This is a genomic window from Citrobacter sp. wls717 (assembly GCF_005280955.1).
Taxonomy (GTDB): Bacteria; Pseudomonadota; Gammaproteobacteria; order Enterobacterales; family Enterobacteriaceae; genus Citrobacter; species Citrobacter werkmanii.
This window is the reverse complement of the sequence record NZ_SZWW01000007.1, coordinates 57,672-115,342: the sequence shown is the minus strand read 5'-3', so window position 1 is coordinate 115,342 and position 57,671 is coordinate 57,672. Positions and strand designations below refer to the sequence as shown.

General features: G+C 44.6%; 62 protein-coding genes, 1 tRNA gene and 1 pseudogene (2 of these 64 cut by a window edge). 31 read left to right on the top strand and 33 right to left on the bottom strand.

What is annotated here, in order from left to right; all coding sequences use genetic code 11:
• From hyaD to cbdX, 6 genes are all read left to right on the top strand, one after another.
• A protein-coding gene (hyaD, locus tag FDX09_RS05350) for a hydrogenase 1 maturation protease (RefSeq protein ID WP_085047689.1) crosses the window boundary here: on the top strand, positions 1 to 108 show its end. Its footprint begins 474 nt before the window's first position; 108 of the gene's 582 nt are visible here — the last part of the coding sequence; its start codon lies off the left edge, out of view; it ends in the stop codon at positions 106 to 108.
• 5 nt (positions 109 to 113) lie between these two features.
• The gene (hyaE, locus tag FDX09_RS05345) at positions 114 to 515 is read left to right on the top strand and encodes a hydrogenase-1 operon protein HyaE (RefSeq protein ID WP_085047690.1); all 402 of its coding nucleotides are present in this window, start codon (positions 114 to 116) and stop codon (positions 513 to 515) included.
• A complete protein-coding gene (locus FDX09_RS05340) occupies positions 515 to 1,372 on the top strand; it encodes a hydrogenase expression/formation protein (RefSeq protein WP_087856511.1) in 858 nt (285 codons plus the stop codon). Before hyaE ends, FDX09_RS05340 begins: the two co-directional genes overlap by 1 nt.
• A gap of 90 nt (positions 1,373 to 1,462) precedes the next feature.
• Positions 1,463 to 3,007, top strand: coding sequence for a cytochrome bd-II oxidase subunit 1 (appC, locus tag FDX09_RS05335; RefSeq protein WP_137346889.1), 1,545 nt, complete (start codon positions 1,463 to 1,465; stop codon positions 3,005 to 3,007).
• Between the two features lie 11 nt (positions 3,008 to 3,018).
• Positions 3,019 to 4,155, top strand: coding sequence for a cytochrome d ubiquinol oxidase subunit II (gene appB / locus FDX09_RS05330; RefSeq protein WP_137346888.1), 1,137 nt, complete (start codon positions 3,019 to 3,021; stop codon positions 4,153 to 4,155).
• A gap of 13 nt (positions 4,156 to 4,168) precedes the next feature.
• A complete protein-coding gene (gene cbdX, locus FDX09_RS05325) occupies positions 4,169 to 4,258 on the top strand; it encodes a cytochrome bd-II oxidase subunit CbdX (protein ID WP_069323885.1) in 90 nt (29 codons plus the stop codon).
• Between the two features lie 83 nt (positions 4,259 to 4,341).
• On the opposite strand, the gene FDX09_RS05320 is transcribed toward cbdX, so the two are convergent.
• From FDX09_RS05320 to FDX09_RS05305, 5 genes are all read right to left on the bottom strand, one after another.
• Entirely contained in the window at positions 4,342 to 5,295 is a 954-nt protein-coding gene (locus FDX09_RS05320; protein ID WP_137346887.1) for a fimbrial protein, read from the bottom strand.
• 43 nt (positions 5,296 to 5,338) lie between these two features.
• Positions 5,339 to 5,662: a hypothetical protein gene (locus FDX09_RS23845; protein ID WP_249359981.1), complete on the bottom strand. Its 324-nt coding sequence runs from the start codon at positions 5,660 to 5,662 to the stop codon at positions 5,339 to 5,341.
• On the bottom strand, positions 5,640 to 6,071 hold the full coding sequence (locus FDX09_RS23840) for a fimbria/pilus periplasmic chaperone (protein ID WP_249359979.1): 432 nt from the start codon (positions 6,069 to 6,071) through the stop codon (positions 5,640 to 5,642). The genes FDX09_RS23845 and FDX09_RS23840 overlap by 23 nt, the downstream gene beginning before the upstream one ends.
• Positions 6,072 to 6,083: 12 nt before the next feature.
• The gene (locus FDX09_RS05310) at positions 6,084 to 8,552 is read right to left on the bottom strand and encodes a fimbria/pilus outer membrane usher protein (protein ID WP_249359985.1); all 2,469 of its coding nucleotides are present in this window, start codon (positions 8,550 to 8,552) and stop codon (positions 6,084 to 6,086) included.
• Between the two features lie 70 nt (positions 8,553 to 8,622).
• The gene (locus tag FDX09_RS05305; RefSeq protein WP_087856452.1) at positions 8,623 to 9,213 is read right to left on the bottom strand and encodes a fimbrial protein; all 591 of its coding nucleotides are present in this window, start codon (positions 9,211 to 9,213) and stop codon (positions 8,623 to 8,625) included.
• A 576-nt stretch (positions 9,214 to 9,789) separates the two neighbouring features.
• On the opposite strand from FDX09_RS05305, the gene FDX09_RS05300 reads away from it, so the two are divergent.
• From FDX09_RS05300 to FDX09_RS05290, 3 genes are all read left to right on the top strand, one after another.
• A complete protein-coding gene (locus FDX09_RS05300; RefSeq protein ID WP_223229535.1) occupies positions 9,790 to 10,248 on the top strand; it encodes a hypothetical protein in 459 nt (152 codons plus the stop codon).
• A gap of 64 nt (positions 10,249 to 10,312) precedes the next feature.
• A complete protein-coding gene (locus FDX09_RS05295) occupies positions 10,313 to 10,780 on the top strand; it encodes a CaiF/GrlA family transcriptional regulator (protein ID WP_137346885.1) in 468 nt (155 codons plus the stop codon).
• Complete coding sequence (locus tag FDX09_RS05290; protein ID WP_137346884.1) at positions 10,773 to 11,597, top strand: LuxR C-terminal-related transcriptional regulator; 825 nt, start codon at positions 10,773 to 10,775, stop codon at positions 11,595 to 11,597. The genes FDX09_RS05295 and FDX09_RS05290 overlap by 8 nt, the downstream gene beginning before the upstream one ends.
• 364 nt (positions 11,598 to 11,961) lie before the next feature.
• Here FDX09_RS05290 and FDX09_RS05280 read toward each other — a convergent pair whose 3' ends face one another.
• Positions 11,962 to 13,431, bottom strand: coding sequence for a PLP-dependent aminotransferase family protein (locus FDX09_RS05280; RefSeq protein WP_137346883.1), 1,470 nt, complete (start codon positions 13,429 to 13,431; stop codon positions 11,962 to 11,964).
• Between the two features lie 126 nt (positions 13,432 to 13,557).
• On the opposite strand from FDX09_RS05280, the gene FDX09_RS05275 reads away from it, so the two are divergent.
• From FDX09_RS05275 to FDX09_RS23835, 9 genes are all read left to right on the top strand, one after another.
• Positions 13,558 to 14,007, top strand: a complete 450-nt coding sequence (locus tag FDX09_RS05275; protein ID WP_137346882.1) for a GNAT family N-acetyltransferase — start codon at positions 13,558 to 13,560, stop codon at positions 14,005 to 14,007.
• A gap of 117 nt (positions 14,008 to 14,124) precedes the next feature.
• Positions 14,125 to 14,931 (top strand): AraC family transcriptional regulator, encoded by an 807-nt coding sequence (locus tag FDX09_RS05270; protein WP_137346881.1) that lies wholly within the window; start codon positions 14,125 to 14,127, stop codon positions 14,929 to 14,931.
• A gap of 236 nt (positions 14,932 to 15,167) precedes the next feature.
• The gene (locus tag FDX09_RS05265; RefSeq protein ID WP_087856456.1) at positions 15,168 to 15,779 is read left to right on the top strand and encodes a LysE family translocator; all 612 of its coding nucleotides are present in this window, start codon (positions 15,168 to 15,170) and stop codon (positions 15,777 to 15,779) included.
• Between the two features lie 101 nt (positions 15,780 to 15,880).
• Positions 15,881 to 16,891 carry a LacI family DNA-binding transcriptional regulator gene (locus FDX09_RS05260; protein ID WP_038637887.1) on the top strand — a complete coding sequence of 337 codons (1,011 nt, stop codon included), beginning with the start codon at positions 15,881 to 15,883 and terminating at the stop codon, positions 16,889 to 16,891.
• Positions 16,892 to 17,031: 140 nt separating this feature from the next.
• Complete coding sequence (gene nhaC / locus FDX09_RS05255) at positions 17,032 to 18,483, top strand: Na+/H+ antiporter NhaC (RefSeq protein ID WP_087856457.1); 1,452 nt, start codon at positions 17,032 to 17,034, stop codon at positions 18,481 to 18,483.
• A 12-nt stretch (positions 18,484 to 18,495) separates the two neighbouring features.
• Positions 18,496 to 19,668: a MalY/PatB family protein gene (locus FDX09_RS05250; RefSeq protein ID WP_087856458.1), complete on the top strand. Its 1,173-nt coding sequence runs from the start codon at positions 18,496 to 18,498 to the stop codon at positions 19,666 to 19,668.
• Positions 19,669 to 19,966: 298 nt separating this feature from the next.
• On the top strand, positions 19,967 to 20,221 hold the full coding sequence (locus FDX09_RS05240; protein ID WP_038637880.1) for a zinc ribbon domain-containing protein: 255 nt from the start codon (positions 19,967 to 19,969) through the stop codon (positions 20,219 to 20,221).
• Positions 20,222 to 20,252: 31 nt separating this feature from the next.
• A complete protein-coding gene (locus FDX09_RS05235) occupies positions 20,253 to 20,645 on the top strand; it encodes a VOC family protein (RefSeq protein WP_085047703.1) in 393 nt (130 codons plus the stop codon).
• A 191-nt stretch (positions 20,646 to 20,836) separates the two neighbouring features.
• Positions 20,837 to 21,088: a glycosyltransferase gene (locus FDX09_RS23835; RefSeq protein ID WP_233638874.1), complete on the top strand. Its 252-nt coding sequence runs from the start codon at positions 20,837 to 20,839 to the stop codon at positions 21,086 to 21,088.
• On the opposite strand, the gene FDX09_RS05225 is transcribed toward FDX09_RS23835, so the two are convergent.
• Genes FDX09_RS05225 through FDX09_RS05205 form a run of 5 tightly spaced genes read right to left on the bottom strand, consistent with a single transcriptional unit; the run spans position 21,038 to position 26,971 of the window.
• Positions 21,038 to 21,772, bottom strand: a complete 735-nt coding sequence (locus tag FDX09_RS05225; protein WP_137346880.1) for a fimbrial assembly chaperone — start codon at positions 21,770 to 21,772, stop codon at positions 21,038 to 21,040. The genes FDX09_RS23835 and FDX09_RS05225 overlap by 51 nt on opposite strands.
• On the bottom strand, positions 21,738 to 23,072 hold the full coding sequence (stbD, locus tag FDX09_RS05220) for a fimbrial usher protein StbD (protein WP_137346879.1): 1,335 nt from the start codon (positions 23,070 to 23,072) through the stop codon (positions 21,738 to 21,740). Before stbD ends, FDX09_RS05225 begins: the two co-directional genes overlap by 35 nt.
• Positions 23,073 to 23,076: 4 nt before the next feature.
• On the bottom strand, positions 23,077 to 25,632 hold the full coding sequence (locus tag FDX09_RS05215; RefSeq protein ID WP_087856459.1) for a fimbrial outer membrane usher protein: 2,556 nt from the start codon (positions 25,630 to 25,632) through the stop codon (positions 23,077 to 23,079).
• Positions 25,616 to 26,374, bottom strand: a complete 759-nt coding sequence (locus FDX09_RS05210) for a fimbria/pilus periplasmic chaperone (protein WP_085047707.1) — start codon at positions 26,372 to 26,374, stop codon at positions 25,616 to 25,618. Before FDX09_RS05210 ends, FDX09_RS05215 begins: the two co-directional genes overlap by 17 nt.
• A gap of 60 nt (positions 26,375 to 26,434) precedes the next feature.
• On the bottom strand, positions 26,435 to 26,971 hold the full coding sequence (locus FDX09_RS05205; protein WP_087856460.1) for a fimbrial protein: 537 nt from the start codon (positions 26,969 to 26,971) through the stop codon (positions 26,435 to 26,437).
• 465 nt (positions 26,972 to 27,436) lie between these two features.
• On the opposite strand from FDX09_RS05205, the gene FDX09_RS05200 reads away from it, so the two are divergent.
• From FDX09_RS05200 to FDX09_RS05145, 12 genes and pseudogenes are all read left to right on the top strand, one after another.
• The gene (locus tag FDX09_RS05200; protein WP_087856461.1) at positions 27,437 to 28,183 is read left to right on the top strand and encodes a hypothetical protein; all 747 of its coding nucleotides are present in this window, start codon (positions 27,437 to 27,439) and stop codon (positions 28,181 to 28,183) included.
• Complete coding sequence (locus FDX09_RS05195) at positions 28,156 to 28,656, top strand: hypothetical protein (protein ID WP_087856462.1); 501 nt, start codon at positions 28,156 to 28,158, stop codon at positions 28,654 to 28,656. The genes FDX09_RS05200 and FDX09_RS05195 overlap by 28 nt, the downstream gene beginning before the upstream one ends.
• Before the next feature lie 61 nt (positions 28,657 to 28,717).
• A complete protein-coding gene (locus FDX09_RS05190; RefSeq protein ID WP_087856463.1) occupies positions 28,718 to 30,280 on the top strand; it encodes a cyclic diguanylate phosphodiesterase in 1,563 nt (520 codons plus the stop codon).
• A 56-nt stretch (positions 30,281 to 30,336) separates the two neighbouring features.
• Positions 30,337 to 31,074 carry a response regulator gene (locus FDX09_RS05185; protein WP_087856464.1) on the top strand — a complete coding sequence of 246 codons (738 nt, stop codon included), beginning with the start codon at positions 30,337 to 30,339 and terminating at the stop codon, positions 31,072 to 31,074.
• A complete protein-coding gene (locus FDX09_RS05180; RefSeq protein ID WP_085047713.1) occupies positions 31,047 to 31,535 on the top strand; it encodes a hypothetical protein in 489 nt (162 codons plus the stop codon). The genes FDX09_RS05185 and FDX09_RS05180 overlap by 28 nt, the downstream gene beginning before the upstream one ends.
• Positions 31,536 to 31,735: 200 nt before the next feature.
• Complete coding sequence (locus FDX09_RS05175) at positions 31,736 to 32,272, top strand: Ail/Lom family outer membrane beta-barrel protein (protein ID WP_038637727.1); 537 nt, start codon at positions 31,736 to 31,738, stop codon at positions 32,270 to 32,272.
• Positions 32,273 to 32,507: 235 nt separating this feature from the next.
• On the top strand, positions 32,508 to 32,864 hold the full coding sequence (locus tag FDX09_RS05170) for a DUF4156 domain-containing protein (RefSeq protein ID WP_071888110.1): 357 nt from the start codon (positions 32,508 to 32,510) through the stop codon (positions 32,862 to 32,864).
• A gap of 111 nt (positions 32,865 to 32,975) precedes the next feature.
• Complete coding sequence (locus tag FDX09_RS05165; protein WP_137346878.1) at positions 32,976 to 33,605, top strand: hypothetical protein; 630 nt, start codon at positions 32,976 to 32,978, stop codon at positions 33,603 to 33,605.
• Positions 33,606 to 33,889: 284 nt separating this feature from the next.
• Positions 33,890 to 34,185 (top strand): annotated as a pseudogene (locus FDX09_RS05160) (tyrosine-type recombinase/integrase); the annotation flags it as partial.
• A gap of 151 nt (positions 34,186 to 34,336) precedes the next feature.
• Positions 34,337 to 35,410, top strand: a complete 1,074-nt coding sequence (locus tag FDX09_RS05155) for a site-specific integrase (protein ID WP_046654674.1) — start codon at positions 34,337 to 34,339, stop codon at positions 35,408 to 35,410.
• A gap of 10 nt (positions 35,411 to 35,420) precedes the next feature.
• A complete protein-coding gene (locus tag FDX09_RS05150) occupies positions 35,421 to 36,368 on the top strand; it encodes a hypothetical protein (RefSeq protein WP_046654673.1) in 948 nt (315 codons plus the stop codon).
• 13 nt (positions 36,369 to 36,381) lie between these two features.
• The gene (locus FDX09_RS05145) at positions 36,382 to 36,582 is read left to right on the top strand and encodes an antitoxin VbhA family protein (protein ID WP_023338108.1); all 201 of its coding nucleotides are present in this window, start codon (positions 36,382 to 36,384) and stop codon (positions 36,580 to 36,582) included.
• 32 nt (positions 36,583 to 36,614) lie between these two features.
• Here the strand turns inward: FDX09_RS05145 and FDX09_RS05140 are convergent, their stop codons facing one another.
• The 6 genes from FDX09_RS05140 to FDX09_RS05120 all read right to left on the bottom strand — a co-directional run bounded on the left by FDX09_RS05140 (position 36,615) and on the right by FDX09_RS05120 (position 40,271).
• A complete protein-coding gene (locus FDX09_RS05140; RefSeq protein WP_023338107.1) occupies positions 36,615 to 36,827 on the bottom strand; it encodes a hypothetical protein in 213 nt (70 codons plus the stop codon).
• A gap of 69 nt (positions 36,828 to 36,896) precedes the next feature.
• Positions 36,897 to 38,291, bottom strand: coding sequence for a P-type conjugative transfer protein TrbL (gene trbL, locus FDX09_RS05135; RefSeq protein ID WP_074428595.1), 1,395 nt, complete (start codon positions 38,289 to 38,291; stop codon positions 36,897 to 36,899).
• Positions 38,292 to 38,293: 2 nt separating this feature from the next.
• Positions 38,294 to 38,467, bottom strand: coding sequence for a hypothetical protein (locus tag FDX09_RS23650; RefSeq protein ID WP_170914754.1), 174 nt, complete (start codon positions 38,465 to 38,467; stop codon positions 38,294 to 38,296).
• A gap of 11 nt (positions 38,468 to 38,478) precedes the next feature.
• Entirely contained in the window at positions 38,479 to 39,273 is a 795-nt protein-coding gene (trbJ, locus tag FDX09_RS05130; protein WP_001373492.1) for a P-type conjugative transfer protein TrbJ, read from the bottom strand.
• An 81-nt stretch (positions 39,274 to 39,354) separates the two neighbouring features.
• Complete coding sequence (gene traJ / locus FDX09_RS05125; RefSeq protein WP_000218774.1) at positions 39,355 to 39,708, bottom strand: conjugal transfer transcriptional regulator TraJ; 354 nt, start codon at positions 39,706 to 39,708, stop codon at positions 39,355 to 39,357.
• A 281-nt stretch (positions 39,709 to 39,989) separates the two neighbouring features.
• Entirely contained in the window at positions 39,990 to 40,271 is a 282-nt protein-coding gene (locus FDX09_RS05120) for a hypothetical protein (RefSeq protein ID WP_077257455.1), read from the bottom strand.
• A gap of 707 nt (positions 40,272 to 40,978) precedes the next feature.
• On the opposite strand from FDX09_RS05120, the gene FDX09_RS05115 reads away from it, so the two are divergent.
• Entirely contained in the window at positions 40,979 to 41,272 is a 294-nt protein-coding gene (locus FDX09_RS05115) for a HigA family addiction module antitoxin (RefSeq protein WP_046654671.1), read from the top strand.
• Between the two features lie 619 nt (positions 41,273 to 41,891).
• Here the strand turns inward: FDX09_RS05115 and FDX09_RS05110 are convergent.
• The 16 genes from FDX09_RS05110 to FDX09_RS05040 form a co-directional block, all read right to left on the bottom strand.
• Complete coding sequence (locus FDX09_RS05110) at positions 41,892 to 43,154, bottom strand: hypothetical protein (RefSeq protein ID WP_052741624.1); 1,263 nt, start codon at positions 43,152 to 43,154, stop codon at positions 41,892 to 41,894.
• A gap of 246 nt (positions 43,155 to 43,400) precedes the next feature.
• On the bottom strand, positions 43,401 to 43,928 hold the full coding sequence (locus FDX09_RS05105; protein WP_021570025.1) for an MltR family transcriptional regulator: 528 nt from the start codon (positions 43,926 to 43,928) through the stop codon (positions 43,401 to 43,403).
• Positions 43,929 to 44,442: 514 nt separating this feature from the next.
• The gene (locus FDX09_RS05100; RefSeq protein ID WP_001395317.1) at positions 44,443 to 45,120 is read right to left on the bottom strand and encodes a hypothetical protein; all 678 of its coding nucleotides are present in this window, start codon (positions 45,118 to 45,120) and stop codon (positions 44,443 to 44,445) included.
• Positions 45,107 to 46,186, bottom strand: coding sequence for a hypothetical protein (locus tag FDX09_RS05095; protein WP_021570024.1), 1,080 nt, complete (start codon positions 46,184 to 46,186; stop codon positions 45,107 to 45,109). The genes FDX09_RS05100 and FDX09_RS05095 overlap by 14 nt, the downstream gene beginning before the upstream one ends.
• Positions 46,186 to 46,743 carry a hypothetical protein gene (locus FDX09_RS23830; RefSeq protein ID WP_249359977.1) on the bottom strand — a complete coding sequence of 186 codons (558 nt, stop codon included), beginning with the start codon at positions 46,741 to 46,743 and terminating at the stop codon, positions 46,186 to 46,188. The genes FDX09_RS05095 and FDX09_RS23830 overlap by 1 nt, the downstream gene beginning before the upstream one ends.
• On the bottom strand, positions 46,728 to 47,186 hold the full coding sequence (locus FDX09_RS23825; protein WP_249359975.1) for a hypothetical protein: 459 nt from the start codon (positions 47,184 to 47,186) through the stop codon (positions 46,728 to 46,730). Before FDX09_RS23825 ends, FDX09_RS23830 begins: the two co-directional genes overlap by 16 nt.
• Before the next feature lie 699 nt (positions 47,187 to 47,885).
• Positions 47,886 to 47,961: transfer RNA gene (locus tag FDX09_RS05085), tRNA-Thr, on the bottom strand.
• Positions 47,962 to 48,164: 203 nt separating this feature from the next.
• Positions 48,165 to 48,629: an isoprenylcysteine carboxylmethyltransferase family protein gene (locus FDX09_RS05080; protein WP_137346877.1), complete on the bottom strand. Its 465-nt coding sequence runs from the start codon at positions 48,627 to 48,629 to the stop codon at positions 48,165 to 48,167.
• A 114-nt stretch (positions 48,630 to 48,743) separates the two neighbouring features.
• Entirely contained in the window at positions 48,744 to 50,192 is a 1,449-nt protein-coding gene (locus FDX09_RS05075) for an EAL domain-containing protein (protein ID WP_137346876.1), read from the bottom strand.
• A 341-nt stretch (positions 50,193 to 50,533) separates the two neighbouring features.
• Entirely contained in the window at positions 50,534 to 51,004 is a 471-nt protein-coding gene (locus FDX09_RS05070) for a hypothetical protein (RefSeq protein WP_038637718.1), read from the bottom strand.
• Complete coding sequence (locus FDX09_RS05065; protein WP_121528633.1) at positions 50,979 to 51,716, bottom strand: winged helix-turn-helix domain-containing protein; 738 nt, start codon at positions 51,714 to 51,716, stop codon at positions 50,979 to 50,981. Before FDX09_RS05065 ends, FDX09_RS05070 begins: the two co-directional genes overlap by 26 nt.
• Positions 51,717 to 51,857: 141 nt before the next feature.
• On the bottom strand, positions 51,858 to 52,556 hold the full coding sequence (locus FDX09_RS05060) for a fimbria/pilus periplasmic chaperone (protein ID WP_038637713.1): 699 nt from the start codon (positions 52,554 to 52,556) through the stop codon (positions 51,858 to 51,860).
• The gene (locus tag FDX09_RS05055) at positions 52,553 to 54,169 is read right to left on the bottom strand and encodes a fimbrial protein (RefSeq protein WP_137346875.1); all 1,617 of its coding nucleotides are present in this window, start codon (positions 54,167 to 54,169) and stop codon (positions 52,553 to 52,555) included. The genes FDX09_RS05060 and FDX09_RS05055 overlap by 4 nt, the downstream gene beginning before the upstream one ends.
• 4 nt (positions 54,170 to 54,173) lie before the next feature.
• Positions 54,174 to 56,666, bottom strand: coding sequence for a CS1-pili formation C-terminal domain-containing protein (locus FDX09_RS05050; RefSeq protein ID WP_137346874.1), 2,493 nt, complete (start codon positions 56,664 to 56,666; stop codon positions 54,174 to 54,176).
• Positions 56,667 to 56,723: 57 nt separating this feature from the next.
• Entirely contained in the window at positions 56,724 to 57,401 is a 678-nt protein-coding gene (locus FDX09_RS05045; protein ID WP_038637707.1) for a hypothetical protein, read from the bottom strand.
• A gap of 53 nt (positions 57,402 to 57,454) precedes the next feature.
• Positions 57,455 to 57,671 carry the final stretch of a common pilus major fimbrillin subunit EcpA gene (locus FDX09_RS05040; protein WP_038637704.1) on the bottom strand. It continues 365 nt past the right edge of the window, so only the last 217 of its 582 coding nucleotides appear in the window; its start codon lies off the right edge, out of view; it ends in the stop codon at positions 57,455 to 57,457.

Genomic DNA, 57,671 nt, shown 5'->3' with positions numbered 1-57,671 from the left:
GCGCCACAGAGAAACGAGGAAACGCGTTGCCTGAACTATGAATGCCTGTCGATGGAAAACTATGAAGGCGTGCGTATTCGCCAGTATCGCGTGACGCTGGAGGAATAAACAATATGTTAAATGACACCCCATTTTCTGCGTTATGGCAACGTATGCTGGCGCGTGGCTGGCAACCGCTGAGCGCGTCTGAACTGGATGGCTGGGTAACCCGCGTGGGCAATGGCGTGGTCCTGCTCAGCAGCGATCCCCGCCGCACGCCGGAAGTCAGCGACAACCCGGTCATGATTGCCGAGTTACTGCGCGAGTTTCCCCAGTTTGCCTGGCAAATAGCCATGGCCGACCTCGAACACAGCGAGGCGATCGGCGATCGTTTTAGCGTGTTCCGCTTCCCGGCCACACTGGTGTTTATCCACGGCGAGCTGCGCGGCATTCTCAGCGGCATCCACCCCTGGGCTGACCTGCTTAACCTGATGCGGCCCTTAGTTGAAGAACAGATACCGCCGGAGTCTGCATGATGAGCGATTCCTTTTTTCATCTGCTGGGTCCGGGTACGCAGCCGGGCGATGATAGCTTCAGCATGAATCCCTTGCCCCTCACCTGCCAGGTCAACTGCGACCCCAGCATGGCGATACTGGAAAACTGCCCGCACAGCCCGGCGGTGATGGCATTGTTAGCCGATGTACGCCACCAGCTCGCCCGGAGAATTCCCATCAGGCAGGAGGTGTTGAGATGGGATCTATCCACGCTCAACGCCGACGATCTCACGTTTTTAAATACGCTGCTCGGTGAAGGCGAAGTTTCAGCGCGCATCCAGCATGCTGACGGCCGGGAAAGCGAAATTCAGGAGTCGATTTTCTGCGGCATCTGGCGAGTGCGTTGTCAGAATGACAAGGGCCAATGGGAAGAACATCTGGAAGCAGGTAGCGCGCCGCAGGCGCTGTGGCAGGCGGCAACACTCAATACGCTGCCGAACGATAGCCTGCTGCCTCCGCCCATCGACGGATTGATGAATGGCCTGACGCTGGCCCAGGAACTGCTGGCGCACCTGCGCGATCCGGCCACGCGTCCTCATAGCATCAACCTCACCCAACTGCCTGTTAGCGACGCGGATCGCCGATTCCTCGCCAATCTGTGCGGCGAAGGGCACATTCAGATCCGCACCATCGGCTACGGCGAGAGCCAAATCGACGCCACGGCGCTGCGCCATGTCTGGCATGTGCGCTGTCTGGATACCCTGAAAGGGCTTTTGCTCGAGAGTTATGAGATCTGTCCATTACCGGAACTGGTACTGGCTGCGCCGGAAGATCTGCTCGACTCGCTCGAGCGCCTGGATGAAGTCTGCGCCTGGCTGGCATCCGGCCCGCCTGCCTGACTCCCCTCTATAAGACCCGCGTACTTTTCTGCTGCGGGTCTGACGTTTTCTTCTTTATCTATTCACTCTCTAATGCTTGATGGAGTTCGCATGTGGGACGTCATTGACTTATCGCGCTGGCAGTTTGCGCTGACCGCGCTGTACCATTTTCTGTTTGTTCCCCTGACGCTGGGGCTGATATTTTTGCTGGCCATCATGGAAACCCTGTTCGTGGTGACCGCCAAAACCATCTACCGCGACATGACGCGTTTCTGGGGAAAATTATTCGGTATTAACTTTGCGCTCGGCGTGGCTACCGGCCTGACCATGGAGTTTCAGTTCGGCACTAACTGGTCGCTCTATTCCAACTATGTGGGCGATATTTTCGGCGCCCCGTTGGCGATGGAAGCCCTGATGGCTTTCTTTCTTGAATCTACCTTCGTCGGGCTGTTCTTCTTCGGCTGGCAGCGTTTAAACAAGTACCAGCACTTACTGGTGACCTGGCTGGTCGCGTTTGGATCCAATATCTCGGCGCTGTGGATCCTCAACGCTAACGGCTGGATGCAATATCCGACCGGTGCTCACTTTAATATCGATACCCTGCGCATGGAGATGAGCAGTTTTAGCGAACTGGTCTTTAACCCTGTCAGTCAGGTGAAATTTGTCCATACCGTGATGTCCGGTTATGTCACGGGTGCCGTGTTTGTGATGTCCATCAGCGCCTGGTATCTGCTGCGTGGTCGCAATCGCGAGTTTGCCCTGCGCTCCTTCGCGGTGGGTTCCGTTTTCGGCACGCTGGCTATCCTCGGCACCCTGCAACTGGGTGACAGTTCAGCCTATGAGGTCGCCCGGCTCCAGCCGGTAAAACTGGCGGCAATGGAAGGAGAATGGCAAACCGAGCCCGCCCCCGCTCCTTTTCATGTCATCGCCTGGCCGCAGCAGGAACAAGAGCGTAACGCCTTTTCCGTGAAGATACCGGCCCTGCTGGGTATCCTGGCGACCCACTCGTTAGATACCCCGGTTCCGGGACTCAAAAATCTGATGGCGGACGCGCTCCCCCGCCTACAGCGGGGCCGGGAAGCGTGGTTATTGTTGCAGGAAATCGCCAACGGCAAACGCACGCCTCAGGTGCTGAAGGCTTTCCACGCCGTAGAAAATGATCTGGGTTACGGCATCCTGTTGGCGAACTACGCGCCTGATATGAACCACGTTACGCCCGCGCAATATCAGGCCGCGCAACGCGGCGCTATCCCGCAGGTGGCCCCCGTGTTCTGGAGCTTTCGCATCATGATTGGATGCGGTTCTCTGTTGTTGCTGGTGATGGCGATTGCGCTGATACAAACCTTACGCTGGCGTATCGACCAGCATCGCTGGGTACTGCGCATGACGCTGTGGAGTCTGCCGCTACCGTGGATTGCCATTGAAGCAGGCTGGTTTATGACGGAGTTTGGCCGTCAGCCGTGGGCGATTCAGGATATTTTACCCACCTGGTACGCCCACTCCGCGCTGAGCGCGACCCAGTTGGCCTTCTCCATGGGGCTTATCCTAACGCTTTACACCCTGTTTTTAATTGCAGAGGTCTACCTGATGCAAAAATACGCGCGTCTGGGTCCAGATACGATGCGGGACCAACAACCGGCGCAACAACAGGGATAAAGGAGATAATCATGTTGGATTATGCAACGCTGCGGCTCATTTGGTGGCTGCTAATTGGCATCATTCTGGTGGCCTTTATGGTCACTGACGGATTTGATATGGGGGTCGGCTGCCTGTTGCCGCTGATCGCGCGTAACGATGACGAACGCCGGGTATTAATCAATAGCGTCGGGGCGCACTGGGAAGGTAATCAGGTGTGGCTCATTCTGGCGGGCGGCGCATTATTCCCCGCCTGGCCACGCGTGTATGCCGCCGCTTTTTCGGGATTTTATGTGGCGATGATTCTGGTGCTATGCGCCCTTTTCTTTCGCCCGTTGGCTTTTGACTATCGCGGTAAAATAGCCAACGCGCGCTGGCGCAGAATATGGGACACCGGGTTGGTTATCGGCAGTCTGGTTCCGCCTGTTATTTTCGGCATTGCGTTCGGCAACCTGTTTTTGGGCGTGCCTTTTATCCACACGCCGCAACTGCATGTGCAATACCTGGGCACCTTCTGGCAGTTACTCTCTCCCTTTGCCCTTTTGTGCGGCGCGTTAAGCCTGATGCTGGTTATTCTGCAAGGGGGCGTGTGGCTCCAGTTAAAAACCGATGGCATCGTTCGCCAACGCGCGCTGTCCGCCACCCGCCGCAGCGCAATGCTGGTGGTACTCTGCTTTCTGTTAGCCGGTTACTGGCTGTGGACAGGAATTGATGGCTTTGTGCTGCTTAGCCAGGATCCTAATGGTCCTTCCAACCCGCTATTAAAAGCGGTAACAACCTCGCCGGGCGCGTGGATGGCGCATTTTTATCAGTCACCATTGTTGTTGATTATTCCGCTAGCTGGCATGATTTTTCCAATGCTCACGATCTATGCCTGCGGGCAACGTCGGGCCGTGTGGGGATTTTTGTGCGCTTCCCTGACCCAGGCCTGCGTGATCTTCACCGCCGGAATCACCCTGTTTCCGTTTGTGATGCCTTCAAGCGTGCAACCCCTGTCCAGCCTGACGGTGTGGGACAGTACCTCCAGCCAGATGACGCTCAGTATCATGTTGGTTATTGTGCTGATTTTTCTACCGATAGTGCTGCTTTATACCGCTTGGAGTTATTACAAGATGCTGGGGCGAATCAAGGTAGAAACGATCCGCCGCCACAACCACGAACTTTACTAGGGAGGAATGCACAATGTGGTATCTGTTTTGGCTGGTCGGCATTCTGCTGATGTGCGCGTTCTCCACGCTGGCGCTGGTCTGGCTTGAGTCGCGGCAGAAGTAATTCTGCAACAGGAGGGAGTGTCATACTGCCTCCTGTTATATTTATGGTACTCATTGCGTATTCTGAGCCAGATGTCTGGAATCTCAGTAAAAATTGAGCCTTACCACTACGTCCGCACTAAAAGGTCCTGTCTTAACGTCCTGACCCGATATCTTTTGTAAATTCGCGGTGAAATAATTCTTCAGGATTGAGTCTACCTTTACATCATCAATCTTCCATGCGGTATTAAAAGGAATATATTTTCCAGATGTATCTGAAATAGATAATCCTAACCCGTTATTTAAGTTAAGAGATCCATCAGCATTAATCCCTGGAGCTGCTGGTTCAAAGTACATATTGATACCAAATGGCGCGCTGACCGCAATGGTACAGCCTTTACTCTTCTGAATTAACGTTGTGAATTTCCTTTGCAGCTTCATTCCCTTTTCCATATCGCTGATTTTAACTGCACCAAAGTCAATGGTGTTGGGAGAGACAGCTACCTCCATCGTACAAGGTATAAAAGTAATGTCTGGTGTTGAGATTGATATTATCGATCTTTGAAGAAAATAATTATTATCAACAAGAAAATATATTGATTGGAAAGAACCGTTCAATAATGTTCCTTCAGGAGGTACTTTTCCTTTTGATGAATCTACTTTTATTTCCACCCAGACTGAGAGATTTTTTTTAAAGCTATTTCCCGTTGCCGTAGTAAAACCGATCACATTTTCTTGTTGACGATCATAAGGCTTACCGTCAATGTATATTGTTGTTGTAATTCCATTTTTTCTTGACAGATAAGAATTAAAATCAGATGTAGTTACTGCGGTAACGAATTGCCCATAAGTCTCACCTTCACAACTCAGATTAATAGATGTCTTCGGCGATGTGTAAAGTACTGTGCCATTTGGTGTATCAGTCGGAATAGACATCTGTGGCACACTAAGAAAAATATTTTGAGCTGAACCATTGAACTGACACCCTGCCGCATAAGCAAACGACAATGGTAAATATCCACTGCTGAAAACTAATAAAAACAACGCAAGTCTTGGCATTTCCCCCCCTCCAAAAAGTTGTGCATACCCATTTAATTTAAGTTTACTTCCCTTCAAAAACACACAGCATTTCCGCACAGCGATACGGATTTATGTGAAGCCCGCCAAAGTCATCTATATATCCTACATTCAATGAGTTACCACCAAATTTAACGTTAAAATCCAACGAGGAGAGTGGTGCTATCATAATACTGTCAAAACCAGGGAAGCTCCCTTTATTATCAGCACCTAAATACCCTAAGGTAATATAGTAGGGCGTCGGATTATTAAGCACCAACTTACCATTTTGACGTGTTACCGTAACTTTTTCCTCTACGCGGTCGCTGGCTTTTTTCTTTATGCCGTCAGGACGATAAAATAACTTCAAACGACTCTGCAGGGCAGATTTGTAGCACATTTTCCTTGTCGCTTTTCGGCGGGATTTCGCGGACGTTAAAGTAGAAAAGTGTCTCCCGGTCTTTAGCCAGAGAGGCAATAGCGGGTAATGCCATAATTCTGACCTGCGTTTTTTTCCCCGCATCAATTCGCTGTAAAGGTGGTAATGCCAGTAAATATGATTCTGAGCGTTTTCCATTGGCATCATCGATCCATGACTGTGCCAGATAAGGCTGTGTTTTACTTTGATTAGTTAACGTGACTGCCAGTGATTTATCAGAACCATCCATGATGATTCGGGTCCTGTCAATATTTACAGCCGCATTAGTAGTCCCTGCTCTTACCAGTAAAAGACCAACAGCAAGCGATGCCAAAAGTTTATAAACACGTTTAGATAACACAACTCATCTCCATTAATGGCAGGGTAATAACAATACGCCCGATGTCAGGTCCGAATGTTCAGGAAGCTGTAATTTGCACTGCCCCTGTGACCAAGCGACGCTGACATTATTGCGATCTTCATGGCTGATACCGGAAAGGTAGGTAAAACCCTGATCACCGATAATGCCCAGTACCCTACCTTTCTGGTTTTTTACCTGTGTACCGAGCGGTGGAAACGAACCATCAGCCAGTCGTATAGTTCCAATCAACTGACCGCCTTTCGTAGCCATAATCTTCTTATATCCGATGGCCCCTTCAGTCAGCACTTTACTAATGACATTACCCGACACGTTAACATCTGTAGGCAGGGCGGTAATATCAACAGCAATGTCTGAGCGTTCATAGCTTGAACCAGCCGGTACCACCGCAATACCAAAGCGGTTTGTCGTACCGTTATCATTATCAACAGGCACCCCCGCCACATCTCCGGTATCAATCATCAACCGCGGCTCATTTCCCGCCATATTTTGATGAAGCGCAGCGCCATAACGCGTAGCCGTGAAAGAGCCATACCAGTTCAGGGATAAGCTCTTATACTGCTGGCTCAGCATACTGAAGTTCGCATTACCCTGACCGTATGGCGTCATTGTTTGAATATTTCCGTTCAGTGACGTACCGTCCTGCTGCCCTTCATCATGCTGTTGACCGATCCCCAGGCTCCAGGAGGTTTTATTCGATGGCCGGTTATAGAGGGTTGCGGTCTGATTCATACGTCCATTGCTATCGTGCTGGATGCTGTAGCTGACCTGCCGTTGTGTATCCCAGGGCAAGGTTAGTGAAAGATAAATTTGGTTATCCTGTTCATTACGTAATGTGCGATTTCGCCCCAAAGAAAGTGAAGCGGTTGCTCCCTGAAAAGGACCAAGGTTAAAGATCTTATTCAATGAAGCGGTGTAGTTCTCACTGACATTACTGTTCCAGTAATTCTGATGACTCACGGAGAACAGAGCATTGAGCCCGAGTGAGCTGATGGATTGGTTAAACGTAAGTACATAGCTCTGTTTTTCGGACAGTGACGAGCCATAGCCATTCGAGCGGTCTATATACTGGCTCATCGTCATAAAGCTTTTTTCAGAAAAACGGTACCCGGCAAATGCGATTGTACTACCCGTTTTATCGAAGGTTTTGGCGTAATTAAAACGATAGCTGTAACCCGTTTGCTGAGTCTCGTTTTGTATCTTTGCTACAGACTGCGTGACATCAAATGACGCGGCACCAAATACCCCCATATTTTCGCCGATTCCCAGTGCCAGTGCGCGATAATCACCATCACTGGCAATAAACCCGCCATAAAGGGATGTATTGTTAAATGCTCCCCACGTCATCTCGCCGGTTGAGAAAAGCGGCTCGACGGTGTGGCTGCTGCCAGCGTAGATCAGCGGTTTACCTGCCGCGGTTTTAAACTGAACGTTTCCTTTTCGGGTAAGAAACGGAACGCTGGCTGTATTCACCTGCCAGGTATGTACCTGCCCATTGTCTTCCCGAACGGTAACATCGAGATTTCCACGGACCGTTTCACTTAATCCAGGCACAACGAATGGACCCGCTGGTACCTGAGACTGCCAGAGAATACGCCCATTCTGGGATACGGTGACCTGGGCATGGGTTTGTGCTATTCCGGTTATCTGTGGCGCATAACCACGTAACGACGGGGGCAGCATACGTTCATCGCTAGTAAGTGACACTCCGCTAAAACGGAACGTATCAAAAATATCGGAGTTCAGATATGTTTGCCCCATCACCAATCTGGCCTGGAGAGAAGGAACAGGACGAAAGAGATATGTTTGCGGGAAAGTCAGTGATGACTCATTTTCCCCACTTCCCCTGGTTGTGGTGTACTGGTAATCAGAACGTAAGCGCCATGCGCCAACATTCAATCCTGACGTACCGTACAAGCTGTAATTGCTACTTACATCTCCTTGATGTGGCATATAGCGGTTGCCAAGCAGGTTATAGTCAAAAATAAAACCGTTGACACCGTCCTCCCACTGGGATGGCGGAGACCATTCATCATCCTGATATAAAAGGTAGGCCTGCGGCACCGTCACAGATAGAGTCTGGTTATCAGGAGAATAAACGACACTGCTGTCGGAGGCCGTAAGATTGACACACTGTGTTCCAGGGTAAAAGGACAGATTATTTTTGACTTCATTTTTGAACGCTATCAGTCCAATCAATGACGGAGTCAGACAGGCAAAGCTGTTACTTTTATCATCATTTAAATAAAAATTAACAATCTGTTGCTCTTTAATCGTTCGGCCATTAAGGACAATATCTAAAATATATTCACCAGGCGCAATATAACCTTGTTGAGAATAAGCTGACAAATCGACATTCTTCTTATTATCAGCATCTAAAAGATGAGTATTAAACTCAACACTCCGTGCATTCACCACAGGAAAATAGATTGCCAGAAGCAATGCGAGATATGCAGGTCTAATACTCATATACAATAATCTTATATCTATTATTTAGAATAAATGTCTTGCCTGGATTTTGTATCGATAGAGATTACTTGTAATTCAATGCATAAGTAACATCAGCAGCAACTGTCCCCGTTACAACAGCCTGACCATTTTTTTCCAGACGCGCACCGAATTTCAGTAAATTATCGCCAGATGTCAGGCCATGCTCAGCCGAAGTAGTATTCGCTGACAGTGGAACATTTCCCGCCATAGTATCCATCAGACGAATACCTACGCCCTGGGCAGTACCCGTGTTTGCATACAACTCGGCATTGCTAGCATCTGCAGATCCTGCAAACTGAACGGTGACTTTAGAGAATGAAGGATAGTCGACGGTACCAGTACCGCTGCTTACGCCCGTATGTGCAGTTAGATCACAGTTTTGCAGATGAATTGTGATTGGCTGTGTGAGAGAATAACCAGCACCAGCTTCTAAAACTTTGTTGGCAACCTGACCTAATGGAACGTCTATATCCTCGTCTCCCGGAGCAATACTGCATGGAGAGTTAATCACGCTTCCCGTAAAGTGCAGGGTACCATGTCCATAATCAGCACCAACTGGGGCCGCTGCCCATGCACCATTTACCATACTGCCAGCAACGCAGGCCGATAAGATTAACTTGTTTACTTTATTCATTTTTCAGTCCGTTCATTTAGGCAATTTAGACAGATAAAACCCGACATACTGTTCTGCTTATCGGTCAACGGGGAGCGTAGTTCAGTTTGTGAAAAACCTGGCTATCAACCAACCGTCACTTCCTAGCATTGCTAAAAAGCCTAATCATTTTTTATATAATGTTTACAACAAGTAAAATCGATCTTTACGATCGACAATAACGAGTAAAGTGCTAAGCATCACGTCAGAAATCAATAAAAAATAAACAAAATACAGTTATAAAACAATAACATAGAAAAAAAATCATCATATTTCCTTTAATACACTATCTATCTCTATTACTGATGAAACCAGCCATTACAGCCTGGGCTATAAAACTACAGACACAGTAACCCACCCATGCAGAGGCCTTGTGTGACGGGATTTCTATGACTAAATTATTTGTAAGAATCACTGGAGCCTGTACCTATCTTTTTGATGTATATTGCCTATCTTATCGATTGATATTTTTTGCTTTTAATATTATCCACACTGTTATCAGGACAATTTATGGAAAAAACATTTTAATTTTTAATGCACACGGTTCATGGTGTACTGATGAATAATATCCAACAGAAACAGCTGGAAACGTTTTGGGCAGAAGTATTACATCGTTCAAAAATGCAATTAAGCGATATGAATGTTGGCAAATTCAATCAGTGGAGAAAAATTATTGGTGACAGAAAAATAAATCGATTATTAAAGCTAATGGAAGTATTACTATCTCCAGATAATAATAAATTCGAAATTAAATTGATTATTGATTTAATTAATAATCAATTTAATGGACAACTTCTTTTTAGTTGTTTTAGAACAAGTGGCAGGATAATAGTAAAAGAAGGTATGAAAGGTGACATCTATTGCATGCCAGTTTTGTACGTTATTATTCGCCATTTAATTGATAGCATAAGTACAGACACAACAGAACATAGCGAACAAAACCTGGACATTGACTTAAAACAAATGTTTACATCCAACCCCATTAATATAACCCTACCCAAAAATCAGTCAATATAAAAACTTAACAAATTATAACGTTTTAAACACTCTCGCTGTCTTAAGTCTTAAATAGGATAATAGCATGAAAAACGAATCACTCAGAAATATAAACTATCACAATGCAATTATACCTGACAGCGTTTCACAATACTCAAAGCAACCACTATACATAATTATTGCTCTATGGTGTCAGCAACAAAAAAAATGGGTGAATCGCAACGACATTGCTAAGGCTTTTGCGATGCCTAAACGAAGGGCCTCTTTCCAGTTATCATATATAATAAGTCGCCCTAACTCTATTCATTTTCGATCACGACAGCAGATACAGCCAGGAATGCGCCATCCATGTAATGAAATATGGGTGGAACGCGTCATGATCGAATCAGTGAAGAACAAGATAAAAACGTCGCCCCCATCAAATGCAAAACCCCGGAGAACTATTATGGGATCTTATCGTTCACGAGTTGGAAATGGTATGTCGGGTAACAACGATATATGGCATACCCTTGTCATGATGCGGAATACAAAAATGGGGGGAGAAGATGAATAATATTAGCTATAGCGAATTTCTGATCGTATATGCACTACAATGGCCTGAAACTTATGCAATCGAGGAGTTGTATAGTCAGGTATTTCCCGAAACCCAGATTAGGACCTGCTTCTCACCACAATCACTCGTAGAATTATTGGAGGTGTATGCCACTGCGCCAGTAATTCTTGGAATACTTCCACATGAAAGTATTCTGTTATTATCCAGATTATCTCCTCATCTACAGCAGCGACGAATACAATTTTTCGGTCAAAAATTTAACTATGCCGATCGCGTAGTTCCATTCTATTTTGTCCCTACAGATATTGAATTTATTGAATATATGCATAAAACACCAAAACAAATCATCCCGATGTTATCAAGCCTTATCATTTCAAAACTTGATAATTCTGATATTATTAAAAAATATCGCCACCCTATTCCATCAAATACTGATGATTTAATTTATCATGTCAATAGCTATATTTACCAGACTCTTTCAAATTATGGAATAGGAAAGCAACCGAGAAGAGTATTACTCTTGCTGGCATGTGGTTTATCAGTGAAAAAAATTGCGCAAATATTAAGCATTAATATAAAAACAGTAAGTTTATATAAACTCAAAGGATTTCATCATTTAGGAATGGGAACAAGTAGCTATGATGTTTATCGTGGTGTTTTTGTGAAATCTATATTACAACAATACAAACCGGATGATAAACGCAATCAAAAAAAGGAGCTTCCAGCTAACCGCGCCAAAAAAGAAAATAGCCGAAATCTACTATTTCTTATTCAGATGCTTGATCATGAGATTGACATAGGTGAGCATTTTCAGTGAAAACCCTCATTTCAGTCGAAATGGTACTCCCCTGAAGGCTATATTGGGGAGTCGCCTTTAAATGACCTCAAACCTGCTCCTTTCCATCAGCTCACCAGGACGTTTAATCTGCCGTCTCAGGCTATCGAAATTACGCTCATTGAGCCACATATCGTAGGCCGGTCGCGGTGTCAGGTACTCACCATCAGTGCCTCAGATCTGTCTGTTCTTGCATGTTTTTTACATCATCCAGGAAGGCGTCAAAAGTTTCAAAAGGCCATGCCGCCAGATATGTCTAGTCACGAAAATCGCTCGCTTCGCAGTACGCTTCATAACCATACTTTGCATGGCAAACAACATTAAGACGTTCTGAACAAATTATTATTTAAATAACCTGAGCCAGACGACGTATCCCATCAACAAGTGCCTCTGCCGGGTGATTTGCAAAACCAATCAAAATCCCCTGTCGGCTGATATCTCCCTGGTAATAACGGCTCAGTGATAGTATTCCCATCCCCAGTGCTCTGGCTTTTTCCTCGACATCATTTCCGATCAATCCGTTTTGTAGCCAGCACACAATATGAACGCCAGAGTCAGAAGGCTGAACAATCATTTTATCAGCAAGGTATTCTTGAATAGCATTGACCAGCGCAGTTCTTCTTTCATAACACGTCTTGCGAATTCGACGCACATGACTGGCATAATGCCCATCCTCAATAAAACTCGCCATCATTGCCTGCTCAAGATAGCTGGTGCCGAGATCTGTAAAATATTTCGTCACCATAATCTGTTGTTGTAAACCTGGCGGGACAACTAAAAAACCTAAACGGAATTCTGGATACATCATTTTCGAAAATGTACCGGCATAAATAACCCGTTGATTATCATCTAATCCCTGCAATGCCTGTAAAGAGCGATCGGCATAGCGGAACTCGCTATTATAATCATCTTCAAATATCCATGCCTGGTTTGACTTCGCCCATTCCAACAGCTCAAAACGCCGGGATAAACTCAATGTTCCACTTAATGGATATTGATCCGACGGGACAACATAGGCCAGCTTAGCGTCAGGGAAATGATCAATACCATAGCGGACGTTCATTCCTTCGCTGTCTACCGGTACCGGCCTCACAATTGCGCCAACAGACATAAAAGCCCCTCGTGCGCCTTTGTAACCCGGTTCATCCAGCCAAACTTCATGGCCTGTCGACAGCAGCGCTCGTGCGGTAATGTTCAATGCTTGTTGGATACCATTTACGATGATTATCTGCTCTTCGTTACAGTTCACTCCACGCGTTGTTTTGATGTAACGACAAACTGCTTTTCTCAAAGGAAAGTATCCGCAAGGGTGAGTGTGGGCCCCCAATTGGTGCCGGGATTGTCTCCAGACCCGTTGCAGTAATTTGCCCCATAGTGCGTGCGGGAAGAGATCCGTACAGCCAACACCAACCGCAAATAGACGGTTCATGCCGCGCCCTTCATACTCATTTGACCATAAATCGCGCGCAGGATTATTTTGGCCATTTACCTGTTCATCAGGCGCGACGACTTCCCCCGACGCTATCATTGGATAGCTATTGCTGATACTCCGATCCGGAATATTGTGCGCAACATAGGTTCCAGACCCTTTCCGGGTCAAAATATACCCTTCATCTAATAGCCTGTCATAACCGGCAATCACTGAATTTCGTGAAATTGCCATCATCTCGGACAACGCCCGGGTTGAAGGCATCTTTGTTCCTGTTGGTAATCGGCCTGCAAGAATGTGTTCACGAAGAGCATGATAAACCTGTTCTTTCACGACACCTTTTCCTAAAACAAATCCTTGAAATAAAGGTGCATTATTTTTCTTCATTGTATTAACCTTTATGCTAAAAGTGGATCCTATCAATAGGTAAAAAGTGTCTCTTTACCAGAATTTATAAAGCCCCTAGGATCATACTCCTGAGACATTATTCTTATACAATATCAGGAGAAATATATGAATAGCAAAAATACTATTACTATTGCAGCTGCAGAACAAGAAGATTACTCCAGCTGGCTTCCTTTATGGATAAACTACCAAACATTTTATCGTACTAAAATTTTAGATGAAGTAACGAAATTAACATGGGAGCGTTTTCTGACGCCAGACGAACCAGTTTATTGTGCAGTTGCCAAATATGATGGTAAAATTGTGGGCCTGGTGCATTATGTTTTTCACCGTTCAACCTGGGCAGAATCAAACTATTGCTATCTCGAAGATCTATTTGTTAGCGAAGAAGTGCGCGGTCAACATATCGGTAAACAGCTGATCGAGTATGTTCAAAAGCAAGCCCAAAAAAACCATGCGTCAAGATTATACTGGCACACGCATGAAACCAACCTGCGTGGACAAAGACTGTATGACTGGGTTGCCAAAAAGAGTGGGATGATTGAATATCGTATGTGAGAGAAATAATGCTTTTCACAGACGTTAATCATTCAGTTTAAAAAAAATCAAAGATTAGCCTCTGAGTAGATATACTCAGAGGATGTACTGATAACTCATCACCCCGGTCTTAATTCGATGAAGAAAGAACGTTTCACAACCCTTCGATGTGGGATGGCAGGTGTCCATGCGGTATCTGCCGATACGTCCTTCCGGTTTGGGCGTCATACTCATGATCAGTTCGGCATTGGCTTAATCGTTCGTGGAGCTCAGGTTTCGATGAGTGGGCGCGGTAGGGTAGAAGCTGTAGTGGGGAATGTGATCACCGTTAATCCTGGTGAAGTCCATGATGGCTCACCTTTGGGAACAGAAAGCAGGTCGTGGCGCATGCTCTATTTCGACCCCACCGTTTTGTCCGGCGCCATGCAAGTTCTGACGGAAAGTCGCTCCGGCTGCGTTGAGCTATCCAGCCCAGTATTTCGTAATCGTGAGCCTGCGGCCCATTTCTCGACACTCTTTCGAATTCTGACGGATTCCCGCGGCGGGCACAGCGAAATTGAACAGGAAGAAACCCTGCTCTTTTTACTGGCAGGCTTACTCGCAAGCCCGCGTATTGAGAAAAAGGGCGTACCAAAATCAATTATCCTGGCAAAGGAGCGTATTGATGATGACCCCTCATTACCGTTATCACTCCATGAGCTTTCAGCTCTGGGAGGCGTGAGTCAGTTTCAGCTACTACGTGTTTTTTCTACAGTCACAGGGCTTACTCCACATGCTTATCTTATCCAGCGGAGACTGCAAAAGGCGAGGCAGCTTATCGCTGGAGGAATGTCTCTTACTGATGCCTCCTATACCGCCGGTTTTGCAGATCAAAGTCATATGACGCGACTTTTTGTTCGTACTTATGGCATAACGCCCGGCGCCTATGCTGCAGCGATAAAGTAAGCTGCAATTTTATTCAATACACCAATCGTGACACTCGGCATGCTGCTGGAAACATTCCGGAAGAGAGATTTGCCAATGTCACTATTCTACCCTCCCATCATTCGTAATCATGTTGAACGACTCTACACTGGAATAATTCGTGCGGATGGCATTATTCCCCGTACCAACCTCACTGCGCAGACTCAGTCGCCCCGTTACATCGAGTCCGAAGTAAAAGTCTGTGGGGGAAATTCATTATGACGCTTGAGTTTCTCCTTACCACTCTCATTATCGTGGCATCTCCAGGGACTGGCGTACTCTATACTGTCGCCACGGGCATTTCAGATGGTGCTCGCGTAAGTATAATTGCTGCATTGGGTTGCACGCTGGGTATTGTTCCGCACATATTAACAGTTATTACAGGACTTGCTGCAATACTGCATACTAGTGAAATGGCCCTTCAGATAATTAAATATTTGGGCGTAGCATATCTGCTTTATATGGCATGGAAAACGCTTAATGAAAATAAAAATCTGAATATGGCTAGTAAAACTAAAAAACAGAGTTTAAGGCAAGTTATAACCTCGGCGATACTTATCAATCTACTCAACCCTAAACTCTCCATGTTTTTCCTGGCATTCTTACCGCAGTTCGTTATTAAAGGTGAGATCTCACCTGTTTCTCAGATGCTGGAAATGAGTCTGATTTTTATGGTTATGACTTTCTTTGTATTTACCGTATATGGAATTAGTGCAGCCAGCATACGCCAGCATGTGGTTGATAATGCTGCTGTGCAACGTTGGGTATTGCGTTTCTTTGCTGTTGCGTTTGCCGGGCTTGCCGTTAAACTGGCATTGATGCAAATCTAGACGTCAGATGAACTCATGATAAATAAAAGCCAATAGTTAATTTTCCAAATAAAAACCAGTGATAAGCAAATTCTCAAGCATCAATAAGGTAAAGAGCCGGTATGGCAACGATAAAGGATGTTGCAGAGTTAGCAAGAGTATCCACCGCAACCGTTTCACGCGTTATTAATCAAACTGCATGGGTTGAACCGGTGACGCGTGAGCGTGTTGAAAAAGCTATGCGCGAGCTGAATTATCATCGCAATGCCGCCGCAATTGCATTAGCGAAACGCAGCGGGGACATGCTCGGGTTATTGACCGGCAATCTTGCCGATCCTTTTTTTGCCAGACTTGCCCGAGGCGTGGAAGAAGTATCACGCCAGCAACAATTTCGGCTGATGGTATGCAGCGGTGGCCACGATGAAGGAATGGAAAAATCCGGGCTCGATTTCCTGATCAACCAGGGCTGTGAAGCTATTGTGGTCCATGCCAGTAGGCTCTCCGAAAAAGAACTGTTGCGATATGCCGCGCATTTCCCGGCCATGGTCGTCGTGAATCGCTATATTGCCGGGATGGCCAATCGCTGCGTATGGCTGGAAAATAGTCAAGCAGCTAAAACAGCCACGCTACATCTACTGGAACAAGGACACCGTTGTATTGCCTGCGTGACAAGTGATTTACCGATTATCGATCGTCGTGAGCGGCTGGAGGGCTATCAGTTGGCGCTGGCCGAATATGGTATTACGCCAGATAAAAACTGGGTTATTAGCGTCCCCTTCAATGAAGAGGGGGGCGAACGCGCTGCACATCAGTTGCTAAATTGCGGCATCCCTTTCACCGCAGCGGTGACATTTAATGATGTGATGGCCGCCGGGATTATGCGCATCCTTCATCAACAAGGAATTACACTGCCACAGCAGCTTTCAATCGTTGGGTTCGATGATGTGGTGATGGCGCGCTATCTCTATCCCGCGCTGACAACAATGCATTACCCCGTTGAACGGATGGCGCGCTGTGCTTCGCACCTGGCGATACAGCTTTTTAAGGGCGCAACCCAGCGTCCCAGTGTGAATAGCTTCACTGCGGATCTGGTGATCCGCGATTCTGTTCTTCCCCCCGTCATCAATGCGTAAATCGTCAAGCCCCTGAATTGTGATCGACTTCAAGTTTAACGTTCTCATGTAATCGCTTACATGAGGGCCAATGAACGATCACAGTCAGGCCTAAGGGTGTTCTCTACTCTTGAACGACCTTACAGACTGGAGATTCATGAATGAATGCCTCTCAAAATCAGAAAAAAACGCTCTCATTTGGACTGGCAGCGATCCCTATTTTAGCCATGCTCCTGCTATTAATTATTGGCTACGGCATTATGGGGTTACGCATTGAACCTTTGTTACTGTGTTCTGCCGCTGTCGCCGCAGGGATGGCCTGGTGGCAAGGGTATTGCTGGGAAGACATCATTAATTCGGTGGTCGATAAACTCGCCAAAGCAATGCCGGTTATTATGATTCTTATCTGCGTTGGCGGCCTGATTGGAACATGGATGTTTAGCGGCACCATCCCTTATATGGTGTACTGGGGACTTAAACTCATCAGCCCCGAATACATTCTCATCGCCGCCTTCTTTTTGACCAGCGTCGTATCCGTATGTACCGGAACCTCCTGGGGTTCAGCCGGAACGGTGGGCGTAGCATTGATGGGGGTTGCCGCCGGACTGGATGTCTCGATGGCAGCGGCTGCGGGAGCCGTTGTTTCAGGTGCTTACTTCGGCGACAAGATATCGCCGCTGTCAGACTCAACTAACTTTGCGGCCATTGTCGCAGATACTACCCTTTTCGAGCATATTCAGCACTTATTGTGGACCACAATTCCCAGCTTTCTGCTTGCAGCCGTGGTTTATTTAATTGCGGGCCACAGCAATATGCTGGGCGAGGTCGCCACGCCACAACGGGTGACCGATATTGTCAACGCCCTGGAGTCGCTGTACCACTTCAATATCATTCTGATTTTGCCGCCAGTAATCGTTTTATGGGGGGCGATTCGTAAAAAACCGGTCATTCCTTTAATGCTGAGCGCGTGCGTATTAGCCCTGATTCTGGGCGTTGTGATGCAGGGACTTAGCATCAAGCAAGGACTGGATGCCTTTATCGATGGCTTTAATATTACGATGTTCCCGCAAGGGAGCGAGGGCATTATTGCGGATGTACCACGCCTGCTTAACCGTGGCGGAATGTTCTCAATGATGAGCACTATCCTTCTGGTATTTTGCGCATTCTCTTTTGCCGGGGCTTTAACGTTAACGGGGGCGCTCAACATTCTTATTAACCGCCTGTTGACCGTCATTCACAGTGTCGGTCAGCTAATTGCGGCGACCATTGGAACCACCATTCTGGTGACAGGTGCGACAAGCGACGGCAAACTCGCGCTTCTGGTTCCAGCTGAATTATTTAAAGACGCTTACCGTCGTATGGGACTGGATACTAAAAATCTGTCCCGCACCATTGAAGACGCGGGCACAGTTATTGAACCGCTATTGCCGTGGACCTCTGCCGGAGTCTATATGGCAACGACATTAGGCGTGAGTACGCTGGATTTACTGCCATGGGCAATTCAGTGCTATGCCGCAATCTTCTTCGCCTTGATTTATGGTTTTACAGGAATCGGTATCGCAAAAGCGCCATCAGCGGCAGGTTCAGCTAAAAAAATTACGGCAACAGAATAGGGAGAGCATGTAATGGATTTTAATAAGGTTATCGATCGCCACAATACCGGTTCGCTGAAATGGGACTTTATGACGCGATATTTCGGCGAAGATACACATGAACTGTTGCCAATGTGGGTTTCTGACTTTGACTTTGCTTGCCCCCCTGCCGTTCAGGAGGCTTTAACACTCCGCGTCGGGCACGGCATTTTTGGTTACAGCGAACGCCCACAAAGTTACTTTGATTCATTAAACTCATGGTTCTCCACCCGCCATCAACTGGAAATAAAGCAGGAATGGGTCTGCAGCATTGAAGGTGTCGTTCCGGGGTTATCTCTACTGGTGCAAATGCTGAGTCAACCCGGTGAAGGCGTGGTCGTTCAGGGGCCGTACTACGGCTCATTCGCCAAAATTATCTCTCTGAACGGCAGGCAGCTCCTGGAAAACCCATTATCTGAGGATCCGGTTACGGGTTATCAAATGGATTTTGTGCACCTGGAAATGTTATTCCGGACTGAACGCCCACCGTTGATGATTTTATGTAATCCGCATAACCCAACTGGCCGTTGTTGGTCTGCGCAGGAGCTGGAACAGCTACTCACCTTATGTGAGACCTATAATGTTACGTTGCTGTCTGATGAAATATGGGCTGACTTATTACTGCCAGGGGAAAAATTTACTTCAGTTTTGCATCTGGGAGAGCGCTGGCATTCGCGCGTTATCTCTGCCACCTCCGCCAGTAAAACATTTGGTTTGTCGACACTACGCATTGCTAATTTTCTGATACCGGCACCGGCATTGCGTGAACACTTTTTACGCCGTCTGGATGCGCATGGGCTGGATGTGTTCAATGCGCTATCCGTCGAGGCAAGTACGGCAGCATGGCAGCATGGCGCGCCCTGGTTAGACGAGTTACTTGGTTATCTGGCTGAAAATCGACGCTGGTTTATTCAACAGATTGATGAATATCTCCCGTGGGCCCGGGTTGTTCCTTCCCAGGGTACGTATCTGCTGTGGATCGATTGCAAAGCGCTTGGACTGGATGATGAGCAACTCAAAGGGGTTATGCTTGATGTTGCCGGTATTGCGCCTTCCATGGGAAATAGCTTTGGTTCGGCTGGCAAAGGTTTTATTCGCCTGAACATGGGATGTCCACGCGCCTACCTCGAAAAAGCGATAGCGGGGCTGAAGCGTATTACAGTTTAATCTTCCTGCAAAAATAAAGTAAAAATCCCCGCCATCCGATGAGGATGCGGGGACATTCACAAAAATCATAGAGAGCTAAATTTATTTAGCTCGCCGTTATCATGCTTAAAGGTCTTTTATTTCGTAGTCCGGTAGATGACATTGCGTAATAAAAGCATTCAGCGTTTCGATATCCGGCAGTGCGGTCAGCGCCCCATTGCGGGTTGTCGCGAGCGCTCAACAATTGATCTAGCCCCCTAAGTTCTCTCGTCATTGGGTGTATATTTATTAACCATCACTCTAACAAAAGGAACGTTGTATGACAGAGCATGAACGGTTTTGCCAGGCCTGCGGAATGCCAATCTCCGGTAGTGATGCCAACGTTGCCAGCAATCAATATTGCACCTGGTGTAGTGATGCCGACGGTAATTTGAAATCCTGGGATGAAGCCGTTGCAGGTCTGGCGGCGTTTCTCGACTCATGGCAAAAGGTCGGCCCGGAAGAGGCGCGTATACGTGCTAAGCGTTATCTTACAGCGATGCCCGCCTGGGCGCATAAGGCGGATAACCACTGAGCCTTCTGGCATCATGAATATGAGGGACAGTATGTTTTCTTACATTATGTTAGGTACCAACAATCTCCCACGCGCCATTCAGTTTTACGATCCGCTAATGGAACTGCTTGGGCAACCGCAGGCCGGGCGTAATGAAGAAGGGGCGTCGTGGGGAACATTCAACGGCAACCACACCGTTGGACTGTGCATCGGCAGCCCCTTCGATCGACAACCTGCCAGCGTTGGTAATGGCACGATGGTGGCGCTGAATGCACGTTCCGTCGAGCATATTGAGCAGTTACACACCCTCGCGCTCAGTCTGGGCGGCACAGATGAAGGCGCACCGGGTCATAGGCCGCAGTATGGTCAGGGATTTTACAGCGCCTACGTACGCGATCCGGACGGCAACAAGCTCGCGTTTATCTATTACGCGAACGTAGTCTAAAGAAATCTTTATCGGCGATTCGGTACTGGCAGAGATCAGCTTTACTGTATTGTGAAGGCATAGTATCGCATCAACACATCGCTTATCGATCGGCGCTAACGATCAATATCGAAAAGCTGATCTATCAAAACGATTATCTTGCATACACTTGCCTGGTAAACCAGATAATGAGGCCATCACGGCGCGGAAAGATGAAGAATAAAATCGACGTCAGCCTCATCTTTCCGGCTTACAATGCCACTAAGACCATTGGTAGTCCGGTTAATAAAATCCTCAGTGAAACCCGCATGGCTATTGAACTTATTATTGTCGATATTCAGTCCGGCCTGAAGAATGAATGTACGATGGAAAAATGCCTCAGTGTGGGGATGGATATCCGTGAAAAACAGCGTTCAAATCTCATTATGCATAATTGTTGCGGTATAGGTCCGCCAGTTACCTGAATCGTTAATCACCGCATAGTTTAACGTTGCCCCCACGCCTGGAGCCTGAGAAAGTACGACATCTCGCTGCTCATACGGCGCGAGCATGATGTTATCGATCCTGATTCCTTTTGTTGTCGTTACTGTCAGGCTCATATACCACGGCGTTGGGTTGGTTATCGTGATGCCCTGCGAAGTGATGCTGAAGCGCAGTTTCTGTTCATCATTGGCGGTGGGCGCCTTTAAGCCGGTCGGACGAATAAATACCTTCAACCGCAGCCGTAGGGGTAACACTAGCTTGCGGCTGGCGCTTTTCGTCGCGCTCAGTTCAGGCGGTATCTGGTAAATGTTGAGCCAGAACAGGCTCTCCCGATCCTCTGGCAGACTGCGCCGTGAGCTCAGCATCACGCGAAGTGTTCTCAACTCATCCGGCTGCATTTTAAAGACGGGCGGCAATACTACCAGCGGCGTACGGGTGCTATCGGGGGAAGAAGCTATTTCTCCGGCGTCGGTCCAGATTTGTAACAGCATTGGCGTTACGCTGTCGTTTGCGAGCGTCAGCGACTGGGCAATATCGTTAGAGGCGAATACGAGCCGGGTTCGGTCAACGTTAACCGCAGCAAACGGCGCAGAAATGACGCCTGCCAGCAACAGCAGCGCTAATACCGCCTTACTGAAAACTAACCACTGCCTGTAACTGCGCATTCACGCTCCCTACCGTTACCGGTTGTCCACCGAGCGCCTCAAGGGAGGCGGTAAAATCACCGTGCCAGACCTCCACTGAACCGCGGTCTTTTTTACTCGTTAGTACGGTGAGTTCCTTATATCCATACCAGCCACGGGCGTTGCCCGTTCCGGTACTCATTTTGTCCGGCAAAAGATTAAGCGGCGCACCGCCCTCATCGTAAATCCGTATTCCTACTCCGGAAGCCACGCCCTTTTCGCCATAATGCGTGTCCAGTAACCAGGTCAATCCACCGCCGGTGGTCGTCAGGCCAAGGCGGCGCGCGGCGGCCACGGCGCCAGGCTGATTGACTAAAAAACCCATGGCTACGTTAGCGACACTAGTGGTGGAATGAGTCGAGGACACCGCGCCAGCCTCGCACTCAAGCGTTATACTGAAAGGCGCTTCGCTGCTTTCGCCAGAAGAGAGCGCCTCCGCTGTAATGGTAGGAAGCAGCACCGTCGCGGGATAATCTTCAATGGAGCAGGCCGCGCCGCGAATATAGGTGACCTGATTGTAGCTACTCCACGCACCGGGCCAGGATTCTGGCCAACCATAATAACTTGAAGCATGATCCATACCGGGTTGAATAGCGGAGGTCAGTAAGCCAGGCCCCTTGAATGCGATATAGCCGCGCGGCTGGTTATAGGTGTCTTTGTTAATTCTGTCGCCAAAAACATAGGGACCTGAGGCGGCGATTTTAATCATCTCATACAGGACATTACTAAATGCGCCTGCGGGAATATAAATTGCGCGATCGTCCTGAAACCAACTATCCGCAGTAAGCTGGCGCTGCTTCCAGAAACGGCTATAGTATTCGCCGGTACTCAAATTCGTCATGCGTACCGCGACGTTACGTTCCGCGTCATAGTAGGCTCCCTCCACTTCTTTCGCCCGACTTCCACCAACAAAGTAGTTATCGCCGTTGGTTGAATACAATTCATACAGCTTCCCGGCGTCCTGCAAATCACAGCGGTAAAGCACCTGCTTTGCCGTATAGGGCGTCTGAACGCCTGCAGTGAGGAAATTACCCACCGTACTGGCAAGCACGGTGCCGGAAGGCTGGAACTTATTATTCGCGCTAACGCTAATGACTGACGGCAGACCAAGATGACCAATATTGTCATCAAAGGCACCGCGCCAGTAGCGTGCGGTATAGCCTGCTTTAATCGCCGCCTCAGAAAGGAAACTATTATCCGTCACTTTAACGCAGTTAGCCCAGGGCGCAGTGCTGAAAAGCAGGGTAGCAGTAAGTAGCAGCGTTTGGCGGAGATAACACATGAGACTATTCCCTCTCGCAGGTCGTTGTAAGATAAATCACGTTTTCAGGCGAATGCAGATCGAACTGGTAGGGCACATGGCAACGTCGATCGGTCCCTTTTCCCCAACGCACCAGCAATGAGCCTGAAGGAGTGCTGATACGGGCATAAACCTGCCCACCCTGCCCGACCATCCCAATGACAGCTCCTTCGCTGTTAATGACCTCGGCCCCCATCGGCGGAATGCCGCCATCCGCCATTTTCACCGCGATAAGCACCGCTTTGCCGGTAATTGTGGAGAAGTTCACCCGCGCGATCGCGCCGGCATAGGGAACAACTTGTTGGCTTCCCCCCGTCAGTTCAGCATCGCTGCGCATCTGGCGAGTATCGAGAGAGACGTTGTTGCGACGATACGGAGATAGCGCAGGTAAAATGGCGTAACCGAAACTGTCGATTACCGCTCCCTGACCGTTCTGGACGACTGCGCCCTGCGCGCCATCGGCGTGAATTAATGCAAAGGTGTCGCTGGCGTAAGGACCGAGCGTCACGCCACCGGAATGCAGCACCAGGGTCCCGGAGGAGCCCAGTGCCACCTGCCGATAGTCCTTTCCCTGGTCGTAGCCCGCACGCAGCGCGCCAAAACGGGTGTTTTGCTGAAAATTACCGCCGAAAGTCGTCGATGCCCCTTCATCCCCATTGCGATAGCGTTCATAGCCGCCATAAACAGACCAGGAGAGTTCGCTCTGCTCGCCACGGGTCCCGGTCATCGACAGGGTTGAAGAGTGATTCGCGCGCGACTGGTTATTGTTCATCGCCACGGATGTCGGGCTGTCACCCCAGTCAAAGGGAATGGAGAGAGTAAAAGACAGCGTCGTCTCGGTATATTTTTGCCGCTGGCTCAGATCCTGCGGTTCGTTAACGCTGCGGTAGAAGCGGCCATAGTCCCAGGTGGAACGCTGCCTGGCGAGGTTGAATCCATAACTCACTTTTCGCCACTGGTTGCTGTAGCCTAGCTGCAACTGCGTGATCCGCGACTGATTATGGTAGTAATCAGCGGTACTGGCGCTGAGATTGAGCGTACCTGAATGGCCTAAGGGCTGGCTGACGGTCGCAGAAAGGCGTTGACGTTGATGCAGCGTATCAGAGTAGTAATCAATGCCGTTTTGCTCCTGTCGGCGTACGCCAAATACATCCTCCAAATCGCGGAATCCACCGGTTGAGTAGCGATAGGCCGCCAGCACCAGATTAGTACCAGTGGAAAAAGTCTTGCTATAGCTCAGTTCCGTACGCCAGCCCTGCTGGCGGTCATTATGCTCCACTCGCGCACCAGACCAGGTGGCGTTCATACCAAATGCGCCAAAGCGGGTCGCCCATACGCCGCCGACCAGCCAGGCCTGATAATCATGCGCCAGCCGCGATCCGAGGTTAAGAGTGAGGTTATTATTCACCCCGTGCTGCAGTGTCCCCTCAAGAAAGCGGTTGTCGATGCGGTAATATTGGCGGACCTTGCCAAGAGCGAAAGAGTAGTGCCAGTTGCCTGGTCGTACTGAGTCGGGAACCGCAGAATAAGGCACGGTAAAACGCGATACTTTTCCGTTAGCCTCAATCACTTCAACCTGCAAATCTCCCTGATAACGGGTGTTGTAAAGATCGTCAATAGAGAACGGTCCGGGCGGAACATGGGTTTCATAGATCACTTTGTCCAGCTGTTTGACGACCACCCGCGCGCTGCTTGCCGCCACGCCGCGTACTTCAGGCGCATAGCCGCGTTTACCCTGCGGCCACATGCGCTCATCCGTGGCGAGTTTCATGCCATTAAACGACAAGCTACCGAATAAACTGGAGTCAGTGTAGTTATCGCCAAACGTCAGGATGCTGTCGATTGCGGCGAGTGGTCGCTGCACCCAACTGCGTACGCGATTGTAATGCCAGTCGCTTCCGCTCTGATTGCTGTCGGCATAGCGCAGGTTACCCTGATGGCGGAGCTGCCACAGTCCGATGTTGCTGCCAATGTTGATACCGCTCCACAAATACTGGTAGCGGAAGTGCTGGCTGGTGTTGTCAGTGTGGGTCCAGTTAGTGTTATGGCGTAAAAACAGAGCCAATGCGCCGCTGTCCCACTGCGAAGGCGGAAGATAGCCGCGCGGCCTGTGCATCAACTCGTTCATCGGCAGCGTAAGCCTGAGCTGTAGCGTCGCGCTATCAAATTGCCATTCGCCTCGGGATACCCATTCCCTTAACGGACGACAGCTATTTGGAGGTGCTTTATCCGGGAGCGATTTTACCCGAGCAGCCTGCATCAGCGAGAAAGGAAGGCAAGGCTCCGTGCGTTGTCCACCATTGACTGGATTAAAGCGTATCTTTGCGCCGGATTTTAGCAGCGAGCCATTGACCATAACATCAACCAGATACTCTCCGGCGGGCGTGCCGGGACCGTTAACGCTCGCCATACCTTGTCCGTAAGCCGTCCCCTGTAGAAGAGAAGGATCAAAATAGTATTCTTCGCCAAATGCCTGACCGGAGCAGACTACGGCTAAGATAACGAAGATATTTTTGCGACAGAATTTAACCTTCGGCGACATGATAACGCTCGCTTATCCTTGCTCCCTGGTCGTTAACCAACGTCACGATGACGGTACCGTTAAGCGAGTTGGCGCTGAATTTCCCAGGTATCCAGAAAGTACGGCTGGAGAAAGGTGGAATCATTTCGACATTGAGCTGACGTGATACACCACTTGCCGTCACGCTCAGGTTGCTGAGGGACGCATACCATGGCTGCGGGTTGCTGATGACAATACCGGCACCTTTTCGGGCATTACGCACCACGGTAACGTGCAGCTTTTTAGCCAGATTGCCCGGTGAACCAATCCCTTCCGGCCGGTAAAAAAGTTTTATCCGCGTGCGTAACATCACCAGCACTTTATTCTGCTGACGGCCGCCAATATTGGCCGGCGGTACTTGCAACGCGTTGAACCAGAAGACAGATTCACGATCGTTCGGTAACGCTTTACTCTGGCTGTACACCACGCGCACCACCTGCCCTGCTTTTGGCTGGATACGAAATACCGGCGGCGTAGCGATAAAAGGAATGCCGCTCGCATTCTCTGGCCCAATACGCATATCACCGTTGTCAAACCAGGTTTGTACGACGTAGGGAAAGTCATCGTTATTTTTTAGCTGTACATCGACAGAGGGTATGGTCGACGGATAGATAATCCGACTGCCTACAATGGTGACGCTGGCCCATGACATGGCAACGGGAAGGAGCAGGACTAGCAGCACCATCAGATAGCGCAGCCCCGAACGGGTAGCATCCTTTTTCATTGCAACAACTCCATTGCTATCAAAAGGGTCCGACGACAAGCACCGGACCTGGAAGCGTTTTTACTGGTAGGAAACGGCGTACTGGAGAGTGGCTTCGACCGTACCAGCCGATGCCGCGCCGGTGGCGTAATACTGCGCAGTATAGGTGGCGCTGGCTTCTGTCTCTCCCGGCTTCAACTGCAGATCGCCTTCACCTTTGAAGCCGTTGGTCAGGTTGATAACTTTCTCAGCCGTATCGAGAATTTGGACTTCAACATTGGCGGCGTCCCCGGTATTTCCAAGATTACCGTTGCTGGTCACCTGGTTACCGACAAAGACGGTAGAGATTTTGGTCGGTATATCGGCATTACTCGTACAGCCAGTGAGACCAATATCAAATGTCACCTGACCTGCGGTATTTCCGCCTTTCGCCAGTTCTTTTGCACTCACCGTCGGCAGAATAACTACTGGTTTTGCCTGATTACCGTTAATCGCTACAGAACAGGTTTCATCGGAAACTTCACCGCGAAAGGTAATGGTATTATTGGACATCGCAAACGTACTGGTAGAAATAAAAAGTGAGGCTGTGAGTAAAGCCAGATTAGTTTTCTTGAACATGGTCGTTTATTCCTTGATTACTATTTACTTTCAACTAACGCTACTCGCTCTGTGAATAACACAGATAAAGCAAACATCCTTTGGTTGAGGAAAAACAAAAATATCATCTCGCTGGGCGATTTTTATTGCGCGCCCTCTGTCACAAGACGCATAGCGACTGACGTTATACCCCAACGGCGCTATCATGTTTTAGGGCTAATCTTAGAAATCATTTTCAGAAAAGAGCTTCCTTGCATGCTGAATAACCCTTACATTTTTCTTACTCACCTGACGCACTGAAATTCATAAATTCAAAACCAGGTAAGAAAAATTCATAAAGCACAAATAACCACATGATTTAAAATGAAATTAACCACCAACATAAATGTCATAGCAAAAAACTGAAGATGCAAAGCGGGATGAAATCCCTCTGCTCCATGTTAATATACAAAGCGACAGAGAAATGTATAAAAGATCGGGTTTGACATGGATGAGAAATCGTTACTAATAGATAAAAAGGTGATATTTGATAGCGCCAGAATGACATTAACCAACGGTGATAAAATCATTAAAATTTCAGAATCGGAGACAAATTTACTCCTGGCGTTTTATCGCGGGATATATAAAAAAGAAGATATTATTAATTTTGTCTGGAAGAACCGTGCGGGTTGTGTTTCCGAATCAAGTTATTACAAGCTCATTAACCTGATGCGAAATAAATTTGATCTTGTTGGCCTGAATGCAGCAGATATTGTTACACGGCCACGAATTGGCGTAACGTTATCATTGGCGTTAGATCCAATCGAAAAAGATCCTACACCAGCATGCGAAAACGTCGGAGATGCCGGGCGTGAAAAAGATAGTCAACAGGTTCACATTACGGACGTTAAAAAGATTGCAGCGAAAATACGCCTTCTCATCCTGACCATTATACTGCTGCTGTTAACGGGGATTGCGATGCTTTTTCAGCATGCGCCAGCGCAAAATAAATACAACAGCAGCTTCAGGATGCTTGGCGATGAGGATGGGTACATCTTCTTTAAGATGGCTAACGATAAAGTAACATTTAAGGAGGTGGTTTCGGCTTATAAAACCCTGACATTGCCGCTATGTAGCCAGAACGGTCATTATCTTTATTACCTTCGGGAGCCGAACATGAATCTTTTTTTGCAATGTCTGAATCCTGTCGAAACGGCGGTACCTAAATGCATTACCATCAAAGAACGTTACTAATCATCCTGTGCGGTCTGCTCTGTGGATTTATCATCCTGGTAACGCAGATATATCAAGGAGCAAGGCACGATACGGAAGAAGTGCGTAATCTTATTTGCACTGCCAAATCAAATATTTATATAAAACCGAGAGAGCTCATGCTGAACGGAACTCTGGTGCTGGACCTTAAGTCGAACCGAATTGCCATTCATTATGCCGTGCAGGATCAACAGCGGGAGCAGCGCTTATTCTTTCAGGATGTCGCAATCACCCCACTTAACCGCACCGGCATGAAAACCTACACCTTTCGGGTTAAAGCCGTGCACAGATTTAATTCTGATACGACAGGCGATATGTTTTCCTGGCTGCGTATCCTGCAACCGGCAACAGTGAATGAGCTGACGATAAACAAAATCGGTCAGAGAGCCTATCTTTTTTCCCTGAACCGGCAGATCTATAATTTCTGCACAACGAGTGGCAGCGCTAAAGCATAATGAGTGTTGCGGCCATGGATACAAAACCGCACTTCCATTGGTGTGTGAGAGGCAACGCCCAGTGAAACTAAAGTTATCTTTTGTGATTTATGCAGTGCTTGTACCACTGGTCATTATGATTGTATTAGCATTGCTGGTCTGCGTGCTGCAGTTTAAACAGGATGTCGCACTAAGTGCGAATACCTTATTACGTTTTAGTAACGATGTGTCAACCGCCTCATGGCGGGTCACCGAGAAGACCGTAAAATTAGCGGACAAGCCCTGTACTGAAATGCTGTCGGAGCTTAATCGTACCCGTGCCTTTACCCCTTATATCCGCGATATTGGTCTGGTGGAAAACGGCAATCTGCTCTGTTCCTTTGTTACCCGGGAGCAGGCGCACCCTTTTCCTCTGCCGCCAGGTAAAACGCTTCCGACGCCGTTACCTGACAGATGGGTCCGCTCATTCGGCTTGATGGCCGGAGGACCTGGCAGGCCCGCTGTGGTTTATACGGAGCAGGTGACGACGGATAAAGCGGCGTTTGTCATCGTCGATTCTCGATATATTCAGGAATTGATGGATGTCCTCGCAGAGGAAAGAGCCGCCTTGTTCAGCCTGCGGTTTGGCGAGGGTGATACGATTATCAGCCAACCAGCGCAGCGTGACAGCATAGTGATGACCCAGCATTTCGCCACCGCCGACGGAAAGATTTCGCTTGCCGTTGCCGCACCTCTCACGACATTGACGACTCTGTGGATGAAATCTCTTCTTATCTTCATCCCTCTCTCGCTTTGCTTCTCATTTATGACCCTTTTTCTTTACCGGCAATGGGCCCAGAAACGGCTATCCATGGCCCGAGAAATCACCCGCGGTATGAAACATGGGCAGTTCACCGTGCATTATCAACCTGTATTTAACGTCAGCCGCGGTAATTGTGGCGGCGTGGAGGCATTAATGCGCTGGCCCCTTCCGGATGGGCGTTCAATTACGCCCGACATCTTCATCACCGCAGCAGAAAACGAAGGCATGATCGTTCCGCTTTCGCGTCACTTATTTGAACTCATCGCACAGGATGTCGGACGGTGGCAGGTTGCCGAAGATTTTTATATTAGCGTAAATATTTCACCTGAACATTTGATGCATGAGAGTTTTATTGCCGATGTTGAGTCGCTACTCACAAGCTTAGGGAAACTGCGCCTCATGCTGGAACTCACCGAACGCAGCCTAATTATCCAACCGGCTTTAGTGTCAGATAAGCTCATGCAGTTGCGTGAAAAAGGGGTACTGATAGCGATTGACGATTTTGGTACCGGCTACTGCTCGCTATCTTATCTCCAACAGCTTCCGGTTGATTATCTGAAAATCGATCGTTCTTTTGTCGATACGATTGATACCAGCGGCAGCGACGTGCCCATCCTGGATACCATTATTATGCTGAGTCAAAAGCTGGGGCTTAATATCGTTGCGGAAGGCGTCAGTTCAGAACATCAGCTATGCTATATCCTCGATCATAATGTAGGTTTTATGCAGGGCTATCTTTATGCAAAGCCAATGAGTTCGTCTGATTTTACGACCTGGCTTGATACGCATGCCAATGAGCAAAATGAAAGGATTAAAAGTAAAAACCGTTCAATAGATCGGTAGTCACTGAGGTAACATAATGGTTTAACCAGAACGACTCATTCTTAGCAGAAGGCCCTATGAGTAAAAAGAAGTACCTAATTGATAAGAAAGTCATTCTTGATTGTGAGCGGATGACCTTATCATGCGATCGCAAAAGCTTAAAAATATCTGAATCCGAATGCAATTTGCTCCTTGCTTTTCATCAGGGGCTCTTCAAAAAAGATGATCTAATTGCCTGGGTGTGGGGACGAAAAGGTGTGGTGGTTTCCAGTGCCAGCTATTACAAATTAATCAATCAATTACGCGGTTCGTTCGAAAAAATCGGCCTTCCTGCTTCTGCGATATTAACGCGCCCTAAGGTTGGCGTGACGCTCTCGATAACAATCGAACCACTGCCTGATGAATCAATACACACAACGCAAAATAGAGCCAGTGATATTGTTGCGCCAGTTGCAGAATCCTTGTCTGAGCCAAAGAAATCCTCGCAGCCAGTTTCGAACTGGAAAGAGTGGTTATTTTTAATCTGCGCAATGCTGTTCCTGCTGGTGGTGATTTATCTATATAGCAAACGCCATCCAGACTACTTTTCTGAGCTGGGTACCTATAACGGATATACCTTTTATGGTGTCACTGAAGATAATCGTTCTCTCGAGGACGCGGTGGGGGCTTTTTCCGAACTGAGTCAGCAAGTGTATAAACAAAACGGCAATTTTATTTATTATATTCGCGTTCCTAATACCAATATTTTTGTTCAGTGTTTGAATCAACTTAATGTTTCGGAGCCCAAATGCATTACTATCAAAGAACGGTATTAAGGAGCATTACGCTGCTTATTTTCGCAGCAGCTTTTGTGCTGCTGATTTTACAGGCACGCCAGCAGCGCAATCCCTTGTTAGTTGCCGATTCATTTTTATGTACCACCAAAACGGTAACGTCAGTACTGCCTGGCAATTTTCTTGCTGACGGCAATATCGTCCTCGATTTCAAAAACAAACGTATTACTCTGCAATATGACATCATCACGAAAGAGCAGATAAAAAAAGTGTTGTATCGCGATGTATATATGAAGAATCTACAAATGCCTGGGCCAGGCATTTATACATTTGATGTTGATTCGGTAAAAGTATTTTCTACTGACACAGCTGGTGATTTTTTAGCACACTTTCGACTCTTACATCCTGATGCCGCCAATGAAATTCGAGTCACCAGGGTCGGTGAAAACACCTACTTGTACTCCATAAATCGACAAATATATAACGTATGCACTGCGCAATGAACAAACAAAACTGATTATAAATCGATTCATATCAATAAGTTACCACATCTTACTTTTTTCTGAAATTGTCGGTAAAATTTATGTAAGACCATTTTCATAACTTCACTCGACTTTTCTGGTTATATTGCTGCCGCAATCATCCTTCTACGGTCATTGCTTATATAAGCATTGATATTTTCATCAATAACAAGGAGCTTTAGATGCAGCGTATTTTTTCGTCATGGATTATGGCAGCATTATTCATTTTTCCCTCATTAGCCTTAGCGATGGAAAATCACACCCTCTCGCTTGGCTATGCCCAAACGCATCTTAGTGCGTTAAACAAATCTGCAAGTAAAGATCTTCACGGGCTCAATCTAAAATACCGTTATGAGTTTAATTCTGAATGGGGTATTTTGACCTCTCTCACTGCAACTCGTCATGACGTACAAAATTACAGTTGGGATGCAGGGAAATTGCATAAAGATGGAGATAACACAACTAGTTATAGTTCGTTTATGATAGGGCCGACCTACCGAATTAATGATTATGTTAGTTTATATGGAAATGTAGGCATGGCTGGGATGAAGATCAAGAACCATGATAATCAGTCTTCTTCAGAAGATGCTTTTGCCTATGGAGCAGGTCTTATTTTAAATCCATTCGCTAATCTTTCCCTGGATCTATCGTGGGAGACCGCTAAGTTACTTTTCGTTGATACAAACACATTTGGCGTAAGCGTAGGGTATCGTTTTTAATAATTAAAGAAGCCTCAGTTTATGGCAAGGAACTCCTATACAGACAATAGAGCCTTATATTTATAGAAAGAGACGTTATAATTTACTTAAATATCTGTATGAAATTATTTTTATGAGCCATACTCCTTTAAAATTCCGGGGTAGGACAATTTATTACCAGTACAATGTGCCTCAACACCCGATAGTTTTAGCAGCATATTGAATTATTTTTAGCTAAATTTATTAAGGAGCTAACATGAAAAAAAAATTAGTTTTTCTAACTTCTCTTATGCTAACAGCTTGCAGTGCTAATTCACTACAGCACGGCGCTGAGGGTGTGCGTGTAACACATAACGAACCGAATGCCTCATGCACCTATTTAGGTGATGTCACCGGTAGCCAGGGAAATTTTTTCACGGGTGGATGGACATCAAACAGCAACCTGGAAACGGGGGCCCGTAACGATCTAAAAAATAAAGCCTGGAGAATGGGGGGGAACGTCGTGGTACTTTTAACGCAAAGGGCGGGACAAACCGGAAGTACCTATCGTGGCTCAGGCTCAAGCCAGCAAACCAATGTGACATTGAGCGGTACAGTTTATCGGTGCCCATGATTTTAACAAGGCTCTGATTCTAACGCAGGTAGCGAAGCTGAAGCTACGTTACCTGTTTATTCAAGCATTCTTTATTAACCCTATCGCGAAGTGATTAAAAGAGGTTTCATAGTGTCATCATCAGTACCGAGGAAGATGTTTAACGCTCACGGTTGTTCTCGTTGCCCTGTCGATGATGTAAATCTGTTCGAGAGTGAGCCCGATATCACGAGACAAACTGCCGTCTGGCCCGAGACAAATCCCTTATTCATTGATTCTATTTATCACCTTATAAACAGAAATACAAAACTGCCCGAAGGTATTCTGTTTGTTGACTTCAGTAGAGATAATATTGCGTATTTTATTGATGAAGACTGGATGGTGAGCTTAAAAAAAACGAGGATGCGTATCGTGCTGGTCATCGATAGTTTCATGAAACCAATAGCCCAATATTGGTATGCCAGGTATCCTGACATAGCGTTACTTCCCGTAACAAGCGAAGGGATAACAACTTTCTTACACAATTTAGATCGTATTCTGGATGGGGAAAACATTGTGCTCAATGGTGTTACCGCCGTAACAGAAAATGAAATTCTTGTATTACGTAAGCAGATAGCAGGAAAGTCTATCAGAACAATGGCTTTTATTCTGAATTGTTCATTAAAGAACGTCTATAATTATCATTATTCTTTATGCAAAAAACTGGGGAATTTACAAAATCTGAAAAAACTATTTATTAACCATTTTCATCACTACTATTAGGAAAACACGCAGCCTGATTGTATACGTTCCCTTGTACATCAGCATCGATCGATGCGCAATTTGATGCCGTAAATGTGGAAGCTTTTTCAGATTCAGTCCCGTCCCCGAGGATGCTATTATTTTCAGCACACCGATTTCTCCATGCAGAAAACATATACCCAGCTCAACTCCTTTTAGTTAACTTGCGGCTAAACGACTATTTTTCTCGAACACACTTTCAATGTGTTTCCCATAGTTGTTCAAACTAAATCCTCAGTTGTCCCTATGGAAGCGGGATTAAAGAGGTCAGGAAAATGAGGAATGACGCGAACACGGCGTGGAGGGCGGCGTTAAGAAGAGCAGGAATTGAAAACTTCCGCTTCCACGATTTGCGGCACACCTGGACAAGCTGGCTTGTCCAGTTCCGCTATCAGCGCCTCAGGAAATAGAAGGATGGAAGAGCATTGAAATGGTTAAGCATTATGCTCATCTGGCACCCGATCGGCTGACGCAGCATGCAATGCAAATTGACTCATTTCCGACAGGAAATGACACAAATATGGCACAAGGCACGTTTGCAGACTTTGTGAATATCGCGTGAAGCCGCGTGATTACTGGTGCCGATAAGAGGAGTCGAACCTCCGACCTTCGCATTACGAATGCGTAAATTGGTCCTTTGAAATCAATACCTATCGAATTTAAATAGATTTTTTGCCACAATATTGCCACAGTTCGTTAGGAATCAGACAGAAATGGCGACTATACGCAAACGTGGTAACTACCAATGGGAAGCTCAAATCCGTAAACGTGGTTTTCCCTCTCAAACCAAAACCTTTAACACCAAAGTAGAAGCAGATGCTTGGGCCAAAATGATCGAGTCAGAAATGGCGAGAGGAGTTTGGCTTAGCCGCAGCGAAGCGGAATCTACGACATTGTATGAAGCCCTAACGCGCTATGAAAAAGAGATTGTTCCCGACAAAAAAGGAGCAGTGCAAGACCGATCATTGGTGCGGATACTAAAAGGCACTCAGCTGGCAAAAAACTATATGGCCAGCATCAGGAGTGCCGATGTCGCCAAGCTAAGAGATGAATGGTTGAAAATTTATGCTCCTGCAACCGTTTTAAGGCGTTTGGCCTTACTTTCTCATGTATTCAATGTTTCGCGGAAAGAATGGGGCATGGAGAGCCTGCTGAACCCCGTAGAGGCCATTCGCAAACCCCAACCCAAGAACTCAAGGACCAGACGCCTGGAAGCGCTGCCTTTAGTTTCTGAGCAAACCGGTGTTACGTCAGGAAAGGAATTAGCCAACGAGATCGAACATATCATTGCCGCAACACATTCATTAGTATTGCCAGCAATCATTCTTCTGGCGTTAGAGACAGCCATGCGCCGTAGCGAAATTGCAGAACTTCGATGGCGCTTTATCGATCTTGATAGGCGAGTTGCACATCTGCCGGATACTAAGAATGGTAATGCTCGCGATGTCCCCTTATCCACAAAGGCTGTTATGGTACTATCCAATCTAAAGGAGCGTTCTAAACAAGCTGATGACAGGGTTTTTGGAATGCGTGCCGATGCGATCACCCGCGCTTTTGATCGAGCTGTAAAGCGCGCCAGAGAAAGATATGAACAAGCTAAACCTCAATGTGATGACACCTTCCTCAAAGATTTAAGATTTCACGATCTCCGGCATGAAGCGACCTCTCGCTTGGCTGAGATTTTCCCCATGCACGAGCTGACAAAAATCACGGGGCATAAAGACCCGAGAATGCTAATGCGGTATTATCATCCAAAAGCTGAGGATTTAGCGTTAAAGTTGAAATAAAGGATATCTTATGCGTTACATTAGAAAACACATTGCAAATTTTGATTTCAATATTGTATCCATTATATATTTGCTGATTGCTTGCATTGTAATCATGAAGTTCCCATTATTACTTCAAGATAAAACCTTCTTAGTTTGTGGATTATTCCTCTCGGTAGCATTCATTTTTTGTGCCTATAACAACAAAAAAACAATCGTCAATAAAATGATTGAGCACAGCATCATTAAATGGATTGGAACAGTATTGATTTTTTCAATTTGTATGTGGTATGCAAAACATAAAATTAATTTTGATTACGATATTCAACCGGAATACTTAATATACTCATCTTATGGTTATGCTTTCGCAATGGCCATTCCTCTATCTCTATCCATTTATGGCCTTAGCATTTTCATATACTTATACTTTGGAAGAATTACTGCTTATCAATGCTTTTACGCGGCAATTTTGACCATCCCTTTTTCTGCAATGCTAAGAGAGACGATTGAAAAAAACCAAGAGGTTGATTTCAAAGTTATTATGTTGTTAGTTTTCGGGTTAGCTTTCGGTATCGTAACCATGTTCAAAGCAATGCAAAAAGCAAATAAAGAATCAACTTCATCCAATAAAAAGAATCTATTATACATTGCAAAAACAATGGCACAAGATATTAATAGAGCAAAACTAATTTTAATGATATGGTTTAAAAAAATACTTATATGTTCGAATAGCTACTTAAGAGTTGCAGATCTATTATCGACAGCAATTGCATTATTATTCATTGGTGTTTTTTCAATAAAGATAATACCAGAGCATCAGAAGTCTTTTCTTTTACTTGATGCTTTTTCTAAGACAGATTGCAATACAAAAAAAGATTCATTTTCATACATCAGGAAATCGAAAAACGAATGCTACAGAATTAATTCTAAAGGAATAGAAGTTATCGAAATGATATCATTTACCTCATCAGCTGACTAAAACATAGGTAGTAATGAAAATGGATGAGACCACGAAGAGAAAAAGGATTGAGGCATTTAGGAAAGCAGAGGCTAGCTTATATTTATCAGGTAAAGATCCTCGCGGGTCAGAATTTTACCAGAAAATAAAGGATGAAGTTATAAGAGGTAAGCTAACTTATGAAGAGGCAAAAGCAGAGATTTTAAATCACCATATAGAGAAATCGAAAAAATAAGAAAAAGGCTAACATTATGTTAGCCTATCTTCTCAATGATTATTCCTATAACTAAAAATTGCTTTTTTCAATAACTCCGTTTGCTCATCAGCATCATCATAATTATAAATTCCCGTAGCAGAATAATACTCTTCGATGCATAGAATATTTATCAATGGTTCACAAATCTCTTTAATAAACTCCTTGTTGTTATCGGCAAAAATAATTTTTATTCCTTCCAAAACAAAGCTATTATAATCAGCCATTATCCACCTCCTTACAGGTGTTTAGTGGAAGCGTCAGTTAACGTTACCGCGCTAACTGACGCGCCTAAATCAAGATTTTTTACTGCCAGTTAAACTATCACCCTCAAACTCATCCTGTTCGTGGTTAGTCTGACGATCGGCTGTGTGTTTACGTATTTGATTCGCTATTTCCCCACCAACGGTCTGTTGTCTTCGGATAGAATTAGTACTTCCCTTCATCATCTGATACTCCGAAGCTCCGTTAGACAGCCCGCTCGCCATGTGAGAAGCCATGCGGCCAGCTCGTGAGAATGATGAAGCAAACCCCTGGCTTCCTCCGCTGACGCTACCTGTATTACTCCCTGCAGAAGAACCACCGGAACCGCCTGATGGTTGTCCTCCAGAAGTATCTACGGAACCGGTATCTTCCCCTCCGCCAAATCCTCCACCTGAACCACCTTTATCACCAGAACCAGATTCTTCTGCCATCGCCGCTTGTGCAGATTCAAATGCTGCTTTTAGAGCGGAAGCACCACCACTGACTTGAGCTGTAGCACTCATTGCCATTGCCCCAGCGCCACTGATTGCAGTAGTAGCAGCGCCAGTAATCATACCTGCTCCAAAACCACCGATCCCTTGTAAGGACGCTCCTCCAACAACGCCTGATAACAACAACGGTAATTTATTCGTCAATACTAAAAGAATAATTGACGCCAGAAGTAAAACAATAAGACTATTAAGATCAGGAATATCATTTTTAATAATAGAAAAATACTGATCTATAAATGATTGCCCAATCCCAATGATTAATGTCATCGTAAATAACTGAATACCAATCGATAATACTGTGCGTAAGTAATTTATTGCTATATCAGAAGTCCATTTCGAGCCACCAAACCCAAGCAAAATAACTCCTGCATAACACAACACCCATGCAGAAACTAACATTATTAGCATATTTATCGCGATAAGCGCCATTACTACTAATACTATTATCGCGACGGTTATCATAATGGTCGAAATCATTGGAGACCAAATTGATGCTGCTGAACTGACCTTTGTTAATATCACAAATGCCATATCCACTATGCTGGAGGGTGAAATACCAGTACTTGTTCCTAAAGCATTTGCTGCAAGTTGTCTCATTGAGTTAATTATAGATTGTGATATGGCTGGGCCGTTGATTAAAAGATAATAAAAAAAACCAATCACGGCAAAAAAACGAACTATTTCTGCAAGTGCACTGATTAAACCTTCCCCTTGCATCGCCAACATACCAAATGTCCAAACCATACTTATTAATACCAGCCCCCAGAAGAGCCAATTTGCATAATCACCAATTACTAATGACCATGTGCTGGCTACTTGCTGAAACTTATCTAATAACGTATCAAGTAATCCGCTACTATCTAATTGACCAGCATAAGCATTTACAGAAAACAAAAAAACCATTCCTAAAAAAGTGAGCTTGCTTACTATTCTCATAATTACCATTCTCGCTTAGGGCTAGGATTGTTATTGCCATGCAGGGCACATTTATCGTAGCTATGTTCGTTCAATTTATTCTCTTGCGTCGATAAACAATCTTCATCTTTTTTATCGCAAGAGCATAGAATTAATGAAATTATTAGAATAAAAATGACCAAAAGTTTATCTTTCATTCAGCTCTCCCTCACCAAATTCGCTTCGGGCTTGGTGTGTTCTCGCCAGCTAACGCTTTTTCATCAGCGACTATTTGTTGGGCTTCTTTATCAGCCTCAGCCTGTGCCAGTGTTGCTGCAGCGTTTTGCTGAGCTACCAGAAGCGAGCGGATTTGCAGCAACTGGTTCGTTTGAGCACTGGCAAGCTGGTTAGCGGCCTGAATAGCTTCCATTTGCCCTTGTGCGCCGGTTGCCTGCGTTTGCAAATCTGCAAGGTTGTCAGCATCGCTTTGCAGTGTTTCCTGCTGTTCGTCAAGAGCCTTAAATACAGCGTCATTGGCCTTTTTACGTGCCTCAGAGCTGTTCTGTTCAGCTTTGCGCAGTGCGCTAATTTCATCCGCAGTACATTCAACATTACTGTTAAAGCACGGTGATGAGCGGTAGTAATTCACGTCCTGATAACGTTTCAGATATGAATCAAGACTCCCGGCCTGGTTTTTGTAGTAGTTAAGGGTGTCCTGCGCCTGCAACAATTTGTTGATGGTCGAATTGGCCTGATCCCAGATATAGGCTGCAGGTGCGACTGTATTTTTGAGCATGTTTTCATACTGCTGCAGCTGCGTCTGGTACTGCTGGATCTGTTTTGCCACAGCCTGAACGTTGTTGACTGCGCTGATTGTGGTCTGCACCACATTAGTACCATCGATTACAGGGATACCGGCTGTCGCCGGTAATGCCATGATGGACGCCAGGAAGGAAGCTGCTAATGATTTTTTAGCTGCTAAAATCCCTCTCAGTGATGAAAATACTCGGAGCATTAACTTCATTTGCCCACCTCAAATTTAACTGATTATTAATATTGAAAACTCGTACTTTTAACAAATACAGATATTTAGGAAACCATAAATTTATTTATCCAAGATTCTATCCATAATATTTCTTAGTTCTTGTCTGGTTGATTCTATTTTAGCAAGCAACGTTTTTATCAATGAGGGTGAAAAATCAACTGTGCGTGGATCGTTAGCTAACCACAGTTTAAGTAACCCACCAAGTCGACCAAGATCAGCATTTACTCGGCTAAGCTCTACAACCTGTTCAATATCTACCATAGACTCAACCTGATAACCCATTGCTACTTTACGAATGAAACTCGCTACACTTAAGCCAGATGCTTCTGCATTTTCCTGGATTTGCGCTTTTTCATCTGGCAAACAATAAACTTTAATTGGTGTACTATTTTTTCTAGTCTGAGAAACGGTCATATCATTCTCCATACAGGCGGTAGCCGATCAGCCTCGCAGAGCAGGACTCCGTTGAGCAGCTCAGCTGCGAATAAGGGAAGGTAAAGTAGAAGCACCGTTTACGGTGGGCCTACTTTACATGTCCTGCCCTACATTTGCCGTTGTGAATCTGTGTACGTATTGTGTATTCCTGTGTACTCAGTGTGTTTTCCTAAAGCATTTGTGCAGGATTAGTCGTGTAAAAGTGTGCAGCATATGTGTTTATTGGAAGGAAAATTATTTGAATACCCAAAGGAATATTTTTATTCTTGCGGCTTGAGCTTTGGTGGTCTGCCACGCTTCCTTTGAGACTTATGTATCTCTTTCGATATATCATCATTCTCTTTCTTTGACTCAACGGATTTATCTATCCAGTCCTTGACATCTTCTCTACGCCAGAGAAGGCGTTTATTACCTGGAAGACGGCACCTTGGTGGCAGACATTTTGGATTTCGCGTTGCATCACTGCGTATACTTTTTACGGTTTTCTTTAATGCAAAAGCCAACTCTTCAACGGTTATAAGTTCTGGCATAACTGATTTCATCGAAGAACCTATCTCTCAGTAAAAATTAGAGGATTTTAGCGGCTAAAATTTTAGCTGCTAAAATTTGCAAACCAACGTTATGAATTGAGAATAATTAAAACTTACTGGCAAAATTAGTTATGTCAACAGAGTTTTTTATTCAGTGGGTTTTTATTCTGTAGGAAATTTGTTTTTTTTGCGTTTTTTGAACGACGCTAAGGTTTTAATAATTCTTTTAATCTTTTTGGTTATATATAGGGTTAAAGATCTGGTTAGTAGGCTGTGGAAAAGAGATACATTTAATTGTTTATTATGATAATTTTTGATTAGTACCGTACCTCATATGTCATGAAACTCTACCTCAAATGTCAATAAACCCTACTTCATATGTCAATAATATAGAAAGTAAAGAAACAGGTTATGCACAATGTTATTAACAGAATCTGTGGATAAACACACAGCTTATACATGGCAAATATAAATTGTTTAGCTAAACTAAATAGCTACAAATAAAATGAAACAAAATGTAAATAGCAAGGGGTTGTACATGATTTAGAAATTTGGTTAGCTAACCTTTATAGCAAACACTGTTGGTAAATGTTTCATTTCTGACAACGGATATATCGAATTTTAGTAAGAACAATACTTCAACAAATCTTACTCTCTGATTTGTTTAGCTAAACAAAGTACCACAAGGAATTCTATGACGTTTGAAAAAAGGGGGAGATATGAGGACGATAAATGCTGCACCTTCAACTGTCGGAGAGATTTTATACGAAGAATTCTTGAAACCGTTGGATATGCCTCCCGCAAGACTTGCTGAACTGATGGATACAACATATGAAAAAATTTGGGAAATAATTAAAAACGAGCGAGATATAACTCTTGAAGAAGCTACTCAACTCTCGATAATTTTCAACACAGATGCATCTTTTTGGATGAAACTGCAAGAGCTATATAAGACATGGTTTAATAAACAAAAGAAAGGGTATTCAATTAGATTACTTAATCGTAATACATAATTTGCTTTTAAAAATATTCATGTATTACTAGTGACTTATCAAAACAAGATAACACTAGGAGGACTGAGGGTTAAAAAATCGAATCCTTGATGATGGGACACAGGCCTGACCGGACAAATCATTTTAGCAGTGGTACAGGCGACACTGAAAGCCGACATAAAGAAGCCCGACTGGTAAGATCGGGCCTTTTTATTTTGGCACTCTGGCTTGAATAGAACATCCTACATTAGACGTTAAGATCTTACATCTAATTATCCGAAAATACTAATGGATGCGTAGTTGCATTTGACCTGACCGCCCATTTGCGGGTTACTCTACCATCGCCAATAAAATCCGGCTACTCGAATTCGGAAGTATTAGGCTATAGGTCATAAACCTGAATAACTGCTATGTGCTGAAGCGGATAAAGCTGACATCATTATGCACCAATCAACTCGGTGTAAGTCAGCTAGTTGGTGATGGAGTGACTTGTCAATAGTTGTAGCCCCTACCAGTGCATCGGAGATTCTTGAGTGTAACCTTAGTTGCTTTAATCAGAAGTAAAGGAAACGTACTATGAAAATCAGTACTCTTAATCAAGAGATCCCCCGTTCTCTCACGGAAAAGGGGGATTGAATTTTCAAATTTTCTTTTTAGCGATAAAAATACAGTAAAAATATAAGGTTTTGATAATGTGATTAATGCTGTGCACCTCGCGAAATAATAGTAATAGCTTCCTCATAAAAGACATGAAACTAAGTTCGTTGTATTTAGTGCGTTCCATTCCTTCCTTAGCGAAATAGTAGGTTATCATCTGAATTGACTCTTTATATTCATATTTATAATGTGCAATGCCATTTCGCAGCTTGTTGTCTAAAGCATTGAGATCAACTATATAAAAGCTATCATCCAATCCGCTTATTTTCGTGCCTAAATCAACGTTTGCATATTCGTTGAGACTTGAAAAACCTTTAATTAAATCGCCTTTTTTATTTAGTCTTACTGAATCGTCAAAAATATTATGATCTCCGCGTTTTAATAAGTTATTCAATCCGGCCACAATTATTAATTGCCGAGAGAATACTTCAGATAAGTCTTTGTAAAAATTGTTACAGTCATCAAATTCGGCAGTTGAAACTCGAGCAGGAATCATTGATAAATCTACGTTTTTATCATAATCATAGTAAAGCGCTGGGCGTGAAGGGAGTTCAAAGTCAAGCATTTTGGGATATAGGCTTAGACAATCGAAATGCAAACTTTTCAGAAACCCACTTCCAATAATATCATCTAAAAATTTATTTAGCTGTTTTGGATGGTTTTTCTGAATATAATGAAGAAATTGTGGCATTTTTTCACTAATTTCAGCATTATGTGCATGTATTGTAAAGGGAAATGACATTGCAGAGGTTGCTGTATAAAGTGCGGAAAGGATATCTTGTATTTTTAGCGAACGAGGTTTTTTCAGAGTAGGTAATTCTTTCATTAGGTTACTGAAAGTATTGTAATTTCCTTGTTTGTATTGAGTAATGAGTCGCTGGAGCTTATCGCGATGTTTATAAATATAATTCATTCCATTTAGATGTGCGTTCAGCATTAAGTATTTTTCATGACCTATTGCACTTGTTATTTTTAAGAATGCTGTTTTTCCTATTTCGTATTTTCCAAAGCCTACGGGAAAATCTAAATGCAAATCGATGAAAGGATTTGTTGTGCCAAAGTCATTGCTTTCTACAGTTTCCGCACCGTTAAATACAGGTTCTCCCTCCCCAAGAGTAAACGATATATTATTCTCACAATTTGGACATGCAAATTGGAACGGTTGTATGTCTCGATTAGACATACCTATTCTTGTATCAATGACCGTGTCACATACAAGGCATTTAAATTGCTGTAAAAAATTCATAAATATTTTATTAATCCTATAAATTATAAGTTAAGTATTAGTCTTTCATCTACAAACCAAAGCCACTTTACTACTTTACCTAACTGCACTTTAAACAATCATAAGTTCTTTTTTTTAAAAAGGTAGTCCAAAGATACCAATTTATTCAATATCAACGAGAATTCGAGACTCCTATGTGAGTAAAAAACTATGAGCTTCATGCCATGCTTTCAATAAATGCCTTCAGTTACCCATAAATTTACTGGATTAACAATTTGTAGTCTTTCCGACCAAATTACCGCGCGCAGTGTGACCCCATACTTTAGAGGTCACCTTATCTCTTTCCACTAGTTGTTTACGGTGCATCAAATCGGCAAGCAGTATTGAAACAAAGAACATGAATTTTGTTTTGGGAGTATTAGGAACATCTTTGGGTCCAAGCCAAGGTAGCTGCTCCAGTTGATTTTGTATTTTGGGTGTTGCGAAGCTAACACCATTCCAACTATGCCCAAAAGCATTTCTAATGCTACGCAGTGTGTTTAGTTCTTTGTATTCGTGTTCCATTATCAGTCCTAACGCATATGCTAAGCCTGTTCTAGCAGCAAAAGATGATAAAGGCGCTGTTGCACCATTCAGTAGACCTTTAGCTACTTTGTCATTTAACAGGTGAGCCTGGATGATCTCGGATAACCACTCATCGAAAATGGATGCTGCTATTAGAACAGAGCCACGATCTGATTCTTTATTTAGTTCGGACAAAAATTGACCGAGTTCAATTTGGGTTTTATCACTCACAGACTCTGGAACTCCTTTCTCAAAAATTCAACATGAGGACGCTTCGGTCGCACATCAATCTTAACCATTAGATTATGAAGTTGTGTTAGGTCTGGGTCAAACTATGAACAAAAACAGAAAAAATTATTGTGACGTTATTTAGGGGGATCTACAATGACACATTTTAAACAATTACTTTAATATCAATAAATTGGATCGTATTACTGTGTTCCTATTATTGGTTTAGCTCAGCTTGTCGCTCACAGCGGACCTTCAGCTCGATAGCAAGTCCGCTCCGTTGGAGTGCCAGATGCGCTCTAAATTTGATGGCTAGTATTGAAGAGATACTTGGGCATCATGGTTATGGTGTAAATACCGTCTGTGATACCCGCAGAGGTGCTAGGTTTAGGCACTGAGAAGGATACATTGAACATGAATTCAGAGTGATGTAACACAAGTCATAGAAAATTAGTGATTTATATTGAAAAGGGGGCTATTTTATTAAAGCAAGGCCGCCTTTAGGCAGCCTCTTATTTTACATGTAGATATTCATTAAACTGTCAAATAGTCTTTTGGTTAACTCTTTTTCCGCTCGTGCTTCGATTTGAGCCATACCATTTCGGAAGAGTTTTAATTTACCGCTAAATTCTTGGTCATGAATAGTACATGTCAATCGATCAAGTCTCATTTTTTTGTGAATAAGCTCATCTTTGAAATATTTTTTAAGATCGCTGGTACTATTAATTTGCATCTTGGCAAGAGCAAATTCAGCAACTTGAATTTGAGATACATCTAGTTGCACTATATTAAGTGTCAACTCTGTGTTTAAAGAACTGAACCATATGAACGGGTCAATCTCAATCTCTTCTAAGCTGGTACCAAGACCAAGGTTTTTTACCAGTGCCTGAGCAAATGGTTTAAGTGTTCTCGGTGGATTATCAATAAGTAAAACTGGGGTGTATTGTTCGTCAAAACTGAAAGATGTTACTCTATATTCAATGCGTTCAACAGCGGTACTGTTGCCGTATAGATTACTTATTCTATCTTCGCTAATTATCTTTTCGATGAAGCGAGCGTGAAAATGAGATGTTCGTGATTTATCAAATATAAACCCTTTCCCTTTCTCTTCAGTAAAAGGATCACGCATGAGTTTTTCAACTGTTTCACTAGTAGTGAAACGATTGTTGAGTTTAATCCATTTAAATTTTTTCATGCTCTTCCACCTTTTTACCCGTCACGATATTATAGGCGTCCGCTGCTGACTGTTCAATTAGTAGGCTGATTTTCTTCTTTTCAACTTCATTTGCTGCACGAATAGTAACATTGTATCCACTACCTTTTTGGTTATTGATTCCTTTAATTTGATAGGAAAAATCAGAGCAATTTTCTGAATCCTTAAAGAAAGCTTCAACCAAAATTCTGTCTCCTATTCCGTTTTTAGGTTTAGCAGACCAAGCAATTCTTCCAATATAGTATCCTTTGTTGTGTAGTTGGGTGAAAATAGCAGAACTATTAACAGAATCACCTTTTAGAACCGCTTTTTTTACGAATCCTGTCTCGATTTCTTCTTCTTCCTCGTCATCACCTTTGCTTGTTGAACGGTTAAGCTCTACATTAGTAACGTCGTCAATTTCATATCCACTCAAGCCGCCCATAACCTCTTGAAAAAACTGACTTCTTAGCGCTGGTGTAGGAATCGCTTCTAAAGAAATTTCAAACTTTTCAACATCAACGGATTTAATCTTTGACAACTCTTTTTGTAATAGTGTTATTACATCTTTAGCCTTTTGGTTCTGAGGCATACGAATATCAACATTATCGTTATTTACAGTAAGATCAATCTTGATGTTTCGGTTGTCTATCTGACGCAATGCTGTTCTGGACAAGTCTACTTCTTGGTAGTTTACCTCGATTGCTAAAGACCCATCTTTTTTCGCAGTGATTTTTACTGTTTCACCAGAGCCAGTGGCTAATTTTCTTTTAACTAACTCTGCTGCTGTTTTTAATTCCGTCTGAGAGGATGATGCTTGAAGCTTGACGCTAGTTATACTCTCTCTTTTATCATAAGTTTGTACAAGTTCCTTAATAGAATCTAGATCACTATATCCCTGAGGTAGTTTGCAAACCTCTTCAATTAATTCCTCCTTTGTTAAGTCTTGAGCAACAATAATACCTTTCCGTAATAATATCTCGCGTAATCTTGCGATGGTAATTCGTTTATGATGAAGTGCATCATATATATTTTTGTCAGTTGCGAAATAAATATTCATGTTATTCATTAACGTTGCTCCATGCCTATAGCTTCAAGACTATATTGAATTACCATTGCAGCTGTTTTTTCGAATGCAACTTTTGAAAACAAACGTTCACTTTCGCCTGATAGCCAATGGGCACTATATTTTTGCTTTGCTCTTTCAAAGTGATGAATGGAGTCTTCATGCGGATTTATATGACAATGTCTAATTTTTATTCTTTTTGCATCAGTCAGTATTTGATAATTAGAAAGCATGTCAAGGAAATAGATGAACTCATCTTCACTATTCCCTGGTTGATTATAATAAATTACGTAACCACTATCTTCTTTTTCACCCATCCAATCGAATTCTTCATGCTTTATTATTATGAATGGTGATGTTAAGACCTCAACAGTAGCTGCAGTCTTATTGTTGATAGGATGTTTTATCCTAGTTAGTGCTAAGTCTGGGTAATAGAAATAGTACAAATCTGGTTGAGGTAAAGCCCCGGTACCAATAAGCATTTTAATATCTGATGCTATATTTATCATATCGGATATTTTGAATGGATCTAAAAGGTGTAATTTTATGTTGGGGGGCATTTTATTATTTCAGGATCGACTTTCTTCATCACGGATGAGTAAAAATCCTTGTCATAAAGGTTGTCATGATTATAGAGAAATAATAAACCTCGAACTTTGTAACCTAATGACTCATCCCGCACATATCGTTTACACCACTGTTGGCTAATGTTGGCGCATTCTGTAGCGAGAGCTAAAGAAGAAAGTGCACCTTCTACCATCCCTTTGCCGATACTACTTTGAGCATAGCTTTTGAGGTCTGTGTTCAAGTACACAATCTCTTCTTCATAAGGATCGGTATAGTAAAACACCACATCGCTAGGATGTGTTTTTTTGTCATGAGCCTCTAGGTCGCAATCCCAGTTCATATCTTGACTAGTAGCTCGTTGCCATTTGAAAATTTTAAAAATATCTTGGGTTATCTTATTTGCAACATGCTGTATTGAAGAGGTCTCTCCGCCCATTTTCAACATTCCTGTTTAGTGTGTGTAGGTAAAACTCTGAATCAAAAATCATTCAACAATATGAATTACATCATATTTTGTAAGTATGTCTAGTGTGAATGAATTTGCATGTAGGTTATTGTGATTAAAGTTGTATTAAAACGAACGCAGGGCATGGTGTTGTAAGTAACCCTGAAATCCGCGCCATTCTCTTTTAGAGAGTGGTTACGCTACCTTGGAAGCGAGCATAGAGATCTATGGGCCTGCGCCCATTCCTGATGATTCAGGATTTAGTGAACTTCCGCTTCTCGCTCAAAGACGCCTGTCAATTTAGCAGGATATTGGATGCATTATTTTGTCAGAGATGACACAAGTAAAATGTAAGTGGGTAGTCAAGTGAATGCAAATACCCAAATGGTCTACTAAACGTGTTTATATGTATGTTTTTGTAGTAACATCCTTTCGACCCATCCGTGCAATCAGTGAACTGAACTGAAAATATCTGTAACCAGAAGCCATCAAAGTAGCAATACTGCCCAAAAGACAAGACAGGCGCGGCTACAAGGTAACACATGCTATTAGCATACCCTTGCATTGCGCCACACACAATCTCACTGTACCTGCCACAATTTTGCCACACGCACAACGCGCAAAAATGCACATTCGTGTTAAAAAAAGCAAAACAATGCAACGGTAACCAGATGATTTTATTAGAAAAGATGGTGCCGATAATAGGAGTCGAACCTACGACCTTCGCATTACGAATGCGCTGCTCTACCAACTGAGCTATATCGGCCCTGAAAAGGACATGTCCACGAATGTGAACACGGGGTAGAAGGTTAAAACTAACCGGGCGATGCGTCAATGGCCTTGTGAATCAAACGCCTATTTTTGCATCACCCGGATTCAATTACGCACGAATCGTGCCATCACCCGCTACGGCGGAACGCGCTCAGCGCTTTCCGTGTTCGCGATAGCGCGTTATTACATCAGACATTTCTATAACCAACGACGAACCCGTTGCTCATAGCGCTCCCATTCCTGCCCGAAATGTTTTCGCAGCTGTTCTTCTTCAAAATCGATATGCAATCTGGCTATCACCAGCATAAATAATGGTACAGCCAGTATCCCGGCGAGGCTGCCGACGTAGAAAGCGAAGGCCAACTGGAGTCCGCTCATTCCAAGGTAAATAGGGTTGCGGCTCCAGGCGTAACAACCTTCGGTAACAAGCGTGGTCGTTCTTTCCGTATGAAGCGGGTTCAGCGTCGTGCGTTTCATCCTCATCTGCCACACAGTATGCAGTGCTACCGCCAGACTAACACAGGCCAGCAATAGGCTTACGACGATATTCACAGCACCGAACGTAAAATGCGGGGTCGCCGTCAACGCATCCATGACAAGAAATAATACTAAGATGAGCGGTGGCGGAAACCATACTCTTACTTTTGTCAGAAATGTACGCATGGCGAAGGGCTAACCTCAAAACTTTTGTATTGAACATTAATACAGTTATGAATAACCCTTTTAGGATAAACAAACAAACGATGCATCGCTCAGAACAGCAAACCCTCTTGAGATCTAGGTTGAGAAAGTTGAACCAGATACAGGTTCATACAAACTAACAGAGTGCTCGTAATACCGGATAAAATCACTAAATGTCACTGGCGGTAAAAATTGATAGCCTTGCAGGTAATCAACTCTCTGTTTTCCCAGCCATTGCTGTTGAAAGTCATGTTCAACGCCCTCCGCTACTATGCGTAGCCCTAAAAGCCCGGAAAGATGAATAATTGACTCAAGCATAGGAATATGTTGCTCAACCTCTTTAATAGCCTTAATGAATGTTTTATCAATCTTGATTACATCCAGGTCTAACTCATTGAGATAGCAGAGGTTAGCGTAACCGGTCCCAAAATCATCTAAAGCAAACAGAACGCCTCTGTTTCGTAATGAACGAATAAGCTCTTTGATTGCTGGAGTGATTGTAAGCGTCTGATTTTCAGTTATTTCTATCATCAGTTTTATGGGTAATTTTTGCGTCATTTCCATAAAGTTAAGGCATTCCCAATAAAAGACAGGGTTACTTAAACCTGATGGGCTGACATTAAATGAGACAAATAAAGTGTTGTTAATCCCTACACCTCCGCCGACGAAATCACGCGCAACGACGGTCATTAAATAGCTGGTCAACTCATTAATCAACCCACTTTTTTCTGCCAATGGAATAAACTCACGTTGAGAAATAGCGTAGTTATGCCCCTGTGGCCAACGAGCCAAAACCTCAACGCCGCAAACATCACCACTGATATTTACTATGGGTTGAAAATAAGGAATGATTTCTTCATTCCTTATTGCCATGCTCAGTCGGCTAGTATCTGAAACATCATACACCTCATCGTAAATCATATTCTCCGCTGTATTTCTTAGCGGTGAACTGTCTTCACGCAAGAAATTATTCCTGGTTAAAAAAATGATTGTTTCATTGAAATGAGAAAATCCGAGCCGAGTGGTAATTTTTTCCCGATATCGATATACTGACTTAATTGTCAGCGAGTTGGCAATACAAAAATCGTGCAATCTTTCTTTAGTGAAAGAAGCATACAACATTTCTTCCTCAAACTCGGTTAAATAAAAAGTAAATAGTGGTGAACCTCTGTTGATTTCGGCTATCTCACCAGGTGCCAATAAATAATCTTTTAACTGAGAGATCACCTTCTCTGATAATTCCCATCCATTAATAAAAACAAACTCTTCATACCCTCGATTAACAGCCTGGTTTTCACTCATCCGAAGAACAATACAGCTCATATTAATGAACTGTGCACTATTTCTCTGGAGCCACTTCCTGATCAGGAATAATGGCAGTCGATTATCAATAACCAACACACAGGATGGATATTGTGGTATGACGGGTTGCGCTCCAGAAATATATGTGCGCGCATCAACCAGTACTAAATTTGGCAAAGACGCTTTTAACCCTGAGAAAAGGAAAATATCATAACTGAGAAGAAAAGCCTTTTTCACATTCATAATTATCACCAACTTTAATTTATGGCATAGCAGGTCCCTCGTTTTATGCACGAGAGCATATACAACACCTTCGACCTCCAATAATTATAAGGCGGTGCGTGAGTTAACTTTTTCCATAAGTCATATTACACAGGTTAGGAATTTATGATTACAACTGTCCATATGAATATCCCCGTCAAATAGTAAGGCCATTTAAAATATTGAAAAAGGAAAATTCCCATTTTCTAATCAGAACAAATAAATTTACTCACTTTCACAACAAGACGAAACATAAAACCATAAAAAAGCAAAACAACAACATATGTAACTAAAAAAATTTGTAATACAATATATCAACTTTGTTAAGCAGCCCGACAAACCATAAGCGTACGTCGCAAATCTCTTATCCCATAAACATTTCCGGCGATACGGACAACCTTATAATAGAAAATATCCTGCCGTGACATAAGCAGCTCAGTAATTTCATCAGGGACATTATCATTTTTATTTTTAACAATAGCCACGCGGCGAGTCTGTCGGTATCCATCGTGATCTTTACCAATAAATTTCAGGACGACATTACGATCTACGGCATAATGTTTGCCCTGAATGACGAGACTTCCTACCTGAGATACTCGCCCTTCGGTGGCGGAAGATATCCGGAAGACAAGAAGGACTTCACCTTCAATTTTCACCCCCTGAGTTTGAGCTTCCAGATGCAGATAATTTTTGGCAGAACAAGTCAGCGTCTCAGGTTGCAGATGAAGGTAAAAATATACTGTTATCGCTGCAAGGAGGATCACCCCACTAATAAATATAGTTTTCGCATTCATGCGCAGCACCTCGTTTATCTAGCGAACAAACTCCAAGAAAGTTCTCTTTAAGAGAATTGCTTGCTGATAAATTATTATCATCATAGAAAACTATTGTTTTCTTACCGCTATGACAAACCGAATTTACTTTTCGCCACATATCAGAGGATAAGAATGCTTTCGTTTTATCAGCATTATTGTCATCTGCAGTATAAAGTTCACAATCACCTACTGTCCTGATGTAGATAAAATTCCTGGTACCTGTATTAAAAGTCTTCACGATAAAAAAAGTGCTTGCGATTAAAGCGATTAATAAAATGAGAACAAAAATTTTTACGTATTTCACTTTTCTTGATGGAACTGCCATTTCCGTTTTAGGTACCAAGCGCCTGTCTTGATCCTCACTGGAGGATGTCGATGCGTCACGGACCGCAGCATGGAACAAAAATCCCTGTCTGGGCAATGTTTCAATGGGGTTCTCCGCCCCCAACTCGCTAAATGCTTTTCGTAAGACACTTATACTTTTATTAAGACTATGGCCGGATGGCACCATGCCATGCTTTTCCCATACTTCCTCAATGATAAATTCGCGGTGGAGCTGTTGATTTTTATGAGTAATGAGTAAATCAAGTAGTCTCGCTGTAGACGGCGAAAGAATTATTGTAGTATCGCCATGTTTCAGGCTTTTCCTGGTGGAATCGTACTCAACCTGATCATTAATTATACTTTTCATACAACCTGACTCTTAAATACCGTAATATTGAGTTCGGATGGCCAAAATTTCATCTACTCTGAGCTTATGACTGTATTTTATAAAGATACATACAGTATAGATTCAATATCTCATCATGACATATCCGATCAGATTCAATACTTACTCACGATTGAGTTTGAAGCACCCCTGCCCCACGGGTAGGTATTTCTGCAAGGCAACTATAAATTTTCTGTTTTGTGTTTTTAGTTGGCTACTACGCCAGGTTTCCCCCGGCAACACATAACGCATGGTGGCTTCATCATCGGTTGAGTTGCACCCCTGGTGTACGATGATTTTAAAAAAAGTATTCCCGGTGTTTTTCAGCGTTCCGTTAGCCTCATCAATGGTGTAGGTCAGATTTATTTTTCTCGGACGAACAACCAGTATGGTGTCCATAGCGATCACCGGGAGAGCCTGTCCGCCTTTTCCTTGATTACGCTCGGTAAACAGCGTGATCGGCATTTCACGAAACAGAATTCTATAATAACGCTCCTTATCATCCTGCGGTCCACGGTAGAAAATCTTAAAAAACTCACTCGCCTGCGGTGCCAGTGAGAAATTCAGCGGTGTAAACAGAAGTTCGCCTTCAGCAATGGCGCTTCTGTTTTCACCTCCCGGCCCCGGCTTATCAATTTTTACGGCGCTAATACTGTACAAATTCTGTTTGTGGCTATCGTTATAGATTCGCTTACTGATAAATGATTTATCCGATGGCATCTCATAGATGGTCGACTCCAGGTAGACAGCCTGCGCAGAGCATGCAGTCAGCCCACAAAAAAAGACAAATGCCCATCTAAGTGCGAAATGGTAGCGATTCATGGCGTGACGCCCACCCAATTCGCCGTCACTTTTATCTCTCCGCTGGCGCTGACGACACCTTCCCAGTCTGCTCCGGAAACGGTTAACAGCGAACGTGAATCATTCATGGGGAAAAGCAACTTCAAATCAGTCGTATAATAGCTTCCATCGTCATTGTTATTGGCGTCCCAGGGCGTCTGTTGCCACTGCGCATCGCTCATGCTGACTGGTGCTTCACTGCAGCTATTTCGTTTCTGCACTACGCCCCCCGACTGGCTGTTGTACTGCAGAAAGGCGGGGATTGGGACGGATAGCCCGCCTTGCGTAGAGGTAAACAGGCAATAAGGCACACTATTGATCGTTGTACTATCCCCGATAACCTGGGCGGTAATGCTATCGGCCTGACGAGGGCCTGAGACGGTTACGGTGTAATCCATTTCTATAGGAGCGGCATCGCCAATCGTGCCACTGCCGCTCGCAGAAGCTGTGTTGTCCGAAGAGACAATACTGATTCCATACTCCTTCGGCACAATATTGAGCTGTAACGAAGGGGTAAACTGGTAGTGCCCTGACTCTGGTGTTAAGCCATTATAAAAACCGAAAGTAAACGGCTGACTGTTAGTAATACTGATCCCTGAATCGACGAGATTTTTCAGAAATACTTTCGACAGAAAAATATAAATATACTCCCCGGACGTGGTGAAAACGTTGTAATACGTTGTTGAAGAACCATAGTTATACCAGTTTGAGCCATTCCCGGAGTATCTCACGGTGGCCGCTCCGGGCGTAAAACCAAGCATCGCCGTGTCAACATAAGCGCGAAACGTCAGAGAGGGGGTCAGATTAGCCGTTTGTTGCAGGTTATAACTCACCATCTTGCAAATCACACCGTCTGTGCCGCCCACCACGCCAAGCTCACAATAACCAGAGTCTTTGGTGATGCTCGGCGTTCCGTCGCTGGCAACCCAAAGTTCCTGAAACGCATTAGTGGATTCAAGCGACAGATGCCCGCGTTTGGTCAACGTATAATTAACGTAATTCCATGATCCGGTCGACTGGTCTTTGCAACGCTGTCCGGAAGAATAATCATAATTTACAGACGTATAACAGCGGTTGAATACGTAGGTTTCGCTGCTACCGGTAGACACATTGCGAAAATACTCATAGGCAGTATCCGTCAGAGAGGCGAATCCGTAGGCTCCGCCAACAACGCCTGCGACAGAGCCCACCTGTGCATGATAAAACCCGTTATTGTCAGTTCCTTGCCCGGCAATAAACCCGGTCGATGGACACTGGGTTCCACTATAACAACGTATTCCCCGGAAAGGCCCATTAATCGGGGAATTATCAATCCACATATCCTGATAATAATTTCCGGGTGCAGTCCAGCCCACAAAACCTAAATATCCGAGACTGACCTGCGAGGTACCGTATTTTATCCACGTATTTGACCCGCTGAAGCGCGGATCAAGTGCCGATGGGGTAATAAAATATTCACCATCGATAGCATTTTCAATAAACAAATAATTATTGCTGACTGAGCCGGACGAGGAGGCCTTCAAAGCTAAAACAGGCAAAGGCGTAAAGCTTCCCACAGCACAGATAAAAATAGCCAACTTATTTAATACTTTCATTTTATTACCTCTGTGCCATAGTGGTTTGCGTTGCGCATTTCACCTCACCCACCCACGCCGCGCCGCGTGCTTTTTCCAGATCGAGATCGGCTTCACAAACGCTGCCATTGGCTGAAATTAGCGTGATGATCGGATATTTTTTATCAATATCGATAGCAAACTCACCCTTTTCATCGGTACGTGTTTTCCCGATGTGGTTATGAATATCGGTATTTGCAGCTAACTGCCCATCAGGGTAACGAATACGCCCAAACACGGTGACCATGCTTTTCACTTCAGGGTTAATAACACCAACGTTACCCGGATATAGCGTCAGTTCCTGCTTGCGTCCTGAAACAATATCGAAGCTGTCCTCAGAGTTTTTATCATTGAGGATTTCCAGCTTGTACTGGGCATAGGGCGGCAGTGCAATGAAATTTGATTTACCGCTGAGAAGATAATTACGATTGTTAATCTTCGCCGCCAGTTTCCCCTCACCGGTCAAATCTGTTTTCACGATGACACCTGACCGTTGCCTCTCTTTACTCAGACCGAAGTCTTTCCCAGCCCACGCCAGAGAGCCTTGAGAAGAGAAGTTCATATTGGTGGAGTTATCCGCGGAACGCGTTACCGATACGGTACCGGCGTTATATTTCGTGTCATAACTCAAATTGCCGTTTATCGAATAGTTGTTGTCGTAATATTGTTCACCACTCAGACGGGTTGACGCCGCCAGGCCGACTGATTTAATGGGGCCTTCAGTATACTGCTTACGCGCGCTGAGATTCCCCTGGGTGCTGCCATAGCGATCCCGGGAGACCCCCATGCTCAACCAGGAAGCCAACGGCAACGATAAATCCAGGCTGACATAACGTTCCTGTCGCCCATCGTCATTTCGGTTGTTGTAGTAATAACGCTGGATCCCGGCACGCAGTCCAACCGAGGCATATCTGCCTGAATAAAGGGTCGTGCTGTAGTCCAGGTTACGGTATTTATTGCCTGAATAGCGATTCTCCGTCTGGCTAACGGTGAGCGAACCGCCATGAGGAATAAACTTTCCGATATTCAGCGTGCCGCCAATGGAATAATTGTCACGTTCCTGCACGGGCAAACGATCGCCAATTTTACTGTCTTCACGAGATGCCCAGAGAGAGCCATACCCCTCAGGCACATTGAGATTGATGTTACTGATGTTTCGCCATGACGAATCGTTCGCCACCAGCGTCTGAGTGCCAATGCTTACGTATTCATTCACATTGAGCGTGACATCCGTTTCATTAACCGCATTGTTGTCAAAACCGTAGAGCGTGGATTTCAGGCCCAGTCCCGACAATACCGCCAGCGTTACCGATGCGGCCCCTCCAGCAATCCATGTCTGCTCGCTGCCCAAATCCTGATAATGGTTTCGCTTATAGCTCACACGATCATAATCCAGTGAGCCGCCAAAAAATTGCCACGAGAGCTGATCAATTCCGGCTGCTTGTTGGCGGGCAAAGATTTTATTTACCCTGCTGATACGACTATTAATTGTCCGGCCATTGACCACGATATCTACCGTAACGTCATAAACTCCATACGGGAAACGACTGGTATCAATTTCATAGCTGCCCATATTAAAGTTCTGCACGCTGAGCAATCGCCCGTCACGAAAGACATGAACCTCGCCAGCGGCTGGCAAAAATACGGTAATCGGCGTGAGCGAAAGCGCGGTATTTTCAACAACCGTACTTCCTTTATTTCCATAGCTCACACCGTAAATTTTACCGCCGTTCAGCGCATTCAGGCTGGCAATAGACTGGACATTCCAGGTGTCAAGCATCCCAAGCGCCAGTCGATACCCGTTATAATCGCGCTCATACATCGCCCGATAGAGTTTGCTGGTGCCATTGCTGTCGCCTATACCGTAAAACGAACCGTTAATGTTGATATGGTGCTCACGCAGCGATGTTGTATTGTCTACCGTCAGATAGCTGCGAGTACTGCTGCCGTTGTGATAATCGTTGTAGTAGGTACCAAAGTTATAATTCAGGACATTGGAGAGCGTCTCCACACTGGAAGGCCCAAGCAGACTGCTGCGTGCGACAATCGCTTCAGTTAGCGCATCTTTACTAACAATCATCTCCAGATGAAATGAAGAGACGTTAAGCTGCAGGCGTGCATTAGCCGATAGCTCGATATTGGTATTATCGTGAAACTTCACATCACGAATTTTTTCCACCAATGCGCGGGTTTTTCCAGATAACACGGCATTATTAGGTAATTCAGTAAGCGTCAGGGATTTAACGGTAATATTACCATCAACAAGCGAAATTACCGCATCGGCAATTTTTTGCTGACTTTTCTCGTCAGTCTCGTTGTAGCGAATATATACCGGTACCGTCATTCCCTGCTCCAGTGAACGGGCGAAAGCGCTGGGAATAACGTAATTACCCACTTTTACTGGGGCTGCATGTGAAAATCCTGGTGTCAACGCAAGAAAAAGGCAAAAGCTACCGCCGACAATGTTTTTTGTTGTCATATGCATCCTTACATTCCGGTATTTTATTTATCCCGTACAGATGGCTGCAATCGACCATCACTTCACTGTAATAAACTGCTTACCGTGCCAGATACCGATCCGTGAACGGCTATTATTAATATCGGTAAACTGTAATTTTATTTTCGTACCTGGCATAATGTAATAACGTTCGCGACAGCCTCGTCCTCGATCGCGGGCCTTCTCTTTACACGTGCCATAGGCGATCACTCGAAACGAAACATTGCCAGTATTGGTAATAACATCGCCATTTCGGTTATATTCAAAACGCTCCTTTCTCGGCGCAACCACCAAAATAGTTCCAATTTCAGCCGACGCTGTTGCAACCGCCATTTTATTGGCCCGGGTTTCCGCGCTCTCGGTAACCGGTTCATCAATCCATTGCAGACGATAATAACGCTCAACATCATCTGCTGGTCCTTTATAGAAAAAGCGAAATACATCCTTCGCCTGACCAGGAAGAATAAGGTTGGCAGGTGTAGAAAGTAACTCTCCGGAATTAACAGGCTTTATTTCGACTCCGCCAGCTAAAGGTGATGACAATTGTTTTACCGAAACACTGACATAACGCGCCGCATCAGTCGTATTGGTAATTTCTTTCGATAATGAACTCTCAGCAGAAGTCATTATCGATGTAATTTCACCAACATTAATTGCCCATCCGGGAAAAGATACTACTAACCCTACCAACATCGCTGTCGGTAAATATTTTTTCATGACACCATTCCTGATAAATTCGGGAGATAAAATTCTCCCGAATTTTTTATTACTTAGGTAGTCGTCCAGGTTGCATTGAACTGTACTTTTACATCACCAGTCCAATAGCCGTCTGGCAGGGCAGAGTAATCCGTTACTGCCTGGGTACCATCAGAAGTCGCTGACGTGATGGTGAATTTGAAGTTGGATTGATCGCTGACACGAGCAGCACCGTTATAAGCGCCATCAGCCATCAGGCTTTCAAGACCAGAAGTCGAACTGGAGTTGACC

Coding starts and splice junctions, on each gene's coding strand:
- FDX09_RS05195 (WP_087856462.1), top strand. CDS start 28,156: ATGCATTACCATCAAAGAACGTTACTAATCATCCTGTGCGGTCTGCTC.
- hyaE (WP_085047690.1), top strand. CDS start 114: ATGTTAAATGACACCCCATTTTCTGCGTTATGGCAACGTATGCTGGCG.
- FDX09_RS23825 (WP_249359975.1), bottom strand. CDS start 47,186: ATGGGCGGAGAGACCTCTTCAATACAGCATGTTGCAAATAAGATAACC.
- traJ (WP_000218774.1), bottom strand. CDS start 39,708: ATGACCGTTTCTCAGACTAGAAAAAATAGTACACCAATTAAAGTTTAT.
- FDX09_RS05295 (WP_137346885.1), top strand. CDS start 10,313: ATGAAAAACGAATCACTCAGAAATATAAACTATCACAATGCAATTATA.
- appB (WP_137346888.1), top strand. CDS start 3,019: ATGTTGGATTATGCAACGCTGCGGCTCATTTGGTGGCTGCTAATTGGC.
- FDX09_RS05175 (WP_038637727.1), top strand. CDS start 31,736: ATGCAGCGTATTTTTTCGTCATGGATTATGGCAGCATTATTCATTTTT.
- nhaC (WP_087856457.1), top strand. CDS start 17,032: ATGAATGCCTCTCAAAATCAGAAAAAAACGCTCTCATTTGGACTGGCA.
- FDX09_RS05115 (WP_046654671.1), top strand. CDS start 40,979: ATGAGGACGATAAATGCTGCACCTTCAACTGTCGGAGAGATTTTATAC.
- FDX09_RS23650 (WP_170914754.1), bottom strand. CDS start 38,467: ATGAAAGATAAACTTTTGGTCATTTTTATTCTAATAATTTCATTAATT.
- FDX09_RS05120 (WP_077257455.1), bottom strand. CDS start 40,271: ATGAAATCAGTTATGCCAGAACTTATAACCGTTGAAGAGTTGGCTTTT.
- FDX09_RS05095 (WP_021570024.1), bottom strand. CDS start 46,186: ATGAATAACATGAATATTTATTTCGCAACTGACAAAAATATATATGAT.
- stbD (WP_137346879.1), bottom strand. CDS start 23,072: ATGTGTTATCTCCGCCAAACGCTGCTACTTACTGCTACCCTGCTTTTC.
- FDX09_RS05080 (WP_137346877.1), bottom strand. CDS start 48,629: ATGCGTACATTTCTGACAAAAGTAAGAGTATGGTTTCCGCCACCGCTC.
- FDX09_RS05340 (WP_087856511.1), top strand. CDS start 515: ATGAGCGATTCCTTTTTTCATCTGCTGGGTCCGGGTACGCAGCCGGGC.
- FDX09_RS05065 (WP_121528633.1), bottom strand. CDS start 51,716: ATGAAAAGTATAATTAATGATCAGGTTGAGTACGATTCCACCAGGAAA.
- FDX09_RS05320 (WP_137346887.1), bottom strand. CDS start 5,295: ATGCCAAGACTTGCGTTGTTTTTATTAGTTTTCAGCAGTGGATATTTA.
- FDX09_RS05250 (WP_087856458.1), top strand. CDS start 18,496: ATGGATTTTAATAAGGTTATCGATCGCCACAATACCGGTTCGCTGAAA.
- FDX09_RS05180 (WP_085047713.1), top strand. CDS start 31,047: ATGCATTACTATCAAAGAACGGTATTAAGGAGCATTACGCTGCTTATT.
- FDX09_RS05070 (WP_038637718.1), bottom strand. CDS start 51,004: ATGAATGCGAAAACTATATTTATTAGTGGGGTGATCCTCCTTGCAGCG.
- FDX09_RS05045 (WP_038637707.1), bottom strand. CDS start 57,401: ATGAAAAAATATTTACCGACAGCGATGTTGGTAGGGTTAGTAGTATCT.
- FDX09_RS05260 (WP_038637887.1), top strand. CDS start 15,881: ATGGCAACGATAAAGGATGTTGCAGAGTTAGCAAGAGTATCCACCGCA.
- FDX09_RS05280 (WP_137346883.1), bottom strand. CDS start 13,431: ATGAAGAAAAATAATGCACCTTTATTTCAAGGATTTGTTTTAGGAAAA.
- FDX09_RS05170 (WP_071888110.1), top strand. CDS start 32,508: ATGAAAAAAAAATTAGTTTTTCTAACTTCTCTTATGCTAACAGCTTGC.
- FDX09_RS05210 (WP_085047707.1), bottom strand. CDS start 26,374: ATGAAAAAGGATGCTACCCGTTCGGGGCTGCGCTATCTGATGGTGCTG.
- FDX09_RS05185 (WP_087856464.1), top strand. CDS start 30,337: ATGAGTAAAAAGAAGTACCTAATTGATAAGAAAGTCATTCTTGATTGT.
- trbL (WP_074428595.1), bottom strand. CDS start 38,291: ATGAGAATAGTAAGCAAGCTCACTTTTTTAGGAATGGTTTTTTTGTTT.
- FDX09_RS05225 (WP_137346880.1), bottom strand. CDS start 21,772: ATGCGCAGTTACAGGCAGTGGTTAGTTTTCAGTAAGGCGGTATTAGCG.
- FDX09_RS05240 (WP_038637880.1), top strand. CDS start 19,967: ATGACAGAGCATGAACGGTTTTGCCAGGCCTGCGGAATGCCAATCTCC.
- FDX09_RS05200 (WP_087856461.1), top strand. CDS start 27,437: ATGGATGAGAAATCGTTACTAATAGATAAAAAGGTGATATTTGATAGC.
- FDX09_RS23830 (WP_249359977.1), bottom strand. CDS start 46,743: ATGCCCCCCAACATAAAATTACACCTTTTAGATCCATTCAAAATATCC.
- FDX09_RS05215 (WP_087856459.1), bottom strand. CDS start 25,632: ATGTCGCCGAAGGTTAAATTCTGTCGCAAAAATATCTTCGTTATCTTA.
- FDX09_RS23835 (WP_233638874.1), top strand. CDS start 20,837: ATGAAGAATAAAATCGACGTCAGCCTCATCTTTCCGGCTTACAATGCC.
- FDX09_RS05100 (WP_001395317.1), bottom strand. CDS start 45,120: ATGAAAAAATTTAAATGGATTAAACTCAACAATCGTTTCACTACTAGT.
- FDX09_RS05265 (WP_087856456.1), top strand. CDS start 15,168: ATGACGCTTGAGTTTCTCCTTACCACTCTCATTATCGTGGCATCTCCA.
- FDX09_RS05150 (WP_046654673.1), top strand. CDS start 35,421: ATGCGTTACATTAGAAAACACATTGCAAATTTTGATTTCAATATTGTA.
- FDX09_RS05270 (WP_137346881.1), top strand. CDS start 14,125: ATGAAGAAAGAACGTTTCACAACCCTTCGATGTGGGATGGCAGGTGTC.
- appC (WP_137346889.1), top strand. CDS start 1,463: ATGTGGGACGTCATTGACTTATCGCGCTGGCAGTTTGCGCTGACCGCG.
- FDX09_RS05140 (WP_023338107.1), bottom strand. CDS start 36,827: ATGGCTGATTATAATAGCTTTGTTTTGGAAGGAATAAAAATTATTTTT.
- trbJ (WP_001373492.1), bottom strand. CDS start 39,273: ATGAAGTTAATGCTCCGAGTATTTTCATCACTGAGAGGGATTTTAGCA.
- cbdX (WP_069323885.1), top strand. CDS start 4,169: ATGTGGTATCTGTTTTGGCTGGTCGGCATTCTGCTGATGTGCGCGTTC.
- FDX09_RS05205 (WP_087856460.1), bottom strand. CDS start 26,971: ATGTTCAAGAAAACTAATCTGGCTTTACTCACAGCCTCACTTTTTATT.
- FDX09_RS05050 (WP_137346874.1), bottom strand. CDS start 56,666: ATGACAACAAAAAACATTGTCGGCGGTAGCTTTTGCCTTTTTCTTGCG.
- FDX09_RS05075 (WP_137346876.1), bottom strand. CDS start 50,192: ATGAATGTGAAAAAGGCTTTTCTTCTCAGTTATGATATTTTCCTTTTC.
- FDX09_RS05145 (WP_023338108.1), top strand. CDS start 36,382: ATGAAAATGGATGAGACCACGAAGAGAAAAAGGATTGAGGCATTTAGG.
- FDX09_RS05110 (WP_052741624.1), bottom strand. CDS start 43,154: ATGAATTTTTTACAGCAATTTAAATGCCTTGTATGTGACACGGTCATT.
- FDX09_RS05275 (WP_137346882.1), top strand. CDS start 13,558: ATGAATAGCAAAAATACTATTACTATTGCAGCTGCAGAACAAGAAGAT.
- FDX09_RS05305 (WP_087856452.1), bottom strand. CDS start 9,213: ATGAATAAAGTAAACAAGTTAATCTTATCGGCCTGCGTTGCTGGCAGT.
- FDX09_RS05155 (WP_046654674.1), top strand. CDS start 34,337: ATGGCGACTATACGCAAACGTGGTAACTACCAATGGGAAGCTCAAATC.
- FDX09_RS05290 (WP_137346884.1), top strand. CDS start 10,773: ATGAATAATATTAGCTATAGCGAATTTCTGATCGTATATGCACTACAA.
- FDX09_RS05300 (WP_223229535.1), top strand. CDS start 9,790: ATGAATAATATCCAACAGAAACAGCTGGAAACGTTTTGGGCAGAAGTA.
- FDX09_RS05055 (WP_137346875.1), bottom strand. CDS start 54,169: ATGAAAGTATTAAATAAGTTGGCTATTTTTATCTGTGCTGTGGGAAGC.
- FDX09_RS05235 (WP_085047703.1), top strand. CDS start 20,253: ATGTTTTCTTACATTATGTTAGGTACCAACAATCTCCCACGCGCCATT.
- FDX09_RS05060 (WP_038637713.1), bottom strand. CDS start 52,556: ATGAATCGCTACCATTTCGCACTTAGATGGGCATTTGTCTTTTTTTGT.